Here is a 56,879-nt window from a genome sequence, read left to right as displayed (position 1 = left end):
CAACCTCTTTGGCCAACGACGACGACACGAACGAGTAGCGCGGAGCGGTGGCAACGAAGAAGGTGTCCACACCGGCCACATGCTTGTTCATCTGCGCCATCTGCAGCTCGTACTCGAAGTCGGTGCCGGTGCGCAGACCCTTGACGATGGCGTTCATTCCACAAGAGCGGACGAAGTCGACCACCAGACCCTGGCCTGACTTCACTTTGAGGTTGGGCAGATGCGTCGTCGACTCCTCGATCATCGCGATTCGCTCGTCGAGGTCGAACATGCCTTTCTTAGCGGGGTTCACCAGGATGGCCACCACCACCTCGTCGAATTGGGCGGCGGCGCGCTCGAACACGTCGATGTGGCCCAGGGTGACGGGGTCGAAAGACCCGGGACAAACCGCGCCGCTCATGATCCGCGCTCGCGACGATGCAGACCGAAGTGATAAAGAGGAGCGGCACCCATGGCTAAAAACGCTAGCACCGACACTCAGTCGTGTTCGGCCAGCTCCAGACGGGTGTCGCCGTACACCCGCTCGGGCCAAACCGACCACTCGTTCGGCCAGGTCAGCCGCGGGCTCCCCGCAAAGCGCTCCACCACCGCAACAGTTCCCGCCCGAGCCCAGCCGTGCGCACTCAACGCGACCAGGACTGCGTTGATCTCCGCACTGTCGACCTCGTAGGGCGGGTCGGCCAGCACCAGGTCCACCGGCGCCGCCGTCCCGGCGGTCAGCACCGCCGACACCGTGCCTTTGCGCACCGTGGCGCCGGGCAGAGCTACGGCTCCGATATTGCGGGTGATGACCGCCGCGCTGCGCTGGTCGGATTCGACGAACAGTGCCGACGCGGCCCCGCGGGAAAGCGCCTCCAGCCCCAGCGCACCCGAACCTGCATACAGATCGAGCACGGCCAAACCGGTGAAATCCAGTCGCGCCGTCAGAATGTTGAACAGCGACTCACGCACCCGATCGGTGGTCGGTCTGGTCCCCTTCGGAGGGACCGCGAGACGCCGGCCTCCGGCCACCCCACCGATGATGCGCGTCAAAGCGCGCCGCTCCTCATAGCGTCCGTTCGCATCGTCACCGGCGCGTCAGCTCAACACCACCAGCAGGTCCCCACCCTCCACCTGAGCGGTGCTCGATACCGCCACCCGCTCAACGGTGCCGTCGCTGGGCGCGGTGATCGGCGCTTCCATCTTCATCGCCTCAATGGTGGCAATCGTGTCACCGGCGCTCACCTCATCGCCCTCAGACACGCTCACCGTCACCACCCCGGCGAAGGGCGCCGCGACGTGCCCGGGATTGCCCCGGTCGGCCTTCTCCGCGGCCGGAACCGCACTGGCGATGCTGCGATCGCGCACCAGCACCGGCCGCAACTGACCGTTGATGATGCACATCACCGTGCGCATGCCGCGTTCGTCCGGTTCAGATATGGCCTCGAGCCCTATCAACAGTTCGACGCCGCGCTCCAGCTTGACCCGGTGCTCTTCGCCTTGGCGCAGCCCGTAGAAGAACTGGTTGGCCGACAGCTGCGAGGTGTCACCGTAGGTTTCCCGATGTTCCTCGAATTCCTTTGTGGGACCGGGGAACAGCAGCCTGTTCAGCACCGCCTGCCGTTTGGGCCCCGGTGCCGACAACGCGTTCGAGTCGTCAGAGCTGAGCTCCGGATCCGGCTTGGCCGGAGCACGACCTTCCAGCGCCGCCGACCGCAGTGGCTCGGGCCATCCCCCGGCCGGATCACCCAGATCGCCGCGCAGGAAACTCAATACCGATTCCGGGATGTCCAACCGCGATGGTTCGGCGGCGAATTCGTCGGCGCTCACCTGGGCACCCACCAACGCCAGCGCGAGGTCACCCACCACCTTCGACGACGGCGTGACCTTGATCAACCGGCCAAGCACCCGGTCGGCGCCCGCGTACGCCTCTTCGATCTCCTCGAACCGGTCCCCCAGCCCGAGTGCGATCGCCTGCTGTCGTAGGTTCGACAACTGCCCGCCCGGGATCTCGTGGTGGTACACCCGCCCGGTCGGACCGGGCAGCCCGGATTCAAAGGGCGCGTACACCTTTCGCAAGGCTTCCCAGTACGGCTCCAGCGCGCACACCGCCGCCAGGGACAAGCCGGTGTCGTACGGGGTGTGCGCTGCCGCGGCCACGATCGAACTCAGCGCGGGCTGGCTCGTGGTCCCCGCCATCGGTGCCGAGGCGCCGTCGACCGCATCGGCGCCGGCCTGCCACGCGGCCACGTAGCTCCCCAGCTGCCCACCCGGGGTGTCGTGGGTATGCACGTGCACCGGCAGGTCGAAGCGGCTCCGCAGCGCGCTCACCAGAGTGTGGGCTGCCGGCGCCCGCAGCAGCCCCGCCATGTCCTTGATCGCCAGCACGTGTGCACCCGCGTCGACGATCCCCTCGGCCAGCCGGAGGTAATAGTCCAGGGTGTAAAGCTGCTCCGCGGGATCCGACAGGTCGCCGGTGTAACACATCGCGACTTCGGCTATGGCAGAACCGGTTTCGCGTACGGCATCGATGGCGGGCCGCATCGAGTCGAGATTGTTCAGCGCGTCGAAGATGCGGAAGATGTCGATGCCGGTGGCCGTCGCCTCCTCGATGAACGACGAGGTCACGATCTCCGGATAAGGCGTGTACCCCACCGTGTTTCGGCCTCGCAGCAGCATCTGCAGACAGATGTTGGGGATAGCTTCCCGCAGCGCGGCCAGCCGCTCCCACGGGTCCTCCTTGAGGAACCGCAGCGCCACATCATAGGTTGCGCCGCCCCAACATTCGACCGACAACAGTTGCGGCATCGTCCGCGCCAGATACGGTGCCACCATCATCAATCCGCTGGTCCGCACCCGGGTGGCCAGCAGCGACTGGTGCGCGTCGCGGAAAGTGGTGTCGGTGACCCCCACCGCCGGCGACTCCCGCAGCCAGCGCGCGAAACCCTCCGGGCCCAACTGAACCAACCGTTGCTTGGATCCGGGCGGCGGTGCCGCCTCTCGGTCGACCTCGGGCAATTTGTCCTGCGGGTACACCGTCGACGGCCGCGCGCCGTGCGGCTGATTGACGGTGACATCTGCCAGATAATTCAGGATCTTGGTGCCGCGGTCCGCCGAGGTGCGCGCGGTCAGCAACTGCGGCCGGTCATCTATGAACGAGGTGGTGATGCGACCGGCCTGGAAGTCCGGGTCGTCCAGAACCGCTTGCAGGAAAGAGATATTCGTCGACACACCGCGGATCCGGAACTCCGCCATGGCCCGCCGGGCCCGGCTGACCGCCGTCGGGAAATCCCGGCCCCGGCAAGTCAGCTTGACCAGCATCGAGTCGAAATGCGCGGAGATCTCGGCACCCAAGTTCGTGCTGCCGTCCAACCGGATGCCCGCGCCGCCGGGCGTACGCAACGCGCTGATCCGCCCGGTGTCCGGCCGGAATCCGTTGGCTGGATCCTCGGTCGTGATGCGGCATTGCAAAGCGGCGCCATGCGGACGGACGGCATCCTGCGTCAGGCCCAGATTCTCCAGCGTCTCCCCCGAGGCGATCCGCAGCTGACTGGACACCAGGTCGATGTCGGTGATCTCCTCGGTGACGGTGTGTTCCACCTGAATCCGCGGGTTCATCTCGATGAAGACATAGTCGCTGTTCTCGTCCAGCAGGAACTCGACCGTGCCGGCGCAGCTGTAGCCGATGTGACGTGCGAAAGCCACTGCGTCCGAACAGATCCGCTCACGTAGCTCTGCGGGCAGGTTCGGGGCGGGCGCCAGTTCGATCACCTTCTGATGACGGCGCTGCACGCTGCAGTCCCGCTCATAGAGGTGAATCACGTTGCCGTGGTTGTCGGCCAGGATCTGCACCTCGATGTGCCGCGGTCGCAGCACGGCCTGTTCCAGATACACCGTGGGGTCGCCGAACGCGGACTCGGCCTCCCGGCTGGCCGCCTCGATCGCTTCGGGCAGCGCGGCGCTGTCGGTGACCCGGCGCATGCCGCGCCCACCGCCGCCGGCGACCGCCTTGACGAACAACGGGAATCGCATGTCTTCAGATGCCGCCACCAGATCGTCCACCGAAGCCGAGGGCGCCGACGACTCGAGCACCGGCAGTCCGGCTTCGCGCGCCGCGGCGACGGCCCGGGACTTGTTGCCGGTCAGCTGAAGCACATCGGCGCCGGGTCCGACGAAGGTGATGTCCGCGGCGGCGCACGCCGCCGCCAATTGCGGGTTCTCCGAGAGGAATCCGTAACCGGGATAGACGGCGTCCGCACCACAGCGGCGCGCCGTTTCAACGATCTCGTCGACGGACAGGTACGCCCGCACCGGATGCCCGACTTCACCGATCTGATAGGACTCGTCGGCCTTGGTCCGGTGCAATGAGTTGCGGTCCTCGTAGGAGTAGACGGCGACGGTGCCGACGCCCAGCTCGTAGGCGGCACGGAACGCCCGGATGGCGATTTCGCCGCGGTTGGCCACCAGCACTTTGGAGATCACGGCCGGCCCCTAACTTAGAAGTGTCGACCAATAATTCCAGAAGCGGGCCATGATCAGCAGGAACACCGCGGCGAACCAGAACGTGACGAGCGACCACCGCCACAGGAAGATCAGCCGCACCGCGGTTCGATCCCCGATCACCGGCCGCACCAGCAAGGACAACACCACGACCAACAGCGTGATGGTGACGGCCCACACCACCATGCAGTACGGGCACAGGGCCCCGATGCGGTACAGGCTCTGGTAGATCAGCCAGTGCACGAAGACCGTACCGAGCAGCACCCCGACGGCCAGCCCTATCCAATACCACCGGGGCAGCGGCACTTTGGTGACGGCCAGCACGCCGGTGACTACCACGACGGTGAAGCCGGCGATGCCGAGCAGCGGGTTGGGAAAGCCGAACAGCGACGCCTGCGGCGTCACCATCACCGAACCGCACGAAACGATTGGGTTGATGTTGCACGACGGAACGTAGGACGGGTTACGCAGCAGTTCGATCTTCTCGACCGTCAGCGTGATGGAGGACAACAGTCCGATCGCTCCGGCGATCAGCACCCACCACGCGCTGCGGGCCGGCACCCAGAGGTCGGTTTCGGGGTCCGTTTCGGGGGCAGGGTCAGCCGACACGCGGTCAGCTCTTCGCGGTAGCCGCGGCGTCGTCCATCCCGGGAATGTTGCCGACGATGTCCCGGATCTTGGCGACCAGCGCGTCCGGTGTGGACCACTCGTATTCCTGGCCGTTGATCTTGACCGTCGGGGTCGCGCGGATGTTGTTGGCACCCGCGAGGCCGGTGACCTTCGAGATGTACTTGCCGCTGTTGATGCAGTCGGGCACCGTCCCGGCTGCACCGGCCTGACGCGCGAGTTCGATCAGCCGGGCGTTGTCGGGGAATTTCGTTCCCGTCTCCGAGGGCTGGATGCCTTCGCTGTACAGCGCCGAATGGAAGCGGCGGAAGGCCTCGATGGACTCGTCGGCGACACAGTAGGCCGCCGCGGCGGCGCGCGAGGAGTAGTTGCCGGTGCGCGGGCTGTCCAGGATGGTCACCATGGAGTAGTCGGCTTCGATCGCGCCGATGTCGATGAGCTTGGAGATGGTCGGACCGAAGCCGCGCTCGAAGTTGCCGCACGCCGGGCACAAGAAGTCCTCGTAGAACGACACCAGGGCCTTGGGCTTGCCGGCGTCGGTGACCAGCTTGCTCGACGAGACCCGGACCGCACCCTCTTGGCCGCCGACTGCCTTCTTGTGGTTCGAGTTGACGATGTAGAACACCAGCACGGCCGCGAAGATCACGATCACCGCGGTGCCGCCGATCTGAATTAGCCGGCCGAACTTGCTGTCGCCGGACTGCAGGTCGAGTCGCGCTGGGCGCTTGGGTTTGTCGGCCACAGTGATCCTCACGTGTGTTGGCTGTACCCCGGGCGGGGTTCAGGCGCCTCTAGAGTACCGACGGCACTGGTGAAGGCCGGTCAGCACCGGCTCAGGTGCGCACGCAGCGCCGAGATCAGCTCCTTTGTTCCGGCGGCGCTGCCGCCGCCGAGCTGAAACAGGTTCGCGAAGCCGTGCGTCAGCGAGCCCAGGTAACGCAGGTCGACGGCGGTACCGGCGGCCCGCAGCGCAGCCGCGTAGTCCTGTCCCTCATCACGCAGCGGGTCGAAGCCGGCGACCGCGATCAGGGCCGGCGCCAACCCGGCCAACGACTCGGCCAGCGCGGGCGACGCCTTCGGATCGGTGCGGTCGATCTCTGATTTGCGCAGGTACTGCGCGGTGAACCAGTCGATGTCGCGCTTGGTCAGCAGGAACCCGCGCGCGAACAGGCTCAGCGACCGGGTCTGCGCGGTGAAGTCGGTGCGCGGGTAGAGCAGCCACTGCAATACCGGGGCCGGACCACCGCCGTCCCGGGCCAGTTGGCTCACGACGGCCGCCAGGTTGCCGCCCGCGCTGTCCCCGCCGACGGCGACCCGCCCGGGCGCCGCACCGAGTTCGGCGGCGTGCTCGCTGGCCCATGTGAAGGCGGCATAGGCGTCCTCGATCGCGGCCGGTGCCGGATGCTCGGGCGCCAGCCGATAGTCGACGGACAGGACGTGGATGCCCGCGTCGCGGCTGGTCAGGCGGCACAGCGCGTCGTGGGTGTCCAAGTCGCCGATCACCCAACCGCCGCCGTGATAGAAGACCAGCAACGGCGCACCGTCGGCGCCCTCGGTGGGCCGGTAGTGCCGCGCCCGCAGCTCTCCCGCTGGTCCGGGCAGCGATAGCTCGGTCACCTCGACGTGGATCTGCGGACCGGGCATATCCACCATGTTCTGGTGCATAAGGTCGCGGGAGGTGCCGGGATCGTCGTCGACCACCAGGCCGTCGAGGCCGACAGCACGCAGGCCGGTCAGCATCAGTTGCAGCGTCGGGTCCAGGGTGTTGCCGTCGATGATCACCGAGCGGCCCCGGGTCAGCAGCCGCTTGGCGGCCGACGGGATCAGCGGAATGACTTTCACGCCGGCACCCGTAACGGTGTTCTGGATGCGAGTCATCCACCCGATCGGTGCGCGCGTCGCTCCGGATTGGAGTTCCGCCGCGCCTGGCAGACTTTTTGTCATGGGCCGCTCCCTTGAAAAAACCCTCGTCACGCTAAACGACGGCAATTCGATTCCCGTCATCGGCCTCGGCGTCTTCAAGATCGAACCGACGGATACCGAGCAGGCGGTCAGTGCCGCGCTGCGCGCCGGCTATCGGCATATTGACACCGCGGCGGCCTACCGAAACGAACCGGAGACCGGGCGCGCGCTCGCCAACTCCGACGTGCCCCGCGACCAACTCTACGTCGTGACCAAATTGGCGAATCCGGACCAGGGCTACGACAGCACACTGCGGGCGTTCGACGCCAGCATGGGCCGCCTGGGGTTGGATTATCTCGACCTGTATCTGATTCATTGGCCGCAGCCGCAGCTGAACAAATTCGTGGACACCTTCAAGGCGTTTGCAAGCCTGCGTGATCAGGGCCGGATCAAATCCGTCGGGGTCAGCAATTTCGAACCCGAGCACCTGATGGTTCTGATCGACGCGACGGGAATCGTTCCGACGGTCAATCAGATCGAGTTGCATCCGCGGCTTACGCAGGCGGAGCTGCGAGAAGTGCACGCCCGCCTGGGCATTGCCACCGAAGCGTGGTCTCCACTTGGGCGCGGATCGCTGCTTAGCCACCCGGCCGTGACAGCCGTCGCCGAAGATCACGGCCGGACACCCGCGCAGGTGTTGATCAGATGGCATATCCAACTGGGTAATATCGTGATTCCCAAGTCGGTGAACCCCGCGCGGATCGCGAGTAACTTCGACGTGTTCGACTTCGAACTCAGTGCCGGTGAAATGGCGTCGATCTCCTCGCTGGACGACGGAACGCGGCTTGGTCCTGATCCGAGAACTTTCACTTCAAACAGGTAGGTGAGACCACGTGACTGGCGAGTCGGGCGTCGACATGACGTCCATAGCCCTCAATGACGAGAACACGATTCCGGTTTTAGGGCTGGGCGTCGCCGAATTATCGGACGACGAGACCGAACGCGCGGTGTCGGCCGCGCTTCAGGCCGGTTGCCGGCTCATCGACACCGCGGCCGCTTACGGCAACGAGGCCGCGGTGGGACGTGCGATCGCGGCGTCCGGAATTCCCCGCGCGGAGTTGTTCGTCACCACCAAGCTGGCCACCGAGGATCACGGTTTCGCCGCGTCCCAGGACGCCTGCAAGGCCAGCCTCGAGCGGCTCGGTCTGGATTACGTCGACCTCTACCTGATCCACTGGCCGGCCCCCGCGGTAGGCAAGTACGTGGATTCCTTCGGCGGCTTGATCCAGTGCCGCGGCGACGGACTAGCCCGGTCCATCGGGGTGTCCAACTTCACCGATGAGCACCTGTCGATCGTCATCGACCTGACCTTCGTCACCCCCGCGGTCAACCAGATCGAGTTGCATCCGCTGCTGAACCAGGACGAACTGCGCAAGGCGAACGCCCAGCACGATGTCGTCACCCAGTCCTACACGCCGTTGGCCCTGGGCAAGCTGAACGACAACCCGACGGTTACCTCGATCGCCGGTGAATACGGCAAGACGCCGGCGCAGGTGCTGCTGCGGTGGAACGTGCAGCTGGGCAATGCGGTGGTGTTCCGCTCTGCCAAGCCCGAGCACATCGCCGGCAACCTGGACATCTTTGACTTCGAATTGGCTTCGGAGCACGTGGATGCGCTCAACGGACTCAATGACGGTACCCGGCTTCGGCCGGACCCGATGACCTACAGCGGCACTTAGTCCGGCGGTCAGGCCTGCGGGCAGGTGCCCGCGGCCTGGCGCAGCACGTCGGCGGACGCCTGGTCGAGCGGCAACGCGTAGCCGCGCATCACGGCGATGAACTGCATCGCGTACTGGCACGCGAATGCCCCGTTGGATGGCATCCACTGCGCCGGTGGGGAATCGCCTTTGTCCTGGTTGGCCTGCCCCTGCACGGCCAGCAGGTTGCCCGGGTCGTTGGCGAACTTCACCCGCAGCCGCGCGGGCCAGCTCGCGGCGGCCATGTCCCAGGCGTAGGCCAGCGGCACGATGTGGTCGATCTGCACGGCTTCGCCGACCTTGGCGCCGCGCTGGAAGGCGATGACTGCGTTCGTGTAGGGGTCGTGCAGGGTGCCGGTCGCCACCGCGGTGGGGCACCGCTTGGTGGAGACGAAGGTGACGTCGACGAGATCGCGAGCCAGGATGTCGTCGCGGGTGTCACAACCGTTGTGCCCCAACGGCGCATCGTTGTTGTCGTCCCACGCCTCGCCGAACGCCGACCTGCGGTAGTCGAAGCGATGGTTGCGTAGCGGCACCACCGCGACACCCGCGAGCACGTCGATCCCGGGCTGCACGGTCGGGATGTCCGCCCGGGCGGCAAACTCGTCGGCGTGCCTGGTCACCGTCGAGCCGACCGTCTGGTACGCGACCACCAGGGCCAGCCCCGCCACTGCGGCCAGCCACCAAAGCCGCTTGCGGCTCACGACTTATCCAAGTATTCGACGCGATCGTCTGTGACGAAATACGCTGCCAGGGAATCCAATCCGGGGTCTCCCGGCTTTTGGGCGTGTGCGCGGACACAGAATTCCCGGGCCGTCTCGATATAGGCGAGGTGCTTGGCCAGCGACAGCAGCCGCAAGGTGATCGGCCTGCCGGACTGGTTGCGGCCCAATACATCTCCTTCTTTGCGCTCCTCCAGGTCAAGGTCGGCGAGGGCGAATCCGTCCATTGTCGCCGCCACCGCGTTGAGTCTGCGACTGGCCGGTGAGTCCGGCGCCACCCAGCTCACCAGCAGACACAGGCTGGCATGTTCGCCCCGGCCGATCCGCCCGCGCAGTTGGTGCAGTTGGCTGATGCCGAACCGGTCGGCGTCCATGATCAGCATTACGGTGGCGTTGGGGACGTCGACGCCGACCTCGATGACCGTGGTGCACACCAGCACATCGACCTCGCCCGCCCGGAAGGCCGCCATCGCGGCATCCTTCTCGTCGGTCGACAACCGTCCGTGCATCAGTGCCAGCCGCAGCCCGGCCAGTTCCCCGTCGCGCAACCGGTTGAAAAGTCCCTCGGCGGTGGCCGATGGCCTGGTGCCGCCCTCTTCGCCGGCGTTGTCGTTCTCATCGATGCGGGGTGCCACCACGTAGACCTGCCGACCCGTGGCGACTTCCTCGTGGATGCGTTGCCACGCGCGTTCGAGCCAGGCCGGCTTGTCCCCGGCATGGATCACCTGGGTATTGATCGGCTGACGCCCGCGCGGAAGTTCACGCAACGTCAGCGTTTCCAGATCGCCGTAGTAGGTCAGGGCGACGGTGCGCGGAATGGGCGTCGCTGTCATTACCAGCAGGTGCGGCGTGATTCCGGCACGGGCCTTGGCGCGCAAGCGATCTCGCTGTTCGACGCCGAACCGGTGTTGCTCGTCGACAACCACCATGCCCAGGTTCTGGAATTCCACGACGTCTTGCAGCAGCGCGTGGGTTCCGATCACGATGCCGGCCTGTCCGCTGCCGATCTGCGCGCGCACCTGCTTCTTCTGCGCCGCGGACATCGACCCGGTGAGCAACGCCAGGCTGGTCGCGTCGTCGGACCCGCCCAACTGGCCGGCCATCGCCAACGGCCCCAGCACGTCGGTGATCGAGCGCATGTGTTGTGCGGCAAGCACTTCGGTGGGCGCCAGCAGCGCGCACTGATAGCCCGCGTCGACCAGCTGCAGCATGGCCAGCACCGCGACGATGGTCTTGCCCGAGCCCACTTCACCCTGCAGCAGGCGGTTCAGCGGGCGAGTCATGGCCAACCCGTCGGACAGCACATCGAGTACTTCACGCTGACCCGCCGTGAGCTCGAACGGCAACCGGCGCAACAGCTCAGCCGCCAGACCATCGGGCCGAGTCGGGGCCGGTGGCCCCGACTCGGACAGCTCGCCGTGCCTGCGGCACACCAGCGCCCACTGCAATCCGACAGCTTCGTCGAAGGTAAGGCGCTCGCGCGCACGCTCGCGCTCAGCAGGTTCCTCGGCGAGGTGAATGTCGCGCAGTGCCTTGTCCTCGGAAATCAGGCAGTGCTCGGCGCGCAGGTCCGCGGGCAGCGGATCCTCGACCGGATCCAGCATGTTGATGACCTGCCGAACACAGCGGTAGATGTCCCAGCTCTGCAGTTTGGTGCTGGCCGGATAGATCGGGTAGCAGCGGCGCTCGAACTCCGACATCGCAACCTCGCCGCTGACGGCCTGCGACGCGTCGGCGATGTTGCGCAGCGAAGTGGTGCCGCGGTTCTTGCCTGGCGTGTCCATCAGCAGGAACGCCGGGTGGGTCAGCTGCATGGCGCCCTTGTAGTAACCGACCTCGCCGGACAGCATCACCTTGGTGTGCTCGGTGAGGTCCCGTTTGAGGTAGTCCGCGTTGAAGAAGGTGGCGGTCACCTTGCCGCGGCCGCGGCCGAGCGTGATGCGCAGCCATTGCCTCGACTTGCCTTTCGGACCCTTTTGTCGCATCCATCCGGTTGCGGTGGCGGTGATGACGTCGACGATCGTGATGTGCTGGCCCGCTTCCGGGCGCTGGTCCTCGGCGCCGAGCCGGGACGCGCCCTCGACGTAGCTGCGGGGGTAATGCCGAAGTAGTTCGCCGACGGTGCGGATGCCGAACTCCTCGTCGAGGAGTTTGATCGTCTTGTCGGTCAACAGGTAGTCGAGCCGATCGTCGAGCGTGGCCACTACTCCACCCCGATCAGCAGCACGTCACCGCGGTGGCCGGTGCGGTAGACCATCAGCTCGCTGCCCGGATGGCGATCGTGCATGTGGCCGTCCAGGACCGTCTGGATGGCCTGGGCGTCGTCGCCGTCCAGCGCGGCGCCCTCCAGCACCGTCACCAGGTCGCCGCCGGAAGCCAACAGCAGGTCGAGCAGGCCGATCGCCGCCGCCGCGGCGTCCTCGGCCACGATCAGCACCTCGTCGCCGGCGATGCCCAGCCCGTCGCCCGGTTTGCAGGTGCCCGCCCAGGTCAATGCGGTCTCGGTGGCGATCCGCACCGATCCGTGCCGGGCGCCGCCCGCGGCGCGGGCCATTGTGTAGCCGTCGTCGACGGCTTGGCGGCCGGGGTCGTGCACCGCCAGCGCCGCCAGCCCCTGCACCATCGACGCGGTAGGCACCGGGACCACGTCGACTCCCCAGCCGATCGCCGCGGTGCAACCGGCGACCAGCTCCTCGGCGGCGACATACCCGTTGGGCAGCACCATCACCTGGGCGGCGCCGGTGTCCACGACGGCGCGCACCAGTTGGTGGGCGCTGATGCCCACGGCGGCTTCCGGGTCCTGTTCCGGTTCCGGCCGGAGCACGAAGGCGCCTTCACCGGCGAACAGCTCGTCGGCGCCGTCACCGTCGACGACGGCCAGCACCGCGCGGTCGCGGGTCCAGCTGCCGGCGGGCAGGCCGGAGATGCCGGCGCTCAGCGCAGAAACCACGATCCGGCTGGGCCGTCCGGCGGCCAGGCCCGCCTCGATCGCCGCGCCCGCGTCGTCGGTGTGTACGTGTACCGAGTAGCTCTGCTCGGGGGCAGCGGCGATTGCCACCGAATCCCCCAGCTCGCCGAGCCGTTCCCGCAGCGTGTCGGCGGCCTCGGCAGCGCACTCGGCCAGCAGATACATCACCTCGAACTGGGGAGCGGGCCGCCGGGTCGCGGCGTTGACCTGCTGTGACGCCGGCGACGGCTCGTAGACCGGTCGCGCGGGCGCATGGCCGGTGATCGTCGATCGCAGCGCATCGAGCAGGACCAGTAGCCCGCGGCCCCCGGCGTCCACCACACCGGCGTCGGCGAGCACGTCGAGCTGCTCGGGGGTCCGTTCCAGCGCGACCACCGCCGCGTCGCCGGCGTCGATGACAGCGCGGGCCAGCGTCTCGCCGGCGGCGGCGCACTGCTCCACCGCCATCGCGGCCGCGCGCAGCACTGAGACGATGGTCCCTGGCACCTCTTCGCCGCCCATGGACGCGACGATCAGGTCGAGACCGCGCCACAGGGCGGACCCGAAGGTCGCGGCATCGATCACTGTCAGCTGGCCGCCGGATTCGGCGACCACGTTCCCGGTGACGTCGGCGATGCCGAGCAGGATCTGCGACAGGATCACCCCGGAATTCCCGCGGGCGCCCTTGACGGCCCCCGCCGAGAGCGCCGCGGCGACACCGGCGACGTCGGCAACGCCCGCGCCGTCGCCCGAATCGGCTTCGGCGAGCGCCGCACGCATGGTGAACAGCATGTTCGCCCCGGTGTCGGAGTCGGCGACCGGGAAAACGTTCAGCCGGTTGATCTCGTCGATGTGCGTGATCAGGTCGCTGATCACCGTGTGCGCCCAGTCCCGCAGGGCCAGGCCGTCCAGCGGACGATCCGACGTACTCAACCCGACCCCACCTCCTCTGCCGCTCATGGGGTCCCGATTGCGCGCCAGCGTAACCTCGGTCCGCACCGGCACACGAGCCTAGCGACCGGGTGCGACAGTGCGGGTGATCGCGCAGCTCGGCGCGGTGCCGTTTTGGTGGTTGACGACCACAGTCGGTATCCTGGGACAGCCTGGGCTAGCCTGGGCTATTCCGGCTCGTTCGGCAGACCCACCAGGCGTCGCCGGGCCCCAGACAGACTTGAGGAGTTCGAACCATGGCCGCTGTGTGCGATATCTGCGGGAAAGGCCCCGGCTTCGGTAAGTCGGTGTCGCACTCCCACCGCCGCACCAGCCGCCGGTGGAACCCGAACGTCCAGACCGTGCACGCCGTGACCCGTCCCGGCGGCAACAAGCAGCGGCTCAACGTGTGCACTTCGTGCATCAAGGCCGGCAAGGTCACCCGCGGCTGACGTTTCGGAGCCACCTCTGACCGTCTGAGGATTCCGCCGCCAGGCGCAATAATCCTGCTGTGGATACCGCAGCGCACCGACTGTTCGGTCGTGACCGCGAGTCCGCCGAATTGCGGCGCTTCCTGAACGGTGAATACCCGGTCATGATGCTGCGCGGCGACGCCGGCATGGGCAAAACCGCACTCCTCGACGCCTTCGCAGCCATGGCCCGTGCGGCCGGATGGCGCGTTCAGCAGGTTCGGGGCGTGCAGTTCGAGTCGTCGATTCCGCTGACCGGGCTGAGTCAGCTGGTTCTGCCGCATCGCGACCTGGTCGCCGAACTCGGCGGGAATGCGGCCGTTGCCCTAGGGCCAGCTCTTGGCCACGACACCGCCAACCCTCCGTCAACCCTGGCGATGGGAACCACGGCTTGTGGTTGCACGCCGACTCCTGGCAGCCGTGGATGGACCTTTTCGCCCGGCACGGATACGACGTCGTCGCGCCCGGCTGGCCGAACGAACCCGCCACCGTGGCGGAGGCACGTGAGCATCCGGAACGAGTGGCAAACCTCGGCATCGACGCGGTCGTGCAGCATTTCGCGGCAATCGCCGCTGCGCTGCCGGAGCCACCGGTCGTCATCGGGCACTCGTTCGGCGGCCTGATCGCGCAGAAACTGCTCGACCTCGGCTATGCCCGCGCAGCAGTCGCAATCGACCCGGCCCAGATCAAGGGCGTCAAGCCGCTTCCGCTGGCCCAATTGCGTTCCAGCTTCCCGGTTCTCGGCAACCCTGCGAGCAAGAAGCGGGCAGTGTCGTTGACGGCCAAGCAGTTCCGCTACGGTTTCGGCAACGCCATCGACTGGGCCGAGTCCGACGCGCTGTATGACCGCTACACAATCCCGTCCCCGGCCCGGCCGCTGTTCCAAACCGCGTCAGCGAACTTCCACCGGAACTCGCCCGCGAAAGTCAATACCGCCAACGCATCCCGCGGCCCGCTGCTGTTTATCTCCGGACAGCAGGACCACACCGTGCCTGACGTCGTGACCCGCGCCGCATACAAGTTGTACGGCGATTCGACGGCGGTCACCGAACTCAAGCAGTACGCCGACCGCGGCCATTCCCTGGTGGTTGACAACGGCTGGCGCGAGATTGCCGACGACGTGCTGGGCTGGCTCGCGAGGCAGCGAATCGGGTCAGTGAATGACGGGGTTCAGCAGAGTCATTGAACCACTGGTGCGGTGTTCGCTGCGCACCGTCACATGGCGACGTGCCCGGCGTCGACGGGGATCGAGACGCCCGTCACGTAGCGCGCCCCGGGGCTGACCAGCCAGAGCACCGCGGCCGTCACGTCTTGCGCTTCGACCAGCGGCACATCGGGCAACAACGTCTGAGTGACCGCCGGGTTGGGGTTTTCCGTCATGCGGTTGATCACGAAGTCGTTGATGATCATCGGCGTGGCCACCCCGCCGGGGTGGATGGAGTTGACCCGAATCTTGTGCGGCCCGTACGCGTTCGCGGCCGACCGCATCAAACCCACCACCGCGTGCTTGGATGCGGCGTAGGCGAACATCGCCGCGCTGCCGTCGCCGCCGCGCCCGGTCAGCCCCTGCGACGAACTGATCAGCACCACCGAACCGCCCCGGCCCTTGCGGATGATGGACGGCACCGTGGACAGCAGTGTGTGCCACACCCCTTTGAGATTGGTGTCGACAATCGTGTTGAACACCGGTTCGGAATCGGTCTGGGTGTCGCCCATCGCAACCACACCGGCGTTGGCGATGACAATGTCGATCTCACCGAGTTCATCGATCCCGGTCTGCACCCCGGCCTGTAACTGCCCGAGGTCGCGCACGTCGGCGACGACGGGTACGGCCCTGCGTCCGGTCTCTTCGACCAGCCGTACCGTCTTGTCGAGGTTGGCTCGGGTACCCAGCGCGTACGGAATCTCATCGATATCGGCGCAAATATCCACGGCGATGATGTCAGCGCCCTGTTCGGCGAGGGCGATGGCGTGGCTGCGGCCTTGGCCGCGCGCGGCGCCGGTGATCACGGCAACGGCGTCGTCGAGTTCACCCATGAGACGACGACACGGTGAGGTTGCCGGGCCGGTGGAGCGCGCAAGGTAACGTCACGACGATCAGACTAAACCCGAGGTGGCCCCGACATGACCGCTAGCGCAACTGAAATCACCAATCTGATCTACAGCTACGCGCAGTTGCTGGACGGCGGCGACCTCGACGGGGTCGCCCAGCTCTTCGAACACGGCCGCATTTGCGGCGTTCAGGACGGTCCCCCGGAAACCGTCTTCGAAGGGGCCGCTCGGGTGCGGGAGATGTATGAGATGGCCACCCGCATCTACGAGGACGGCACACCCAAGACCAAGCACCTCACCACCAATGTGCAACTCCTCATCGACGAGGACCAGGGCACCGCGCGCAGTACCTCTTATTACTGCGTCACCCAGGCCACGCCCGATTTGCCGTTGCAACTGATCGTCACCGGGCATTACCAGGACACTTTCCACAAGATCGACGGTGTCTGGTGGTTCGACACCCGCACCATGTTCATCGATCAGACCGGTGATCTCAGCCAGCACCTGAAGTTCTGACGCGTGCACAACCCATTCGAGCCGGCGGCCGTGTTGGCGGATGCGCAACGTAAAGAGACACTGGACGATTGGGGGCCGGGTGAGTTCGAAGGCCCGCTGCGGGTGCTGCTGGCCGACTACGCGCGCGCTGACCTGAACGCGGTCGGGGTTCACATTCTGCGGTCGGGGATCGTGCACAGCCTGCGGATGCGGCTGCGCACGCAGGAGTGGATCCGTCGCCACCCAGAGATCCTGGACGAACAGGTCGCACCGCCGATCGTCGTCATCGGGATGATGCGCAGCGGCACCACGCTGCTGCAGCGGCTGCTGGCTGCCGACCCACGGTTCGTCTGCGCGTACGGCTGGGAGGTCGTCGAGGCCGCTCCCCGCCTCGACTATTCGTTCACCGGCGTCGACCCCCGCATCGCCGTCAGCGAGGCACGGGAGGCGAAATCCCGTGAGCTGGCACCGGAATTGTTCGCGATCCATCCGATGTACGCGCGGGAAGCCGAAGAGGAGATCGTCTTCCTGGCCGACGCGTTCCTGTCGCACGTCCCCGAATCGGGCGCAAACGTCCCGCGATACCGGTCCTGGCTGGACACCCAGGATTTCACTCCCGCCTATCGATATCTGCATCGCATGCTGCAATTCCTGCAGTGGCAGAAGCGCCGCCGCGGTGTGCAGGGCCGGCGCTGGGTACTCAAATCACCGGCGCACCTCGGGTATCTGGACTTGTTGCAGGCACAGTTCCCAGGCCTGCACATCGTGCACATGCACCGGGATCCGCGCACCACCGTGGCATCCGGGGCGAGCCTCAACGCGACGTTGCACGCCATGCACGCCGACACCGTCGACCTGCATCGCGTGGGCGTGCAATGGCTGGCGCGGATGGGGTGGACCAACGACCGGGCGATGGCGGTCCGCGACGGCTGGGTCGACGACGCCGCACGCGTCACCGATGTCGGGTTCGACGCGGCGGTCGCGGATCCGATCGGGCAGGTGGCACGGGTGTACGACGCCATCGGGGTGCCGCTCACCGACGAGGCCGAGGCGGCGATGCGACGCTGGCTGGCCGTGCGGCCCCGCGAAGTTGCGCGCCCGCCGTACGCGCTGGCCACCTACGGGCTGCTGCCCGAGCAAATCGACGAACGTTTCTCTCTCTACAACAAGCGTTTTCGCAGCTATACCGAAGGAGCGACCCGTGGTTGACAATCCGGTCTCGACGGCTTCCCAGCGCGAACAGGAACTGGCCGCCCTGGAGCTGATCGAGCATCCCACCGTCAAAGCGGCCTACCGGAGTGTGGCCGAAACTTGGCTGGGCCGGGCGAAGCCGTCGGACGCGATGCGCGAGCGGTTCGACGCCGCCTACGCCGAGGTGATGTTCTCGGCGGCGATGTGGTCATCGAACCAGGACAAGCTGCGACCCAAAGTCACCTGTATCACCCGGTTGGGGCACCCGGTGGCGGGCCGCTCCATTCCCGGATCACGTTGGGGCATCGACAATCCGGACAGCGTCTATCGAGTCATCCCGATCTCCGGCGACGAACGCTACGAGATCCACGGCCGGGTCGGCGAACACCGGATGACCGAGAACTATTTCACCCTGTGGGACGCCCGCATGGGCACGGTCGCCGTACTCAACGGCCGCACCATGGAGGTCGACTCCGACGGCAGTTTCACCATCAGCGTCGACGCCGAACCGGCGGGCGGGCGACCCAATCATGTTCAGACCACTGCCGAGGCACACGAGTTCTACATCCGCGACGTGCTGCTGGACTGGGAACGCGATGACCCGAATTACATTGAAGTGCAACGCCTCGGCGGTCCGCCGGCCACCCCGCCCCGAACACTCGACGAACAGGCCGAGGCGACTGCGGCGATGATGGCGTATTTCGCCGACTTCACCGGCAAGCTCAGCCACGGGGTGTACAAGATGCCGCCCAACCACTTCAACCTGGCCTGGTCGGCCGACAAGGTCGGCGCGATGCGCAACCAGGTCTACGTGATGGGCCGCTTCGACCTCGCTCCGGACGAGGCGTTCGTCGTCGACGTGAACGACGGTGGCGCCGAGTACTTCACCGTGCCCCTGAGCAATATCTGGGGCACCACGCTGGACATCATCGACCGCACCGGCAGCCTGAACAAGGCACAATCGGTGCCCAACGACGACGGCAGCTACACCTACGTGATCGCGCCGGAAGATCCCGGGCTGGCGAATTGGATCGACTCCGACGGGTTGCGCGAAGGCATCCTCACGCTGCGCATGGCCGAGTTCGGCGAAAACGGGCCGCGCGAGGATCTCGGCGCCCGGGGCCGAGTGGTCAAGCGGGACCTTCTCGATGCCGAGGTGCCGTACCTACCGCGGGTGACGGCGCAGCTGCGCGCCAGCCAACTCGCGCAACGCCGCGCGGCATACTTGCGCAGGCTGCCCGAAGGGACGGTCTGAGATGGGGCGCTGGCTGATCACCGGCTGCTCGACCGGCTTCGGTCGCGAAATCGCCCGAGCCGCATTGGGAGCAGGCCACAGCGTGGTGGTCACGGCGCGGCGGGCCGAGACGGTGCGAGCTTTCGCCGACGAATTCGGTGACCGCGCCCTGCCGGTGGCGCTCGATGTCACCGACACCGGCCAGATCACAGCGGCGGTATCCACCGCCGTCGACACGTTCGGCGGCATCGACGTCCTGGTCAACAACGCCGGCCATGGATACCTGTCCGCCGTCGAGGAGGGCGAAGACGCCGAAGTGCGGAAGTTGTTCGACGTCAACTACTTCGGAGCCGTCGACATGATCAAAGCGGTACTGCCGGGCATGCGCGCCCGCGGGTCCGGACGCATCATCAACATGTCGTCGATGACCGGGCTGGTGGCCAACCCGCCAAACGCCTATTACTCATCGACCAAATTCGCGCTCGAAGCCATCACCGAAGCGCTCGCCACCGAGGTGCGACCGCTGGGTATCAAGGTCACCGCCATCGAACCGGGCGCCTTCCGCACCGATTGGGCGACGAGATCGATGAAGGAATCCAGCGGCCCGATCGCCGACTACGCCGACGTCGCCGCCCGCAAAGACCTGATCAAGCAGTTCGCCGATCACCTGCCCGGCGACCCTCGCAAGGTGGCCGAGGCGGTGCTCATGGTGAGCGAACTCGAGGATCCGCCGTTGCGGTTGCTGCTGGGTCGAGACGTGCTGAAGGCCATGCGCGACAAGATCTCCGCGCTGTCGGCGTCGATCGAGGAGTGGAAAGCGGTGACCAAGGACGTGAACTTCCCGAATCCCTAGGATTCCAGGAAGACCGCATGCGCGTCGACCGGGTCGCGCCGCACCCGAATCGTGTTGCCGGGGAAATCCGGGTCGGCGTAACCGACCGCGAGGCCGCACAGAATTCGCATGTCCGAGGCGATGCCGAGTTCCCGGCGCACGATTTCGGGGTAGCCGGCGATCGAGACCTGAACGCAGGTGCTCAGCCCCCGCGCCGTCAGCGCCAGCAACAGCGTCTGGACGAACATGCCGACCCCCATGCTGTCGACGTGGTCGAGATCCTGGTGCATGAATACGACGCCACCCAGCGGCGCGCGGAAGAACTCCCAATTGCGCAGCACCGCCTCGCGCCGCCCGTCCGCGTCGTCCCGGGCGATACCCATCGCGCCGTAGACCTGCGCGCCGAGATCACGGCGCAGGTGCGCGAACGCCGGCGGCAGCTGCGGCACCACCGGCGGCTGGGCGCGGGCCTGCTCGAGCAGCGCCGCCACCAGCCTGTCGCGGGCGGCGCCGGCGACGAAAACGACTTGCCAGGGTTGCACATTCGAGTTCGACGGCGCGCACATCGCCAGCTCCAGCGATTCCTCGACCAGGTGCCGGGGTACCGGTAGAGGCAGGAACATGCGGGTCGATCGGCGCTGCCGGATGGTGTCCTCTAGGTCGTACACCCCTCAATGCTGACAGCCGATACGTCAGTCGCGGACCACGATGACGGTTTTCCCTCCCCGCCGGCCAGGGTTTCCCCGGCTCTCGAACGCTTCCCGACCCCGCTCGAGCGGAAATGTCTGGGCGACTTCGACGTGCAAACCGCCACTGTCCACCAACGCCGCCAGTTCGACGAGCTGCTCTCGCCTGGGGCGCACGATGAAGAAAGTCGCGGTGACCCCGTATTCCTCGGCTTTGCCTTCCGGCGGTGGTGCCACCAGGGCGATCAGTCGTCCACCGCGACGCAACACCCCGTACGACCGGTCCAGGGTTTGACCGCCGATGGTGTCCACAACCACGTCGTACGCCTCGCCCGTCCGGTCGAATTCCGTTGTACGGGTGTCGATCACGTGCCGGGCACCGAAACCGCGGACCAGCTCGGCGACGTCGCTGCGCACGGTCGTGGTGACCTCGGCCCCGAGGCGGGCGGCGAGCTGAACCGCGAAGGCGCCGACTCCCCCGGCCCCGCCGTGCACCAGCACCGCCTCGCCGGAACGCACGGCGCCATGATCGACCAACGCCTGCAGCGCGGTGAGTCCGGCCAACGGCAGCGCTGCCGCCACGGCATGCGACACCGTCGACGGCTTGGCCGCCAGGTCAGCCGCGGGCACCGTGACGAATTCGGCGGCCGCGCCGTCCCGATCGAAGTCGATCAGCCCGTAGACCTCGTCGCCGCGGCGGAAATCGGTGATGCCGGCGGCGGTTTCAGCGACCACACCGGAAACTTCGTGCGAGACGATCGACGGCGTTCGGTCGACACCGTCGCGGGTCCACGTCTCTTCCCAGGTCAACTCGTCGAACGTGATGGCGGCGGCGTGTACCGCGACCAGCACCTCACCGGGCGCCGGGACCGGCACCGGTGCGGGCTCCACCGTCAGCACCTCGGGACCGCCGCGGCGGCCGGCGCGCAGCGCCCTCATCGTCTCGGTCACGGTAGCCTCCAATCGATCGGTTCGGCGCCCACCTCCGTGAGCAGTTGGTTGGCGCGGCTGAATGGCCGCGACCCGAAGAACCCGCGTGATGCCGACAGCGGCGATGGGTGGGGGGATTCGATCGCAACGCACTTGCCTTCTGCCAGCATCGGCTTGAGGGTCGAGGCGTCACGGCCCCACAGGATCGCCACCAGCGGTTGCTGGCGGGCCACCAGGGCACGAATCGCCTGCTCGGTCACCGCTTCCCAGCCTTTGCCCCGGTGCGATGCCGGATTGCTCGGCCGCACGGTGAGCACCCGGTTCAGCAGCAACACGCCGCGTTGCGCCCACGGGGTCAGATCGCCACACGACGGCGGCGGATGTCCCAGGTCGGTGGTGTACTCGTCGAAGATGTTGGACAGGCTGCGGGGCAGCGGGCGCACATCGGGCGCCACCGAGAAACTCAGGCCGACGGCGTGACCGGGGGTGGGGTAGGGATCCTGGCCCACGATCAGCACCCGAACGTTGTCGAATGGGAATGTGAAGGCGCGCAACACGTTCGGTCCGGCGGGCAGGTAGCGGTGGCCCGCCGCGATCTCGGATCGCAGGAACTGGCCCATGGCCGCCACCTGGTCTGCCACCGGCGCCAGCGCCGCGGCCCAGCCCGGATCTACGAGTTCGCTCAACGGGCGCGCCGTCATTGCAGTCCCTGCACCAGCAGCACCACGGCGTCGGCCCCGGCCCGCCGGTCCTTCGAGATCGCCTGATACTCCGGCGATTGCGCCCAACTGCGGAAGGCGGGCTCGTCGGGGAAGGACATCAGCACCACCTTCTCCCGGTCCCACCGGCCCTCCATCACCTGCGGTGCTTCGTCCGCGGCCAGCAAGGTGCCCGGATAGCGCAGGAAAACATCCATGAAGCGGGCCTGGTACCGGTCATAGGCGGCCCGATCGGTGAATTTCAGCTGGGCGATCGCGTAGACGGTCATCGTGGGCAGCCTATCCTTCGAACGACTGCCACCCCGCGTACCCTTCCCACTCCTTTGAATCGACCAGCACCCGTGCGGGTCCATCGACTACCCGGCCGATCACCCGCCAGCCGGGGGGCACCGCACCGGTGAAACACGCAGCCAGCGCATGATCTTCGCCGCCCCCGAGCACCCACGCCCAGGCATCGGCGCCAAGGGCGGCCGCCGCCGCGGCCACCGCGTCGCGGTCGGGCGCCAGCGCCGCGGCGGCCAGATCGATGCCCGCTCCGGATGCCTTGGCGACGTGCCGCAGATCGGAGATCAAGCCGTCGGAGACATCGATCATCGCGACCGCACCCGCCGCGGCGGCCACCGCGCCCTGGCCATAGGGTGGCCGAGGCACCAGATGCCGGTCACGCAATTCCGGGAATTCTTCAATCCCGTTGCGCAGGAGCTCATATCCCGCGGCAGAGCGACCCAACTCCCCCGCGACGGCGACCACCGAGCCGGGGACGGCCCCGGACCGCAGCACCGGTGCCCGGCCCTGCAGATCGCCCAGCACCGTCACCGACACCACCCACTGCGGGCAGCTGACCAAGTCGCCGCCGGCGATTCCGGCACCGACGCGCTCCGCCTCGTCCCACATGCCATCGACCAGTGCACTCGCCTCGGCCGTCGACGTGGCACCGGGTGCGCCGAAGCCCACCACGAACGCGGTCGTCCGCGCACCCATCGCTTCGATGTCGGCGGCGTTCTGCGCGATCGCCTTGCGGCCGACCTGATACGGAGTGGACCAGTCGAGCCGAAAGTGCCGATCCTGCACCAACATGTCGGTCGATACCACGGTCCGGCCATCGGCGGCCGCGATCACCGCACCGTCATCACCGGGACCCAGCGTTACCGTGGCGGGTTGCCGGCGATCCCGGACCAACCGCTCGATCACCGCGAATTCACCGGACTGCTCCAGCGTCGGGGAGTCCCCCGCTGCGTCGTCGCGCACGCCACCTCCTGCCGCGCCGTGCAGCCCCGAAGGGTCCGCCGACCTGCGGTAAGTTGGTCCCTGCCCGTACGGGCGGATCGCGTCAGTGTAAACGTGAGGCAAGGTGGCCAGGTGGGCGGCGACTCCGATACCGGCGGGCCGCCGCGCGCAGCGATGTTCGCCGCGCTGGCACTGGCGGTGGGGACCGTGGTGGCCATTCTGGTGTTCGCCGCCCTGCGCCAGTCACCGCGCGGTCCGGTCGTCATCCCCGGTACGGCCGCGCCGCAGGCCGCCGGTCCGGCCTGCCAGGCGCTGACCGCGGCGTTGCCGCAGCGCCTGGGTGACTTCGAACGTGCGCCGGTTGCCGCCCCTGCGCCGGATGGCGCCAGTGCGTGGCGGTCCGGCGGCGAAAGCGAACCGGTGATTGTGCGTTGCGGTGTCGAGCGACCCGGCGACTTCGTGGTGGGTTCGCCGATCCAGGTCGTCGACCGGGTGCAGTGGTTCGGCGGCGGCGCTCAAACCGGCGGCACGCTCACCTGGTACACCGTGGATCGGCCGGTCTATGTGGCGCTGACGTTGCCCGCGCAATCCGGTTCCGCCCCAATTCAGGACCTGTCCGGCGTCATCGACCGCACCATGGCGGCGGTTCCGATCGATCCGAATCCGGCTCGCTAACGCAGCCCCACGCCGCGGGCCAGTGCGGTCCGAACCATGGTGGCCAACAGTGTCGGGTAGTCGACTCCGCTGGCCGCCCACATCCGTGGATACATGGAGATTGTGGTAAATCCCGGCATCGTGTTGATCTCATTGATCACCGGTCCGCGGTCGGTGAGGAAAAAGTCGACCCGGGCCAGGCCCTGACAGGAGATGGCCTCGAATGCGCGAATCGCCAATTGCCGCAACGTGATCGCTACGTCATCGTCGACCTTGGCCGGCACATCCAGTTCGGCCACGTCATCGAGATACTTGGTGGCGAAGTCGTAGAAACCGTCTTCGCGTCCGCGCACCCCGACCACCCGGATCTCGCCCAGCGTGCTGGCTTCGATTGAGCCGTCCGGCATTTCAAGGACGCCGCATTCCAGCTCCCGGCCGTTGATGGCCGCCTCGATGATCACCTTGGGGTCGTGCCGGCGGGCCTCGGCGACCGCGACGTCCAGTCGGTCCCAGCTGGCCACCCGGCTGACACCGATCGATGAGCCGCCCCGAGCCGGTTTGACGAAGACCGGCAAACCCAACCGCTCGCGCTCCTCGGGGTGCAGGGTCGCTTGCGACGGACGCAGCACGGCGTACGCACCGACCGGCAGCCCCTCGGCGACGAGCAGCTTCTTGGTGAATTCCTTGTCCATGCCGGCGGCGCTGGCCAGCACGCCGGCACCCACATACGGGACACCGGCGAGTTCCAGCAGGCCCTGAATGGTGCCGTCCTCGCCGTAGGGTCCGTGCAGCACGGGGAACACCACATCGACGGAGGCCAGAACCTCGCCCGCCCCGGGCGCCAGTGACACCAACTGGCCGCCGCGCTGCGGGTCGGCCGGCAGCGCCAGTTCGGTGCCGGATGCGGAGGTCACCCGGGGCAGTTGCCGGTCGGCGATGGCCAGCGCATCCGGATCGCCGTCGGTGAGGACCCACGAACCCTCCGGGGTGATGCCGATCGCTAGGACTTCGAACTGCTGCGGGTCGAGATTGCGCAGAATGCTGCCCGCCGACACGCACGATATGGCGTGCTCGTTGCTGCGACCGCCGAAAACAACGGCGACGCGCACACGATTGCTGGCAGTCACAACTTCAAGAGGCTACCGGGTAGCCGGGTGCCTATTCCGGCTTGGTGCTGCGGCCCAGCAGCAACGCGATCGCCTCGTTCACCGAAAGCCCCTTGTGACAGACCCGGTGCACGGCGTCGGTGAGGGGCATTTCCACGTCGTAGCTCGACGCCAGGGCCAGCACGGATTCGCAAGAAGTGACGCCCTCGACCACGTGACCGTCCTTGCCGTGCAGTGCGGTCTGCATGCTGTCACCGCGGCCCAGGCGCTCGCCCAGCGAGCGGTTGCGCGAATACGGCGACGTGCACGTCGCAACCAGGTCGCCGACCCCCGCCAGACCCGCCAGCGTGGCGCCCTTGGCGCCCAGTGCCAGCCCCAACCGCATGATCTCGGCCAGGCCCCGGGTGATGATGGCGGCGGCGGTGTTCTCGCCCAGTCCCACACCAACCGCCATCCCACAGGCGAGCGCGATCACGTTCTTGCAGGCCCCGCCGATCTCGGTGCCCACCACGTCGGCGTTGGTGTAGGGACGAAAATATCCGCTGTTCAGGAAGCGTTGCAGCGCCACCGCGCGGCCTGAGTCGCTGCACGCGATGACGGTGGCGGCGGGCTGGGACTGCGCGATCTCGCTGGCCAGGTTGGGCCCGGAGATCACCGCAACCTGGGACGGGTCTACCCCGGTGACCGACACGATCACCTGGCTCATGCGCATCAGCGTGCCGAGCTCGATGCCCTTGGCCAGGCTGACCAGCGTGGCGCCGTCGTCCCACAGGCCGTTCCACTGCTCGAGATTTGCTCGCAGTGTCTGAGCCGGCACACCCAGCAGCACCGTGGTGGTACCGGACAGTGCCTCCTCCGCGTCGGAAGTGGCGTGAATGCCGGGAGGCAGCAATGTGCCCGGCAGGTAGTCGGAGTTGTACCGGGTGGTGTTGATCTGCTTGGCGACATCCGAGCGGCGGGCCCACAACGTGACCTCACCGCCGGCGTCGGCGAGAACCTTGGCCAGGACCGTGCCCCACGCACCGGCGCCCATCACCGCGACCGTTCCCGTGCTCGCCATTCACCATCCCCACTATCTCGCCTGTGCCACCTGCAGCCGCTAAACAGTAGTCCCACGGACCCGCCGTCGTCACGCTTCGCGGACGGCTCTCGGACGGCGCGCCGCGCGGCGCTGGCAGGATGACCTTCATGAGCTCGGGGCGCGCCGCCGACGTCGGTTTGATAATCGCCGTCAAGCGGTTGGCGGCCGCCAAGACCAGGCTGGCGCCCGTGTTCTCGGCACCGACCCGCGAAAGCGTGGTGCTGGCCATGCTGGTGGACACGCTGACCGCAGCCGCGGGCGTGAGTTCGCTGCGTTCGATCACCGTGATCACCCCCGACGAGGCGGCAGCCGCCGCGGCGGCAGATCTCGGAGCCCACGTCCTCGGTGACCCAACCAGCCCGGATGATCCCGACCCATTGAACAGCGCCATCGCCGTTGCGGAGCGGTCGATGGCCGACGAAGTCGTCAATCTTGTTGTGCTGCAAGGTGATCTGCCGGCACTGCAAACACAGGAACTCGCTGAGGCGATCTCGGCGGCGCGGCACTACCAGCGCAGCTTCGTCGCCGACCGGTTGGGCACCGGAACAGCCGCGCTGTGCGCGTTCGGAGCACCGCTGGGACCGCAGTTCGGGCCGGATTCCTGCGCGCGGCACCGTCGTTCGGGCGCCATCGAACTCACCGGCGCCTGGCCGGGCCTTCGTTGCGATGTCGACACGCCCGCCGACTTGGCCGCCGCCCGTCAGCTCGGGGTTGGTGCCGCGACCGCGCGGGCCCTCGCCCACCGCTGACACCCTAGGCGGTAGTACGTGCGGTGAACGGCCGCCCAACAGCTACTGATGTCGGTCTACTGGTGGCAGCAACACCGGTCGATAGGCCATGATCGCAGGGTGACCGACATCGAAGCCAGCCCCGAGGCGCACGCGCGCCAGGATGAGAACACATGGCACCCAGACGACTCGGCACCCGCTGCGCCGCCCGCGGCGACCCCGGCCGCGATCAGCGACGCCCTGCCCGACGACCGGTACCTCAATCGCGAATTGAGCTGGCTCGACTTCAACGCTCGCGTGCTCGCGCTGGCCGCTGACAATTCGATGCCACTGTTGGAGCGGGCGAAGTTCCTGGCGATCTTCGCCTCGAATCTCGATGAGTTCTACATGGTTCGGGTCGCCGGCCTCAAGCGCCGCGACCAGATGGGCTTGTCGGTACGTTCGGCCGACGGTTTGACGCCACGCGAACAACTGCGCCGAATCGGCGAACAGACCCAACAGATCGCGAGCCGGCATGCCCGGGTGTTCCTGGATCTGGTGTTGCCGGCCCTGGAAGAAGAAGGCATCCACATCCTCACGTGGGCCGATCTGGGCGAGGCCGAACGCGAGCATCTGTCGACCTATTTCAACGAACAGGTCTTCCCCGTCCTGACGCCGCTGGCCGTCGACCCAGCGCACCCGTTCCCCTTCGTCAGCGGGCTGAGTCTGAACCTGGCCATCACCGTCAAGCAGCCCGAGGACGGCACCCAGCATTTCGCCAGGGTCAAGGTGCCCGACAACGTCGACCGGTTCGTGGAACTCGAAAGCCAGGGCGGCGGTGAGGACGACGCACGGGTGGTGGTCCGGTTCCTGCCGATGGAAGAGTTGATCGCGGCGTTCCTTCCGGTGCTCTTTCCGGGCATGGAAATCGTGGAACACCACGCGTTCCGCATTACTCGCAACGCGGATTTCGAGGTGGAAGAAGATCGCGACGAGGACCTCTTGCAGGCCCTGGAGCGAGAACTGGCGCGACGGCGGTTCGGTTCGCCGGTGCGGCTCGAGGTCGCCAATGACATGACCGAAAGCATGCTCGAGCTGTTGTTGCGCGAGCTCGATGTGCATCCCGGCGATGTCATCGAAGTGCCTGGGCTGCTGGACCTGTCGTCGTTGTGGCAGATCTACGACCTGGACCGGCCAGGCCTGAAGGACCGGGCGTTCGTGCCGGCCACCCATCCCGCGTTCGCCGACCGGGAGACACCCAAGAGCATTTTCGCAACGCTGCGCGAGGGTGACGTGCTGGTGCACCATCCCTATGACTCGTTCTCCACCAGCGTGCAGCGCTTCATCGAGCAAGCCGCCGCCGACCCGAATGTGTTGGCCATCAAGCAGACGCTGTACCGCACCTCGGGTGACTCGCCGATCGTGCGGGCACTGATCGACGCCGCCGAAGCGGGTAAGCAGGTGGTGGCGATGGTGGAGATCAAGGCCCGCTTCGACGAACAGGCCAATATCCGCTGGGCCAGAACACTGGAGCAGGCGGGCGTGCACGTGGTGTACGGGTTCGTCGGCCTCAAAACCCATTGCAAGACCTGCCTTGTGGTGCGCCGCGAAGGCCCCATCATCCGCCGGTACTGCCATGTGGGTACCGGCAACTACAACGGCAAGACGGCAAGGCTCTACGAAGATGTCGGACTGCTGACCGCCGACCCGAACATCGGCGCCGACCTCACCGATCTGTTCAACACGCTCACCGGCTACTCGCGCAAGCTGACCTACCGCAACCTCTTGGTGGCGCCGCACGGGATTCGCACCGGGATCATCGAGCGCGTCGAACGCGAGGTCGAAGCGCACCGCCGCGGCAACGACGGCCAAATCCGGTTGAAGATGAACGCACTTGTGGATGAGCAGGTTATCGACGCGCTCTACCGGGCCTCGCAAGCCGGTGTGCGGGTGGAGGTGGTGGTGCGGGGTATCTGTGCGCTGCGTCCGGGCGCCGAAGGCATCTCCGAAAACATTTTCGTGCGCTCCATTCTCGGCCGTTTCCTGGAACACTCCCGAATCCTGCATTTCAAAGCCATCGACGAATTCTGGATCGGCAGCGCCGACATGATGCACCGCAATCTCGACCGGCGTGTCGAGGTCATGGTGCAAGTCAAGGATCCGCGGTTGACCGCACAGCTGGACGATCTCTTCGAGTCGGCGCTGGACCCGGCCACCCGGTGCTGGGAGCTCGGGCCCGACGGACAGTGGAGCGCCTCGCCGCGGGAGGGGGAACGCGTGCGCGACCATCAGGTTTCGTTGATGGAGCGACACCGCAGTCCGTGACCCGTGTCCTGTCCCGGCCGAATTGACCTGCAGGAGTAGAGGTGTCGATCGAAGAATCGTCGGGACGTCGACGCGGGGAAGGCCGGACCGTCTATGCCGCCGGTGCGGTGTTGTGGCGACCTGGCGCCGGCAAGTCAGCCAAGTCGGTCGAGGTCGCCGTCATTCACCGGCCGCGCTATGACGACTGGTCGCTGCCAAAAGGCAAACTCGACCCCGGCGAGACCGCACCGGTTGCCGCCGTACGCGAGGTGCTCGAGGAGACCGGCCAGCACAGTCGCCTGGGCCGGTGCCTCACCACCATCACCTACAAAATCGACCAGGGCGTCAAGAAGGTGCATTACTGGGCGGCGGCCAGCACCGGCGGTCTGTTCACGCCCGGCGACGAGGTCGACGAGTTGCTCTGGCTACCAGTGGCCGACGCCATGAAAAAGCTCGATTACCCGCAGGACCGAAAGGTCTTGCGGCGGTTCACCAAGCAACCGGCCGACACCAAGACGGTGTTGGTCGTGCGGCACGGTACCGCCGGCAGCAAATCTCGCTTCCGCGGTGACGACACCAAGCGACCCCTGGACAAGAAGGGACGCGCCCAAGCCGAGGCGCTGGTTCCCCAGCTGTTGGCGTTCGGTGCCACCGAGGTGTACTCAGCTGACCGGGTACGGTGCTATCAGACGGTGGAACCGCTGGCCGCGGAACTGGATGTCGAGATCCACTCCGAGCCGCATTTGACCGAAGAGGCCTACGCCAAGAATCCCAAGCGCGGCCGGCAGCGAGTGTTGCAGATCGCCCGGCGGGCGGGCACACCCGTGATCTGTACGCAAGGCAAGGTGATTCCCGATCTGATCGCCTGGTGGTGCGAGCGCGACGGCGTGCGCCCCGACAAGTCGCGCAACCTCAAGGGCAGCACCTGGGTGCTCTCACTGTCCGACGGGCGGCTGATCGCCGCCGATCACATCGGCGGGCCGCTCGCGGCGAACGTTAGGGCCTGACAACGCAAATACCCTCCGGAAGGCATTGCTGCCAACCGAAGGGTATTCGCGCGTGAGAACTACTTGCGACCGCGCCGGGTGCTTGCGGCCTTCTTGGCCGGAGCCTTCTTGGCCGGAGCCTTGCTGGCGGCCTTCTTGGCCGGAGCCTTGGTGGCCGCCTTCTTGGCCGGAGCCTTGGTCGCGGCCTTCTTGGCCGGAGCCTTGGTCGCGGCCTTCTTGGCCGGAGCCTTGGTCGCGGCCTTCTTCGCCGGAGCCTTGGTCGCGGCCTTCTTCGCCGGAGCCTTGGTCGCGGCCTTCTTCGCCGGAGCCTTGCTGGCGGCCTTCTTGGCCGGAGCCTTGCTGGCGGCCTTCTTGGCCGGAGCCTTCTTTGCCGCCTTCTTGGCCGCACTCGCAACCACACCGCGCTTCACAGCGGGGCCCTCGGCCGGGAGCTTTTGTGCGCCAGCCACAACGGCTTTGAATTGGGCACCCGGACGGAATGCCGGAACCGAAGTGGGCTTCACCTTGACCGTCTCGCCGGTACGCGGGTTGCGGGCCACTCGGGCCGCGCGGCGACGCTGTTCGAAGACACCGAAACCGGTAATCGTCACGCTGTCACCTTTGTGGACCGCGCGCACAATCGTGTCGACGACATTCTCGACAGCGGCGGTCGCCTGCCGACGGTCTGAGCCCAATTTCTGTGTGAGCACATCTATGAGCTCTGCTTTGTTCATTCAACCCTCCGAAGCCAGTGGTCCTCGTTTTCGAACCGACTAGAGGACACGGTAAACCCTCACCTGGCAAATTGCCAAGAGCCACGCGCATTTTCAGACGCGAATGGCTGACAATTTCGGAATCCGATTGCCGCCCTTGGCCAGTGGCACGGTGGCGAATTCGGCCCGGTTTAGCCCGGCGGCGGTGTCGGAATTCGACCCCGCCCGGCGCATCAGACGGCTGGGATCGTGCGCGGTTTCCAGGCCGGACGAGCGGCTTCGAAATTCTCGATTTCGTCGAGTTTCCGCAGCGTAAGGGCTATATCGTCGAGACCTTCGAGCAGTCTGTATGCGGTGTGGTCGTCAATCCTGAACGGCAGCACCGCCGTTCCCGCGGTGATATTTCGATCTTGAAGATTGACAGTGATTTCCAAGCCTGGACTCTGCTCGATGAGCTTCCAAAGAAGTTCGACGCCGTCTTGGTCGACTTCGGCCGCCAGCAGTCCGGCCTTGCCGGCGTTGCCGCGAAAAATGTCGCCGAACCGGGACGAGATAACTACCCGGAATCCGTAGTCCATCAACGCCCAGACGGCGTGCTCGCGGGAGGATCCGGTGCCGAAATCCGGTCCGGCCACCAAGACTGAGCCCCGGTCAAAGGGACTGAGATTGAGCACGAATGAGGGGTCCGTGCGCCAGCTTGCGAAGAGGCCATCCTCGAAACCGGTTCGGGTGACCCGCTTCAGAAAGACCGCGGGAATGATCTGGTCGGTGTCGACATTGGACCGCCGCAGCGGCACTCCGATACCGGTGTGGGTGCGAAAGGCTTCCATCCTGATCCTCTATTCTCAGCGTGAATTCAAGTCGACTAGTTCAAATCAGCGGGGGCGGATAGCGTGCCGCGCACCGCGGTGGCCGCGGCGACCGCCGGGGACACCAGGTGTGTGCGGCCGCCCTTACCCTGCCGCCCTTCGAAATTGCGGTTGGACGTTGCGGCGCAACGCTCCCCCGGTGCGAGCTGATCGGGATTCATCCCCAGGCACATCGAGCAGCCCGCTTGCCGCCATTCGGCGCCGGCTGCGGTGAAAATCTCCCCCAGCCCTTCGGCTTCGGCCTGCGCGCGAACCCGCATCGAGCCCGGGACCACGAGCATCCGCACGTCGGGAGCGATTTTGCGACCACGTAATACCTCGGCCACCACCCTCAGGTCTTCGATGCGGCCGTTGGTGCACGATCCGACGAACACGGTGTCGACGGAGATGTCGCGCATCGCCGTCCCGGGCCGAAGGTCCATGTAGGCCAAGGCTTTCTCGGCGGCCTGGCGCTCGGCGTCATCGGTCATCAACTCGGGGTCCGGAACCGCCCCGGCCAGTGGCACCCCCTGACCCGGGTTCGTTCCCCAGGTCACGAACGGGCTCAGTGAGGCGGCGTCGAGGTATACCTCGGTGTCGAAAACCGCACCGGGGTCAGTACGCAGCTGCTGCCAGTAGGCAAATGCGGCGTCCCAGTCCGCACCCGCGGGCGCGTGCGGGCGGCCGCGCAGGAACTCGTAAGTGGTTTCGTCCGGCGCCACCATGCCGGCGCGGGCACCGGCTTCGATGCTCATGTTGCAAACCGTCATCCGGCCTTCCATCGACAACGATTCGATGGCGCTGCCGCGGTATTCGATGACGTGGCCCTGTCCACCGCCGGTGCCGATCTTCGCGATCAACGCCAGAATGATGTCTTTGGCCGTGACACCCGGGGGCAACTGGCCGTCCACATTGACCGCCATCGTCTTGAACGGGCGCAGCCGCAGCGTTTGGGTGGCGAGCACATGTTCGACCTCAGAGGTGCCGATTCCCATAGCGATTGCGCCGAAGGCTCCATGGGTCGAGGTGTGACTATCGCCACAGACAACCGTCATTCCGGGCTGGGTGAGCCCCAATTGCGGTCCGACCACATGGACGATCCCCTGCTCGATATCGCCCATCGGGTGAAGGCGGACACCGAATTCGGCGCAGTTGTGGCGCAACGTCTCGACCTGGGTGCGCGACACCGGGTCGGCGATCGGCTTGTTGATGTCGAGGGTGGGCACATTGTGGTCCTCGGTGGCGATCGTCAGATCGGTACGCCGCACCGGTCGACCGGCCAGCCGTAGTCCGTCGAAGGCCTGCGGGCTGGTGACCTCGTGAACCAGGTGCAGGTCGATGTAGATCAAGTCCGGTTCGGTCCCGTTGCCCGACACGACAACGTGGTCGTCCCAAACCTTCTCGGCCAAGGTTCGCGGCCGGGCCGCGGCTTGCGTGTGCTCCGCCATCTCGGTTTGCCTCGATTCGCTTATTCACGGCTCGCGATGATCCAGGGCTGTGATCTCATAATGCGAGACGCTAGTATCTCCTTGTGAGACAGCATAGCGGCATCGGCGTTCTGGACAAAGCCGTCGGCATTCTGCAGGTGGTCGCGGAATCCCCCTGTGGGCTGGCCGAACTGTGCGAACGAACCGGTATGCCCCGGGCAACGACCTATCGACTGGCGGCGGCCCTGGAAGTCCATCGGCTGCTCGGACGCGACGAGGACGGCCGTTGGCGGCTTGGCCCGGCGGTCACCGAACTCGCCGCGCACGTCAACGATCCGCTGTTGGCCGCGGGCGCCGCTGTGCTGCCGCAGTTGCGCGAGACGACGGGTGAGAGCGTGCAGTTGTACCGCCGGGAAGGCACCTCGCGGGTCTGCATCGCGGCCCTGGAACCCCCTGCGGGGCTTCGCGATACGGTGCCCGTCGGCGCGCGGCTGCCGATGACGGCCGGTTCGGGCGCCAAAGTGCTGCTGGCCCACAGCGACGCCGCCACGCAGCAGGCGGTGCTGCCGCAGGCGATGTTCACCGACCGGGTGCTGGCCGAGGTGCGCCGGCGCGGCTGGGCGCAAAGCGTCGCCGAGCGCGAGCCGGGCGTCGCGAGCGTGTCCGCCCCGGTGCGCGACGGCCGCGGCGCGGTGGTGGCCGCGATTTCGGTTTCCGGACCGGTCGATCGGATGGGGCGACGACCCGGGGCGCGGTGGGCGGACGACCTACTAGCGGCGGCGGACGCGATCGCTCGCTTGCTGTAGGTGTGACTGTCCGCGCCACCGGCGCAGACTCGCCACCGCCCGCCTGTCAGACTGACGCCTATGGGAACCAATCAGCGCGCGAGCATCGTCATGTCCGAGGCGGAGATCACCGACTTCGTGAACAACAGCCGGACCGGCACGCTGGCCACCATCGGCTCCGATGGTCAGCCGCACCTGACGGCAATGTGGTACGCCGTGGTCGACGGCGAGATCTGGTTGGAGACCAAAGCCAAGTCGCAGAAGGCGGTCAACCTCAAGCGGGACCCGCGGGTCAGTTTCCTCATAGAGGACGGCGACACTTATGACACGTTGCGCGGAGTCTCTTTCGAAGGCGTCGCCGAAATCGTCGACGATCCAGAAGTTTCCCATCGAGTCGGGGTCAGCGTCTGGGAACGCTACACCGGCCCCTACACCGACGATATGAAGCCGTTCGTCGAGCAGATGATGAACAAGCGGGTCTGTGTCCGCATTGTCAGCAGGCGTGCCCGCTCCTGGGACCACCGCAAATTGGGCATGCCCAGCATGCCGGTGGGCGGTACCACCGCGCCGGCGGCGCGCCGAGGCGGCGAATAGCCGCAGAATTGGATTTGTAGCCCCGATGGGATTCGAACCCACGCTACCGCCGTGAGAGGGCGGCGTCCTAGGCCGCTAGACGACGGGGCCAGACACGATCCGGAGTGCCAGCATAGCTCACCCCGCAGACCCCACCTAATCGCTTGAGCTGGTGAGGTTTTGCTGGGGTACCAGGACTCGAACCTAGAATGGCTGAACCAGAATCAGCTGTGTTGCCAATTACACCATACCCCATCGGCTGCCCATAACCGCTGGTCAGGGCGTTTCCTCGACCTATCTCAGGTCTTGGGAACCGCTCCTGCCGGCCGTTGCAGGCCTTGTTGAAGCCGAAGTGCAGACTACCAAAGACTTGCGGGGTGATCCGCACGCCTACTGCGCGGGCACCTGCTGGCGCGCGGAAAGCAGCCGCTGCAGGCTGCGATCGCGACCCAGCAACTCCAGGGACTCGAACAACGGCGGGCTGATCGTGGTTCCGGTGGCGGCCACGCGGATCGGACCGAAAGCCTTGCGGGGTTTGAGCGCCAGTCCCTCGATGAGGGCCGCCTTGAGCGCCTCCTCGATCTGCGCGGTGGTCCAGTCTGCGACGCCCGTCAGCACGGCGATGGCTGCATCGAGCACCGCAGCCGAATCCGGACCCAGCTCCTTGGCCGCCGCCTTCGGGTCCAGGGCGTATTCGTCGTCGTTCAGGAATTTGAGCAGCGCCCACGCGTCGCCGAGCACGACGATGCGGGTTTGCACCAGTTCGGCGGCGGTGGCGAAGCTCTGCTCGTCCAGGGCGAGGTGGTGCCCGTGTGTTTCGAGGTAGTGGCGCAGCCGGCGGGTGAAGTCGTCGACGGCGAGCAACCGGATGTGCTCGGCGTTGAGCGCATCGGCCTTCTTCTGGTCGAAGCGGGCCGGGTTGGAATTGACGTTGACCACGTCGAAGGCGGCGACCATCTCGTCGAGGCTGAACAGGTCGTGGTCATCAGCGATCGACCAGCCGAGCAGGGCAAGGTAATTCAGCAGGCCCTCGGGAATGAACCCGCGATCGCGATGGGCGAACAGATTGGACTGTGGGTCCCGCTTGGACAGTTTCTTGGTGCCCTCACCCAAAACCGTTGGCAGATGAGCGAATTCCGGGATCCGTTCGGCCACCCCGATCCGGATCAGCGCCTGATACAGCGCCAGCTGGCGCGGTGTCGAGGGCAGCAGATCCTCGCCGCGCAACACGTGGGTGATCTTCATCAGCGCGTCGTCGCACGGATTGACCAAGGTGTACAACGGATCTCCGTTGGCGCGGGTGAGGGCGAAGTCGGGCACCGTGCCGGCCGCGAACGTGGTCGGGCCGCGCACCATGTCATCCCAGCTGAGGTCCTCGTCGGGCATGCGTAGCCGCACCACCGGCTGGCGCCCCTCGGCCAGGTATGCCGCACGCTGCGAATCGGTGAGGTGCCGGTCGAAGTTGTCGTAACCCAGTTTCGGATTCCGGCCGGCGGCGACATGGCGTGCCTCGACCTCTTCCGCCGTCGAGAACGCGTAATAGGCCTCGCCGGCTTCCAGCAGTCGCGCCAGCACGTCCCGGTAGAGGTCGGCGCGTTGGGACTGTCGGTACGGCGCGTAGGGGCCGCCGATCTCGGGACCCTCGTCCCAGTCCAGGCCCAGCCAGCGCATGGCGTCGAGCAGGGCCAGATAACTCTCCTCGCTGTCGCGCTGGGCGTCGGTGTCTTCGATGCGAAAAACGAAGGTGCCGCCGGTGTGCCGCGCGTACGCCCAGTTGAACAGTGCCGTGCGGACCATCCCGACGTGCGGGGTGCCGGTGGGCGACGGGCAGAAGCGAACCCGGACGTGGTCGGTTGTAGTCACGACTTTCCTTTGCGGACAACGGGATTGGTGAGGGTACCAATTCCTTCCACGGTGACGGAGACCGTGTCACCATCTTCGATTGGGCCCACTCCGGCCGGTGTACCGGTCAGGATCAGATCGCCCGGCAGCAGCGTCATCACCGCCGAGATCCATTCCACGATGGCGCCGACGTCGTGAATCATCAACGAGGTGCGGGCGTTCTGTTTGACATCGCCGTTGACATCGGTACGCAGTGCCAGATCGGCGGGGTCGACATCGGTGACGATCCAGGGCCCGATCGGGCAGAAAGTGTCGTGGCCCTTCGCGCGGGTCCACTGACCGTCGGCCTGCTGTTGATCGCGAGCCGACACATCGTTGCCGATGGTGTAGCCAAGGATGTTGTCAGCGGCTTGCGCCGCGGAGACGTCTTTGCAGGCCCGGCCGATCACGGCCGCCAGCTCCCCCTCGAAGTGCACGGGCGAGGCGTTGGCCGGCAATCGAATCGGCACGTTCGGTCCGATGATCGCGGTGTTGGGCTTCATGAAGATCACCGGGTCAGCGGGCGCCTGACCACCCATCTCGGCGATGTGGTCGGCGTAGTTCTTGCCGATGCAGACCACCTTGCTGGCAAGTATCGGCGCCAGCAGCCGCACGTCGGCCAGGGGCCAGGAGCGGCCGGTGAAAGTCGGGGTGCCGAACGGATGCTCGGCGATTTCGCGGGCGGTCAGGCTGTTGCGGTCGTCCAATTGGCCTTCGATGCTGACAAAGGCGACTCCGTCTGGGCTGGCGATTCGACCAAGGCGCATTCGGATGAGCCTAGCCGGGTGACGATGTGGGCCCGCAGGGCCCGAGGAGGAGCCCGGCGATCAAGCCGAGCCGGGTGACGATGTGGGCCCGCAGGGCCCGAGGAGGAGCCCGGCGATCAAGCCGAGCCGGGTGACGATGCGGGCCCGCAGGGCCCGAGGAGGAGCCCGGCGATCAAGCCGAGCCGGGTGACGATGCGGGCCCGCAGGGCCCGAGGAGGAGCCCGGCGATCAAGCCGAGCCGGGTGACGATGCGGGCCCGCAGGGCCCGCTTGCCAACGGCACACTCGTCGAGATTGCAAATCTGCAGCGAAAGTGCGAGTGGAGCCCTCCAAATTTGCAGTCTCGGCGTCGTCGTAGCTGAAACCCTCCGTTCAAATCAGCCCTCCTTATGACGTCACTTCTGTGCAAGCATGGCTTGATGTCATCGCACGCGGTCAGCGCGGCGACGCGCTGGTCGATGGTGGCCGTCGCGCTCGTGGTGACTGCCAGCGCGTTCAGCTTCATCAATGCGGTCCCATTCCTGATCCCGGCGCTGGAAGCCGCGCACGGAACCCCGCTGTCGGAATCCGGTCTGCTGTCGGTGATGCCGAGCCTGGGCATGGTGGTGACGCTCATCGGTTGGGGTTACGTAGCCGACCTCATCGGCGAACGAATTGTGCTGACGGTGGGTTCGATGGTGACGGCGGCGGCCGCGTACGCGGCGTCGACGGTCGACTCGCTGCTGATGATGGGGATTCTGCTGTTCCTCGGCGGCATGGGTGCGGCGAGCTGCAACCCCGCCTGTGGCCGCCTAGTAGCCGGCTGGTTTCCGCCGGAGCAGCGGGGTTTGGCCATGGGGGTCCGCCAGACCGCCCAGCCGCTCGGAATTGCCATGGGCGCGTTGATGATTCCGCATCTGGCTGAACATGGACCACCGGCCCACGGGCTGCTGTTTCCCGCGCTGGCATGTGCAATCTCGGCGGTGGTCGCCGCCGTCGTCGCGCACGACCCGCCGCGCAAGCCTCGCGCGGTGGCGCGCGAGGACGAACTGGCCAGCCCCTACCACGGAACCACCGTGTTATGGCGTATCCACGCGCTTTCCGCGTTGATGGTAATGCCGCAGTCGATGACGGTGACGTTCATGCTGGTCTGGCTGAACAAGAATCAAGGTTGGTCCGTGGAGTCCGCCGGCAGCCTCGTGACGCTCACGGCCCTGCTCGGCGCTGTCACCCGCATCGCGGCGGGCCGGTGGTCGGACCGCATCGGATCCCGCATGCGCCCCATTCGATTTATCGCCTCCGGCACCGGCGTGACGATGCTGCTGCTGGCCTTCACCAACAACTTCTACGGTCCCCTGGCGGTGGCGCTGATGATCACGACATCGGTGATTACGGTGATGGACAACGGATTAGAAGCCACCGCGATCACCGAGTTCGCCGGTCAGTTCTGGGCCGGGCGCGCGCTGGGAGTTCAGAACACCATCCAGCGGTTGATGACGCTGACCGGGCCACCGATGTTTGGCGCGATCATCGGCGCCTTCGGCTATCCGGCCGCGTTCGCGCTGTGTGGCCTGTTCCCGTTGGCAGCCGTACCGGTGGTGCCAACCGCTCTGGTGGCACCCGGGTTGGAGGAACGGGCGCGCCAGCAACCCCCCAACGGCCGCCTTCGCGACCGGCTGGTCCGGTAGCGAAACTAGCCGACAGGGCGATCCCCCAACCTGTGCGAGCATGGACAAATGCCCAGGGAGCCGACCAGCCCGGCCGCTCGCTGGACGATCGTGGTCGTTTCGCTGTTCGTCACGGCAAGCTCATTCCTCTTCATCAACGGCGTCGCATTCTTGATCCCGAGACTGGAAGCCGCGCGGGGAACGCCGCTGACGCAGGCGGGTCTGTTGGCGTCCATGCCCAGCTGGGGCATGGTGGTCACGCTGATCGCCTGGGGATATGTGCTGGACCGCGTCGGTGAGCGGATCGTGTTGACGGTGGGCTCCGCACTTACCGCTGCGGCGGCCTACGCCGCGGCATCCGTGCACTCGCTGCTTCTGATGGGTGTGTTCCTGTTCCTCGGCGGTATGGCCGCAGCCAGCTGCAACAGTGCCGGTGGCCGGCTGGTCTCCGGCTGGTTCCCGCCGCACCAACGAGGGCTGGCGATGGGTATCCGTCAGACCGCACAACCGGTGGGAATTGCGTTGGGCGCGTTGGTGATTCCGGGGCTGGCCGAGCGTGGCGCCCACGCCGGGCTGATGTTCCCGGCGGTGGCGTGTGGCATCGCCGCGGTGATCAGCCTGGTGGGCGTCACCGACCCACCGCGCAAGTCGCGCGCGTCGGCCAGCGACGAAGAACTCGCCAGCCCGTACCGCGGCTCCTGGGTGCTGTGGCGCATACACGCGGCGTCGGCGTTGCTGATGATGCCGCAGACGGTGACCGTGACCTTCATGCTGGTGTGGCTGATCAATCACCACGGCTGGTCGGTCGCCGCGGCCGGTGGGATGGTGACGATTTCACAATTGATCGGCGCGGGGGGCCGAATTCTGGTGGGCCGCTGGTCGGATCGCGTCGGCTCCCGAATGCGACCGGTCCGATTCATCGCGCTGGCGGCCGCGCTGACGCTGTTCCTGCTGGCTTTCACCGACAACATCGGCTCGCGCTACGACGTGCTGCTGATGGTCGTCATCTCGGTCGTCGCGGTCCTGGACAACGGGCTGGAAGCCACCGCCATCACTGAGTTCGCCGGGCCGTATTGGAGTGGACGCGCGCTGGGCACCCAGAACACCACTCAGCGCTTGATGGCCGCGGCCGGGCCGCCGATGTTCGGCGCCCTGATCACTACGGCCGCCTACCCGTTGGCGTGGGCGCTATGCGGCCTGTTCCCTCTGGTGGCGGCGCCGTTGGTGCCGGCCCGCGTGCTGCCGCCGGGCCTGGAGATCACAGCCCGGCGACAATCCGTTCGCCGACATCGGTGGTGGCAAGCCGTTCGGTCCCGCGAGTTGCCAAGTGGGCCTCGACCGCCCGGTCCACCCGGGCCGCCGCGTCGGTCTCGCCGAGGTGGGAAAGCAACAGCGCCACCGAAATGATCGCCGCCGTCGGATCGGCGATGCCCTGACCCGCGATATCGGGGGCACTGCCGTGCACCGGCTCGAACATGGACGGATTGGTGCGCGTCGCATCGATGTTCCCGCTGGCCGCCAACCCGATTCCGCCGCAGACCGCCGCGGCCAGGTCGGTGATGATGTCGCCGAACAGGTTGTCGGTGACGATCACGTCGAACCGGCCCGGGTCGGTGGCCAGGAAGATCGTGGCGGCGTCGACGTGCTGGTAGGCCACTTCGACGTCGGGGTACTTCTCGCCGATCTCCTGCACCGTGCGCAACCACAGCCCACCGGCGAATGTCAGCACGTTGGTTTTATGGACCAGGGTCAGGTGCTTTCGGCGCGCCTGCGCCCGCTCGAAGGCGTCGGTGACCACCCGGCGCACCCCGAACGCCGTGTTGACGCTCACCTCCGTCGCCACCTCGTTGGCTGTGCCGACGCGAATCGCACCGCCGTTGCCCGTGTAGGGCCCCTCGGTGCCCTCGCGCACAACCACGAAGTCGATCTCGGGGTCCCCGGCCAACGGGCTCCGCACCCCCGGATACAGCCGCGCGGGCCGCAGGTTCACGTGGTGGTCGAGCTCGAAGCGCATGCGCAACAGCAGACCCCGCTCCAATATGCCGCTGGGGACGGACGGATCACCGATAGCGCCGAGCAGGATCGCGTCGTGCTCACGCAGCTCGGGCACCACCGACTCCGGCAGCACCTCGCCGGTCGCGTGGTACCGCCGGGCACCGAGGTCGTACTCGGTCTTCTCGACCCCAGGCAGGACGGCGTCGAGGACCTTGAGAGCCTGGGCGGTGACTTCCGGACCGATACCGTCGCCGCCAATGACCGCCAACTTCATCTGCGCCGCTCCTCATCGCTTCGCTTTGCGTCGTCGCCGGCGCTTCTCATGAGAGATCAACGACTTCGAGCTTGTTGGCGCCCACCGCGTCGGCGATCGACGACCGCACCTCGGCGGGCACGTTCTGATCCAGCCGAAGCAGGATCGTGGCGCTGTCCCCTTCGGTGTCCTCGGACAGCTGAGCGGCCTGGATGTTCACCCCGGCCGCCCCGAGCAGCGTGCCGATCTTGCCCAGCGCGCCGGGCTGGTCGGCGTAATTGATCACCAGGTTGATGCCCTGAGCGCGCAGGTCGAAGTTGCGGCCGTTGATCTGCACGATCTTTTCGACCAGCTGCGGCCCGGACAGCGCGCCGGCGACGTTGACCACCGAGCCGTCGGCGGCCACGGCCCGCACGTCGACCACACTGCGGTGATTCGGGCTCTCGGTGGCCTTGCTGATTTCGGCCGTTACCCCCCGCTCGGCGGCCAGCGCCGGCGCGTTGACGAATGTCACCGCCTCTTCGATCACAGCCGAGAACAGCCCGCGCAGCGCCGAGAGCTTCAGCACCTCGACCTCTTCGGCGGCCAGCTCACCGCGCACCTGCACCGACAACGACACGGGCAACTCGTCGGACAACGCGGCCGCCAGCACGCCGAGCTTGCGGGCCAGGTCCAGCCAGGGCGCCACCTCTTCGCTGACAACGCCGCCGCCGACGTTCACCGCGTCCGGGACGAACTCCCCCGCCAACGCCAGCCGCACGCTCTGGGCGACGTCGGTGCCGGCCCGGTCCTGGGCCTCGGCGGTGGAGGCGCCCAGGTGCGGGGTGACGACCACCTGCGGGAGCTCGAACAACGGGCTGTCGGTGCAGGGCTCGGTGGCGAACACGTCGAGCCCGGCACCGCGCACGTGGCCGCTGTTGATGGCCTCGGCCAGCGCGGCCTCGTCGATCAGGCCACCCCGGGCGGCGTTGACGATGATGACGCCGGGCTTGGTCTTGGCCAGCGCCTCCTTATCGATCAGTCCCGCCGTCTCGGGGGTTTTGGGCAGGTGCACCGAGATGAAGTCGGCCCGGGCGAGCAGGTCGTCAAGGGACAGCAGTTCGATGCCCAGCTGGGCGGCGCGAGCCGACGACACATACGGGTCGTAGGCGACGATGTGGGCGCCGAAGGCGGCGATCCGCTGGGCGACGAGCTGCCCGATCCGGCCCAGTCCCACCACGCCAACGGTCTTGCCGAAGATCTCGGTGCCGGAGAACTTCGACCGCTTCCAGGTGTGCTCGCGCAATGTCGCGTCGGCGGCCGGGATCTGGCGCGCGGCGGCCAGCAGCAGCGCGATCGCGTGCTCGGCGGCGCTGTGGATGTTCGACGTCGGGGCGTTGACCACCAGCACACCACGAGCGGTGGCGGCGTCCACGTCGACGTTGTCCAGCCCGACGCCGGCGCGGGCGACGATCTTGAGCTTGGCGGCGGCGGCCAGCACCTCGGCGTCCACCGTGGTGGCCGACCGGACCAGCAGCGCATCCGCCTCAGGCACCGCGGCCAGGAGTTTCTCCCGGTCAGGCCCGTCTACCCAGCGCACCTCAACCTGGTCTCCCAGGGCAGCGACAGTTGATTGGGCAAGTTTGTCGGCGATCAATACAACAGGCAGGTTCACGCGGACAGCGTAGTCGGGGATCGCGAGCGCGGCGGAGCCGGGCGAAGCGGGTCGCCGCCGTCCGCGGTGTCGGCTTCGGCGGCGGCCCGCGGTTCAACTGGAATTCAGCAGGGCGAATCTCTTACCACCACGCGCGCCGCTGAGTACGATCCGGCCGTGTCCTCACTGGTACGCCCGGCAATTTGCGTCAACATGATCGTCCGCAATGAAGCGGCGATCATTCGGCAAACCCTCGAGGACATCGCGCGGTACATCAGCGCCTGGGTGATCGTGGACACCGGCTCCGACGACGGGACACAGGACGTCATCCGTGAGCACATGGCCAGACTCGGTATCCCCGGGAAGTTGCACGAGCGGCCGTGGCGCAATTTCGGTCACAACCGATCCGAGGCATTGACCCTCGCCCAGGGCCACGGCGACTACATCTGGGTCCTCGATGCTGACGACAAGGTCGTCGGCAACCTCGACTTCGGCCAGTTGGGCAAGGATCTGTACCAGCTCCGCTATGGCCAGACCAACGAAATCTTCTGGCGGCCAAACCTTTTCCGCGACGGGTTGCCGGTCCGTTACGAAGGCGTGGTCCATGAATACGTCATGGTCGACTCCGATTTCAGCCACGACCGGCTCGACGGCGACTACTACATCGATTCGCGCCGCCTCGGAGCGCGCAACCTGTATCCGAAGCGGAAATACGAGAGCGACCGCGACCTGCTGCTAGCTGAGGTCGAACGCGATCCCGAGGATGCGCGGTCGGTCTTCTATCTCGCCCAAAGTTATTTCGATTTGGGCGATTTCGAGAACGCCATCAAGTGGTACCAGCACCGCATCGACATGGGCGGGTGGGCCGAAGAGGTGTACCACTCGATGTACCGCGTCGCGGAGTCAATGTGGTCGATGAAGGCGCCCTGGCACGAGGTACAGGACGCCTACCTGCGGGCTTGGGAATTCCGGCCGATCCGCGCGGAACCGTTGTATGCCATCGCCTATCGCTACCGCCTCGACGAGCGCTACCTGCTCGGCTATCTCTTCGCCAAGCACGCCGCCGAGATCCCGTTTCCCACCGAGGACACGTGGCTGGTCAGCGCTGACACCTACACCTGGGGTGCGCTCGACGAGGCTGCCGTCTGCGCCTCATGGATCGGCGAGCACGCCGAGGCGGTCGCACTCTGGCGTCGAGTCCTGGCCAAGGACAACATTCCCGACGAAGAACGGCGGCGAATTGCCGCCAACTGCGACAACAGTGCACCGAGGATCTTCGAAGCGGCCGCCTCCTACCCCGGTGAACTGGCGCGGCACCTGGTGGGCCATCGCCGCGACGCCGAGGTCGTGCTCAGCCTGATCGCCGGCCCGGATCGCGCCGGCACCGAGGTGACGCTGAACTCACTGCTGAACTGCTGCTCCGACGTATGGCGGGTCGGGCGGTTTCTGGTCGTTGATGCCGGCCTAGCAGCGGCCGATCGAGCGTTCCTGCTCGAGCGGTATCCGTTTCTGGAGTTTCGTCCGATCGCCGCCGGCGCATCTGCGGGCGCGGTGCTGTCGCAGATTCGTGACCAGATCTACGGACGGTTTTGGCTGCACCTCGGACAAAGTTGGCAGTTTTATGCCCGGGAGCCCCTGATCACCCGCCTGTCCAGCGTGCTCGAGGCCGAGGAGACCTCGTATCAGGTGGGGGTCAACTTCACCGATGCGGACAAGCTGATTGGTGCGACCGCAACGGACGACGTGGTGTCCCGCGCGCCGGGCGCCGGACGCTATGTGCTTGGCAGTCAAGTGGTGTACGGCCCGGCAATGTTCGACACCGCGCGGCTTGATCGCGTCGGGGGCCTTCAAGGCAATGACCGCGATCCCCTCGCCGAGCTGGGACGGCGGGCCACAGCCGCCGGTCTGGCGACGGCCAGCCTTGACGAGGTGTTGTGCATCAATATGGTGTCCCCGGCGAGTCAGCCGGCTCACGGCTGAGCCGGCTGACACCAACGAGAACCCAGGAGCTCGCCGTGCCCGATGGTGTGACCGCCCGCCCCGCGATCTGTCTCAACATGATCGTGCGCAACGAGGCTCATGTCGTCCGCGACGTGCTTGACGTGGCGGCCCCGCACCTCAGTTCGTGGGTCATCGTGGACACCGGCTCCGACGACGGGACTCAGGACATCATCCGGAACCGGATGTCCGAACTCGGCATACCCGGGGAGTTGTTCGAACGGCCTTGGCGCAATTTCGGCCACAACCGGACCGAGGCGCTGGCCCTGGCGCAGGGACGGGCCGACTACGTCTGGGTTATGGACGCTGACGACACCATCGAAGGCACGATCGACTTCACCGGGCTCAGCGCCGACGTCTACTGGCTGCGGTGCCGAGACTCGGAAACCACCACCTTTTGGCGACCACATCTATTCCGTGACGGGCTGCCGGTCCGCTACGTGGGCGTTGTGCATGAATATGTGACGGACGACGCGAGCTTCCGCCACGACCGATTGGACGGCAACTACCACGTCGAATCTCGTCGACTCGGCGCACGCAACAGCGACCTGAAACGCAAGCACGCCAGCGACCGCGACCTGCTGCTCGCCGAAGTCGAACGCAATCCCACCGATTCTCGGTCCGTCTTCTACCTCGCCCAGAGCTACTTCTGCTTGGGCGACTACGCCAACGCGCGAAAGTGGTATGAGCGCCGCGCCGAGATGGGTGGTTGGGATGAAGAGGTCTTCTACTCGCTGTTGCGGGTCGCGGCGTCGATGGCAGAACTCGGCGAGCCGTGGGCGCAGGTGCAGCACAGGTATCTGTTGGCTTGGGAAAACCGGCCGAGCCGGGCCGAGCCGCTGTATGCCATCGCACGGTGGTATTGCAGGCAGCAGCGCTATGAACCCGGCTACATGTTTGCCAAGCGCGCTGCCGAGATCCCCTACCCCGAAAATGACATCGTCTTCGTCGCCGCTGACGTCTACAACTGGCGCGCGCTCGACGAACAGGCGGTGTGCGCGTCGTGGATCAACAAGAAGGCCGACGCGTTCGCGCTCTGGCGGCGAGTCCTGGCCCGCCCTGACATCCCTGACGATGACCGCAAACGGATGGCGGCCAACCTCGACGTCTGTGCGCCCTCGATGATCGACGCGGCTTCCGATTACCCGGAGGCCTTGGCGCAACGCCTCTTTGCCGGTCCGCGTGACGTCGAGGTCACCGTCAGCCTGGTCGCCAGCCCAGATCGCGCAGGCACCGATCTGACCCTGAACTCTTTCCTGAACTGCTGCACCGACGTGTCGCGGGTCGGACGCTTCTTGGTGGTCGATGCCGGCTTGTCATCCGCAGATCGGGCGAACCTCCTTGAGCGCTATGGGTTTCTCGAGTTCACTGATGCCGCCCCCGGCAACAGGCCGGGCGCCAACCTCACCTCCCTACGCGCTCAGATCCACGGACGGTTCTGGCTACACCTCGGGCAGGGCTGGCAGTTCTACGCAGTCGAAGACTTCATCACCCGCCTCACCGCGGTGCTCGAGGCCGAACCACGGGTGTTCCAGGTGGCGATCAACGTCGACGATGCGGTCACGCTGAGCGGTGCGAGCGCGGCGGAGGATACGGTGCGCCGAGCCCCTGGCGCGGGTCGCTACGTGCTGGGTGAGCAGGTGGCTTGTGGCCCCGCCATGTTCGACACCGCCCTACTGGATCGCGTCGGCGGTATCCGTGACATTGATCCAGATCCCCTCGCCGAACTAGGCCGGCGCGCCGCCGCCGCGGGGCTCGCGACCGCCACCCTCGACGAGGTGTTATGCATCGCGTCGGCGTAGAGCGGTTGCCGGGTTCCCTTCGGCAACGTCGTCGGCTGTAATTCACAGATGGACGTCACCGTCGTCGGCAGCGGGCCCAACGGGCTTGCCGCAGCCGTCATATGCGCCCGCGCCGGCCTGAAGGTGCAGGTTATCGAAGCTCAGCCAACCTTCGGCGGCGGGGCACGAACCCAGGCCGACTTCGAATTCCCCGGAGTCCTGCACGACGTCTGCTCGGCGGTGCACCCGCTGGGTTACGCCTCGCCGTTCTTCGCCGAGTTCGACCTGTCCGCGCGCGGAGTCGAATTGGCGGTGCCTGAGATCTCCTATGCCAATCCGCTCCCGGGCCGACCCGCGGCGATCGCGTATCGCGACCTGGAACGGACCTGCGCGGAGTTGGACGACGGCGGGGCGTGGCGTCGCTTTCTCGGCCCGTTGGTGTCGAACTCCGATGCGGTGGTCGCCTTCTTGTTGGGTGACAAACGCTCGATACCGAGATCGATTCCGACTCCGATTCGACTGGGCGTGCGCATGCTCACTCAAGGCACCCCCGCTTGGGCCGCACTGCGCGGCGACGACGCCCGAGCGCTGTTCACCGGCGTTGCTGCGCACGCGATTACACCGTTGCCGTCACTGGCGTCGGCGGGCGCGGGGCTGATGTTGTCCACGCTCGCGCATTCGGTCGGCTGGCCAATCCCGGTGGGCGGCACCCAGCAGATCTCCGACGCCCTGATCGCCGACCTGCGGGCGCACGGCGGTCAGCTGACGTCGGGAGTGGAAGTCGATGCCCCACCGGAAGGCGTCGCGGTCTTCGACACGGCCCCGACCGCGCTGCTGCGGGTGTACCGCGACTCGATTCCGGGTGGGTACGCAAAAGCATTGCAGCACTACAAATTCGGTTCGGGGGCGGCCAAGGTCGATTTCGTCCTCAACGATGAGATTCCGTGGTCGGACCCGCGGCTCACTCAGGCGCCAACCCTGCATCTCGGTGGTACCCGCCAGGAGATGGCGCGAGCCGAAGCCGACATCGCCGCGGGACGGCACGCGCAGTTGCCGATGGTGCTCGGGTCCTCGCCGCACCTCGTCGATCCCGGCCGCATCGACACCGAGGGCCGCCGGCCGTTCTGGACGTACGCGCATGTGCCCGCGGGATCCACCGTCGACGCGACCGAGGCCGTCACCGCCGTGGTCGAGCGGTTCGCGCCCGGGTTCCGCGACATCGTGGTGGGGGTACGCAGTGTGCCGGCCGCGCGGATGGCCGAGCACAATGCCAACTACATCGGAGGCGACATCGCGGTGGGCGGGGCCTCGGTGTTCCGGGCGACGCTGGGTCCAACGCCGCGGCTGAACCCTTGGAGTACACCGATTCCCAAGGTGTATCTGTGCTCAGCGGCCACGCCGCCCGGCGCCGGGGTGCACGGCATGGGCGGCTATTACGCCGTGCGGACCCTACTGCGGCGTGAGTTCGGCATCAAGGAGATGCCTAAGCTCTGCCCATGACAAAACTCGCGATCATCTACTATTCGGCCACCGGGCATGGCACGTCGATGGCAAAGCGCGTCGCGGCGACGGCCGAGGCAGCGGGCGCCGAAGTTCGGCTGCGGCCGGTGGCCGAAACCCGTGACCCGGCCTCCTTCGCGCACAACCCCGCCTGGACGGCGAATTACGAAGCCATCAAGGATCTTCCAGTGGCCACCGGCGACGACATCGTGTGGGCGGACGCGGTGATCTTCGGCTCCCCCACCCGATTCGGTTCAGTCGCCTCGCAGTTGCGCGACTTCTTGGACGGGCTGGGCGGGCTCTGGGCGGAGGGCAAACTCGCGGACAAGGTGTACGCGGCTTTCACATCGTCCAACACCTTGCACGGTGGTCAGGAGACCACCCTGCTCACGCTGTATGTCACCCTGATGCACTTCGGCGGCATCATCGTGCCGCCGGGTTACACCGATCCGCTGAAGTTCGTCGACGGCAACCCGTATGGCGTCAGCCTGGTCTCCACGCACGACAACATCAGCGAATTCGACTCGGCGACTGCCGACGCGCTGGAGCACCTCGCGCAGCGGGTGGTGCAGGTTGCCGGACGCCTAGCATCGTCGTAGTCCGCCGAGCGTCACGCAAGTGTGACCGTTAGCGCCGAGCGCCACGCTGGCGTGACGCTCGGCGTTAGGTGTTCTCGCGCTGACTACTAGGCGGTCTCGGTGATGGGCCGGTCGACCCAGCTCATCAGGTCACGCAGCTTCTTGCCGGTGACCTCGATCGGGTGCTCGGCGTTCTCCTTGCGCAACTGCTCGAGTTGCTTGTTGCCGCCCTCGACGTTGGCGACCAGCTTCTTGGTGAACGTGCCGTTCTGAATGTCGCGCAGGATCTCGCGCATCCGCTCCTTGGTGCCGGCGTCGATGACGCGCGGCCCCGACAGGTAGCCACCGAACTCGGCGGTATCGGACACCGAGTAATTCATCCGCGCGATGCCGCCCTCGTACATCAGGTCGACGATCAGCTTCAGCTCGTGCAGCACCTCGAAGTAGGCCATCTCCGGCGGGTAACCCGCCTCGACCATCACGTCGAAACCGGTCTTCACCAATTCCTCTGTGCCGCCGCACAATACGGCCTGCTCACCGAACAGGTCGGTCTCGGTCTCGTCCTTGAAAGTGGTCTTGATGACACCGGCGCGGGTGCCGCCGATCGCCTTGGCGTAGGACAGCGCCAACGCTTGACCCTCACCGGTCGGGTCCTGGTCGACGGCGATCAGCGCGGGAACGCCCTTGCCGTCGACGAATTGGCGCCGCACCAGGTGGCCGGGCCCCTTGGGCGCGACCATCGCGACGGTGACGTTGGCCGGCGGCTTGATCAGATCGAAGTGAATGTTGAGGCCGTGGCCGAAGAACAGCGCGTCGCCGTCCTTCAGGTTGGGCTCGATGTCATTGGTGAAGATATCGGCTTGTGCGGTGTCGGGCGCGAGCAGCATGATCACGTCGGCCCACTTGGCCACCTCGGCGGGAGTGTCGACCTCCAGGCCCTGCTCCTCGACCTTGGCGCGGGACTTCGATCCCTCCTTCAGGCCGACCTTCACCTCGACGCCGGAGTCGCGCAGGCTCAGCGAGTGCGCGTGTCCCTGGCTGCCGTAACCGATCACACCGACCTTGCGGCCCTGAATGATCGACAGGTCTGCGTCGTCGTCGTAGAACATCTCCAGCGTCTGCGCCGGCACGTCTGCCACCTCAATATCTCCTTCTAATCTGTCTTTTCACTAGTACGAACTTATTTGCCGGTGCCGATACCGCGCGGGCCGCGGGCCATCGACACCACCCCGGACTGGACGATCTCCTTGATGCCGAACGGTTCCAGCAGTCGCAGCAACGCTTCGAGTTTGCCCCGATTTCCGGTGGCCTCGACGGTCAACGACTCCGGCGAAACGTCGATCACGCTGGCGCGGAACAGGTTCGCCGCCTCGATCACCTGGCTGCGAGTGCCGACGTCGGCACGCACCTTGATCAGGCACAGTTCGCGGTCCACCGAGTTATTGTCATCCTGCTCGACGATCTTGATCACATTGATCAGCTTGTTGAGCTGCTTGGTGATCTGCTCGAGCGGTGTCTGATCGGCGGAGACCACGATCGTCATCCGCGACATGTCCTTCTGTTCGGTGCCACCGACCGCCAGTGACTCGATGTTGAAGCCACGCCGCGAGAACAGCGCTGCCACGCGGGCGAGCACACCAGGCTTGTCTTCGACCAGAACCGACAGCGTGTGCGTCTTGGGCGAACCGCTGGCGGTCATCAGGCGTGCCCCTCGGTGACGTCGTCGAACAACGGACGAATGCCACGGGCGGCCTGGATCTCGTCGTTGCTGGTGCCCGCAGCGACCATCGGCCAGACCTGCGCGTCGGCGCCGACAATGAAGTCGATGACGACCGGGCGGTCGTTGATCTCTCGCGCGCGGTTGATCATTTCTTCGACGTCTTCCTCACGCTCGCAACGCATTCCGACACAACCCAGCGCCTCGGCCAGCTTCACGAAATCCGGGATGCGGTGGGAGTGGGTGGCCAGGTCGGTCTGCGAGTAGCGCTCTTCGTAGAAGAGGGTCTGCCACTGCCGCACCATGCCCAGGTTGCCGTTGTTGATCAGCGCAACCTTGATCGGGATGCCCTCGATGGCGCAGGTGGCCAACTCCTGGTTGGTCATCTGGAAGCAGCCGTCGCCGTCGATCGCCCACACCTCGGTGTCGGGCAGCGCGATCTTGGCGCCCATGGCCGCCGGGATGGCGAAGCCCATGGTGCCCAGACCGCCGGAATTCAGCCAGGTGCGCGGCTTTTCGTACTTGATGAACTGCGCGGCCCACATCTGGTGCTGGCCGACGCCGGCCACGTAGATGGCGTCCGGACCGGCGATCTGGCCGAGCTTCTCGATCACGAACTCCGGACCCAGGCTGCCGTCGCTCTGCGGGCCGTAGCTCAGCGGGTACGTCTTGCGAACGCCCTCCAGGTACTCCCACCACTCCGTCATGTCGATGTTGCCCGGAGTCTCATAGTGGCGCAGCATCTCGATGAGGTCGGTGATGACGTTCTTGACGTCGCCCACGATCGGCACGTCGGCGTGCCGGTTCTTGCCGATCTCGGCCGGGTCGATGTCGGCGTGGATCACCTTGGCCTCGGGCGCAAACGATTCCAGCTTGCCGGTCACCCGGTCGTCGAAACGGGTGCCCAGCGCGATCAACAGGTCGCTGCGCTGCAGCGCCGCCACCGCGCCGACGGTGCCGTGCATGCCCGGCATGCCCATGTTCAGCTGATGGCTGTCCGGAAACGCACCGCGGGCCATCAGGGTGGTGACCACCGGAATGCCGGTCAGCTCGGCCAGCTCGCGGAGTTCCTCGGTCGCCTCGCCGCGGATGATGCCGCCGCCGACGTACAGCACCGGCTTGTGCGCCGCCGCGATCAGCTTGGCGGCCTCACGGATCTGCCGGTTGTGCGGCTTGGTGTTCGGCTTGTAGCCGGGCAGCTCCATGCGCGGCGGCCAGCTGAAGGTGCACTGGCCCTGCAGCACGTCCTTGGGGATGTCAACGAGAACAGCTCCGGGACGTCCGCTCGCCGCGATGTGGAATGCCTCGGCGATCACCTGCGGGATCTCGTCGCCGGTGCGCACCAGGAAGTTGTGCTTGGTGATCGGCATCGTGATGCCCGAGATGTCGGCCTCCTGGAACGCGTCGGTCCCGATCAGCTGCCGCCCGACCTGACCGGTGATCGCGACCACCGGGATCGAGTCCATCTGCGCGTCGGCCAGCGGCGTCACCAGGTTGGTGGCGCCGGGACCCGAGGTCGCCATGCACACCCCGACCCGGCCGGTGGCGTGCGCGTAGCCGCTGGCGGCGTGGCCGGCGCCCTGCTCGTGACGGACCAGGACGTGGCGCAGCTGCTGCGAATCGAACAGCGGGTCGTACACCGGCAGTACCGCGCCCCCCGGAATCCCGAAGATCACGTCGACGTCGAGCGCCTCCAGCGACCGGATTACCGCCTGTGCACCGGTAAGTTGTTGCGGTGCAATGCGTTTAGGCTGTCCGGTGGCCGGCCTGGACGCCGCCTTGCCGGCGTCCGAGGCGATTTCGGCGGCCTCGCGCGAGGCGGGCGTTGGGGCCGGTGCCGCTGACTTGGTGGGTGCGCTCACTGTTTCCTCTTAGGTCTTTTTCTGCTTTGGCGTCTCGGGGCAAGAAAAAACCCCCGCCAGCTGAGCTGCTGCACGAGGGTCGCGTTGGTGCTCGATAGAGCTAGTCAGGCACCAACGCGCCGACTAATTACTACGAGCATTCCGTGTTGCATAGCGTCCGACGGTAGTCTTCGCACAGCTCAGCCGTCAAATCCGGTGCTTCCGGGCCGCGATGGGATGATGCGAGGGTGGTTACTGATTCACCCGTGGTGATTAAGGTCTCGCCCGTGGCGCATATCGCGGTCGGTTTCTTGACCCTGTGCCTGCTGGTCCCGGTCACGGCTTTCGCCTGGACGCTGCCGCTGCTGGTCATCCCGGTGCTGTTGTCGGCGATGATCGTCCGGCTGCGTACGGTCGCCGACGATCGGGGCGTGACGGTGCGGACGCTGCTGGGCAGCCGAACGCTCGCCTGGGAAGATATCGACGGGCTGCGGTTCCACAGAGGAAACTGGGCGCGCGCCAAGCTCAAGGACGGGTCGGAGCTGCGGTTGCCCGCCGTTACTTTCGCGACGCTGCCGCAGCTGACCGAGGCCAGTTCGGGACGGGTGCCGAACCCGTATCGCTGATCAGGCGAGCGGGTTCACGCCGTTGAGCAGCACCCACACGGCGATACCGGCGGCGATGCCGCTCAGCAGCGCCACGAACGAGCCGATGAACGGGCGGGTTGCCCAGCCGCGGCCCGCGTCGAGTCCGTAGCGGCCCGGGCCGACCAGGATGACGGCGACCGCCATGACGATCAGGGTGATCTGGTATTCGTGTCCGTCCGGCAGGAAATAGGTGAAGGTGTGCGAACGCGGCCGCGCTGAGGCCGACGCGAGCAAGCCGTTGAGCAGGAATGCCAGCGCACCCGCGGCGGCGATCGGGGTGAACAGTCCCAGGACCAGCAGCACGCCCGCGACGATCTCACCACCGGCCCCGACGTAGGCCAGGATGTCGGCGTGCTGGAAGCCGACGTCGGTAAGCGCGTTCTTGAAGCTGTGTAGGCCCGAGCCGCCCCACCAGCCGAACAGTTTCTGCAGCCCGTGCGCGATCAGCACCACACCCAGTCCGACGCGCAGCAACAGCAGGCCGAAGTTCTGCGTGCCGCGCCGGCCCGCTGCGCGGATCCGGTCGTCTTCGTCGTCGAAGTCGATCGCCGAGGGCGCGGCCGGCACCTGCCGTGCGGTCTGCGGCGCGACGTAGGGCAGCGGCTCCTGCGAATCCAGCGGGTTGTATCCCGGGACGGCACCGGAGTTGGCGTCATAGGGCGGGATGATGGTGGTGGTTCCGGTGTTGCCGAAGTCGCCCGCGTAGCCCGCCGGCGTCAGATCATCTTCGGGGTCGACCAGGCTTGCCGAGGTGGGACGGCTTGAGGTTGGCACTGCGGTTGGACCTCCGATGAGGTCAGGCCGCTGCCATGGCGATTCATTCGAACTGGTCACGCGTGTCAGGGTAAGGGCTTTTTCGCCGGAAGCTGGGATTTGAAACGGCGCTTTCGCCTGTTAAATCCATATTTTTGCGCGGCGGATGTTCAGTTTGGGTGCCGGAGGCCGGGTAGCGATGCCGAGAATCCACCTGCAGTTCACCCCACGCGATAGGTGTTGAGGTTGACGACGAGACGCAGACCTCGTTCATGAACTCGCGGCGGTAGCCGCCGCCAGCAGCACGTCCGGCTCGGGGGGTAGGTCGGAATCCAGCCACAGCAGGCCACGCTTGCCGCGACGCTGCGAACGGTCCAGCCGGCTGCCGCCGTCGCCGTCACCACCTCGCGAGCCAACCGCGACTTGCCGACTCCGGCCCTGCCCGCTAACACAATCCCCCGCGCACCACGATCGGCGATCAGCCGTGTGATCTCGCCGATTTCATGATCTCGGCCGACCATCGGCCACTGATCGCGCACAGAACAAATACCAAAGAATCGTTTGTCCTTATCAGGGCGCAATGTCTTGATGGTTCACCCGGGGTCGTAACCCGATTTGTACGCCGACGACCGGTATCGGGCGTCGTACCCGGTGGCAGGAGGAGGCCACGATCGCAAATTCCCGTAGCCTGTCGGTCATGCGGATACGGCGGTCGGTTCGGTGCGTGCTGGCGGCGCTGTGCGCTGCGGTGCTGCTGTCGAGCGGCTGCGCCAGGTTCAACGACGCCCAATCGCAGCCCTTCACGACGAACCCGGAACTGAAACCGCAGCCCACCTCCACGCCTCCCCCGCCGCCGCCATTGCCGCCCACGCCGTTCCCTAAAGCCTGCCCGGCACCGGGAGTGATGCAGGGCTGCCTGGAAAGCACCAGTGGACTGATCATGGGCGTCGACAGCAAGACCGCGCTGGTCGCCGAGCGCACCACCGGCGTAATCAAGGAGATCTCGATCAGCGCCGAGCCCAAGGTCAAGATGGTGATCCCGGTCGACCCGTCCGGGGACGGCGGCCTGATGGACATCGTGCTGTCCCCCACCTTTTCGCAGGACCGGCTGATGTACGCCTACATCAGCACGCCCACCGACAACCGGGTGATCCGCATCGCCGAGGGGGACGTGCCCAAGGACATCCTGACCGGGATCCCCAAGGGCGCCACCGGCAATACCGGCGCCTTGATCTTCACCAGCCCGACCACGCTGGTGGTCATGACCGGCGACGCCGGCAACCCGGCGATGGCCGCCGATCCCCGCTCGCTGGCGGGCAAGGTACTGCGGATCGAGCAGCCCACCACCATCGGGCAGGCACCGCCGACGACCGCGCTGTCCGGCATCGGTTCCGGCGGCGGGTTGTGCATCGACCCCGTCGACGGCTCGCTGTACGTCGCCGACCGCACACCGGGTGCCGATCGGTTGCAGCGGATCACCAAGAAGTCCGAGGTGTCGACGGTGTGGACCTGGCCGGACAAGCCCGGCGTGGCCGGTTGCGCGGCGATGGACGGCACCGTGCTGGTGAACCTGATCAACACGAAGCTGACGGTGGCGGTGCGGCTGGCCCCGAAGACCGGTGCGGTGACCGGGGAGCCCGATGTGGTGCGCAAGGACACGCATGCGCACGCGTGGGCGTTGCGGATGTCGCCGGACGGCAATGTGTGGGGCGCGACGGTGAACAAGACCGCTGGGGACGCCGAGAAGCTCGACGACGTGGTGTTCCCGCTGTTCCCGCAGGGTGGCGGCTTCCCGCGCAACAACGACGACAAGACTTAGTGGTTTTCGCGCCTTAGTTTGCGCGAGCAGACGCAAAAGCACCCGAAAACGTGGCGTGTCGGGTGCTTTTGCGTCTGCTCGGCCAGGTTGCTAGGCCCAGTTCGCTAGGGCACGTCGAGGGTGAACCGCATGCCGTACTTGCGGGCCGCCTCCGCGCGATCGCCGTTGTACAGACGCGGCGGCGGCGCTTCCTGCCCGGGGTCGATGTCGTCGAGATCGGACAGGTAGAGCAGTTCTTCGGGGCCTTGCGGTGCCCAAACGGCGACCGGTTCCAGCAGGTAAGCGACGTGATCGGCGACTTCACTTCGGCTCAGCGTCCGGCCAACGAACCACGCGGCGGCGTCGTCGAGAATCGGCATGCCCAGCGGACCGCCGCGCCACGCGCAGTGCGCGAACGGGTCCTCCGGCTGGTCGGGATGACGACCGAACAGCTCGGCCAGGACGTGTCGGCCGCGCGGCAGTACATGCACGGCCAAGCTGTCGGACTTGCTCGCGACCTCATGGATGGGATCAGCGAGCGGCAGCCCCACCATAAAGCTGGGCGGCTGCACGCTGGTCTGGGTGCCGAAGGCAACCAGACAACCCGATGGGTGACCGTCGACCTGGGTCGTCACCACGAACACCGGCGTGTCCAGCATGGCCATCATGTCGTCGAACGATTCATCGATCACTCCACCATCATGAGTCCGGGCTGCGGCTTTGGAGACCCTTTCAGGAGTTTGGTAGCGAGTTCTTATATACGTGCCGTGTGACCGCGTACCACCGAATCCAATTGAGCTGCCCGACGTTTAAGGCTCATGCCCGGGTTCCACGTCGATCACGTCGACGAAATGCAGCACATCGGAAACTCCTTCGGCAAACCACATCTCGACGGGTTCCAGCAGGTACCCGACGTGGTCGCCGAAGTCGATCCGGTCCAGCGTCGCGCCTACCATCCAGGCAACCGCGTCATTCAGAATCGGCATTCCCTTCGGACCGCTGTGCCAGGCGCAACGGGCGAATTTGTCGATTTCGTCTTCGGTTTCGCCACCGAACAATTCGGCGAGGCCCGTGTCGCGTTGCGACAGGAGATGCACCGCGAGGTGCTCCGAGCCGGCCGCCACGGTGAAGGTGTGGTTGGGCTTGGAGATCCCGACGAGCAACTTTGGCGGGTGAATGTTGACCTGCGTGGAGAATCCCACCAGACACCCCGAGCGATGGTCCCCGGCTTTCGTCGTCACCACGGCCATCGCGTTGTTCATCATCTTGGTCAGCCGGAACAATGATTTGCCGCTCACCTCACCATGATCTATCGCCGGCACGGCACCGGCGATGGTCAGGGCGACGCCGCGGGTAGACCGCCGGGTGTGGCGCCGGCGAACCTGAGGCAGCCCCGGCGTGCCGATTCGGCGTCGAGCAAAGCCTGGCCGGGGAAACTGCTTGGCCGTTCGGGCATGAGACAAGGCACGCTTACTAGGTGCCCCTCAAGCGTGTTGACCAACTCAAGCCTGGCGACAGGATCCGTATGTCGATCGGGCACGCCACCCTGGTGGAGGTCAAGCCGCTTGACGATGAACAAACTCAACTCACGTTTCTTTACGGCACGGTGGGCGTGGCCGACAACGATCTCACCGTGGACGTGCTCGAAGACGACGACTGGGGCTGGTGACGCCCCGATTGCGACGTCGCAGAGTGCCGCTTCAGCCTT

Annotated in this window: 54 protein-coding genes, 2 tRNA genes and 2 pseudogenes (2 of these 58 cut by a window edge); 24 read left to right on the top strand and 34 right to left on the bottom strand. The window is 66.5% G+C overall.

Annotated features, from left to right (window positions below; translation table 11 throughout):
- The 6 genes from coaD to A5645_RS09205 form a co-directional block, all read right to left on the bottom strand.
- Positions 1-400, bottom strand: partial view of a pantetheine-phosphate adenylyltransferase gene (gene coaD / locus A5645_RS09230; RefSeq protein ID WP_036354550.1) — the 5' portion only. Its footprint begins 80 nt before the window's first position; the window shows 400 of its 480 coding nt (coding positions 1-400); it begins with the start codon at positions 398-400; its stop codon lies off the left edge, out of view.
- A 77-nt stretch (positions 401-477) separates the two neighbouring features.
- Positions 478-1,032, bottom strand: coding sequence for a 16S rRNA (guanine(966)-N(2))-methyltransferase RsmD (gene rsmD, locus A5645_RS09225; protein ID WP_065129307.1), 555 nt, complete (start codon positions 1,030-1,032; stop codon positions 478-480).
- A gap of 45 nt (positions 1,033-1,077) precedes the next feature.
- Complete coding sequence (locus A5645_RS09220; RefSeq protein ID WP_065129306.1) at positions 1,078-4,461, bottom strand: pyruvate carboxylase; 3,384 nt, start codon at positions 4,459-4,461, stop codon at positions 1,078-1,080.
- A 9-nt stretch (positions 4,462-4,470) separates the two neighbouring features.
- The gene (locus A5645_RS09215; RefSeq protein WP_065129305.1) at positions 4,471-5,088 is read right to left on the bottom strand and encodes a vitamin K epoxide reductase family protein; all 618 of its coding nucleotides are present in this window, start codon (positions 5,086-5,088) and stop codon (positions 4,471-4,473) included.
- Between the two features lie 4 nt (positions 5,089-5,092).
- Positions 5,093-5,848: a DsbA family protein gene (locus A5645_RS09210; RefSeq protein WP_065129304.1), complete on the bottom strand. Its 756-nt coding sequence runs from the start codon at positions 5,846-5,848 to the stop codon at positions 5,093-5,095.
- A gap of 80 nt (positions 5,849-5,928) precedes the next feature.
- A complete protein-coding gene (locus A5645_RS09205) occupies positions 5,929-7,050 on the bottom strand; it encodes an alpha/beta hydrolase (RefSeq protein WP_065037851.1) in 1,122 nt (373 codons plus the stop codon).
- Here A5645_RS09205 and A5645_RS09200 point away from each other — a divergent pair.
- Positions 7,049-7,891 (top strand): aldo/keto reductase, encoded by an 843-nt coding sequence (locus A5645_RS09200; RefSeq protein WP_065037852.1) that lies wholly within the window; start codon positions 7,049-7,051, stop codon positions 7,889-7,891. The two genes, A5645_RS09205 and A5645_RS09200, sit on opposite strands and share 2 nt — an antisense overlap.
- Positions 7,892-7,901: 10 nt before the next feature.
- Positions 7,902-8,747, top strand: a complete 846-nt coding sequence (locus tag A5645_RS09195; protein WP_155767927.1) for an aldo/keto reductase — start codon at positions 7,902-7,904, stop codon at positions 8,745-8,747.
- Positions 8,748-8,755: 8 nt separating this feature from the next.
- On the opposite strand, the gene A5645_RS09190 is transcribed toward A5645_RS09195, so the two are convergent.
- From A5645_RS09190 to A5645_RS09180, 3 genes are read right to left on the bottom strand one after another with little or no spacing between them, the layout of a single operon-like run.
- Positions 8,756-9,469 carry an HNH endonuclease family protein gene (locus A5645_RS09190; RefSeq protein WP_065037854.1) on the bottom strand — a complete coding sequence of 238 codons (714 nt, stop codon included), beginning with the start codon at positions 9,467-9,469 and terminating at the stop codon, positions 8,756-8,758.
- On the bottom strand, positions 9,466-11,691 hold the full coding sequence (gene recG, locus A5645_RS09185) for an ATP-dependent DNA helicase RecG (RefSeq protein WP_065129303.1): 2,226 nt from the start codon (positions 11,689-11,691) through the stop codon (positions 9,466-9,468). The genes A5645_RS09190 and recG overlap by 4 nt, the downstream gene beginning before the upstream one ends.
- Positions 11,691-13,394 (bottom strand): DAK2 domain-containing protein, encoded by a 1,704-nt coding sequence (locus A5645_RS09180; RefSeq protein WP_065037880.1) that lies wholly within the window; start codon positions 13,392-13,394, stop codon positions 11,691-11,693. Before A5645_RS09180 ends, recG begins: the two co-directional genes overlap by 1 nt.
- Before the next feature lie 227 nt (positions 13,395-13,621).
- On the opposite strand from A5645_RS09180, the gene rpmB reads away from it, so the two are divergent.
- From rpmB to A5645_RS09170, 3 genes and pseudogenes are all read left to right on the top strand, one after another.
- Complete coding sequence (gene rpmB / locus A5645_RS09175; protein WP_036354526.1) at positions 13,622-13,816, top strand: 50S ribosomal protein L28; 195 nt, start codon at positions 13,622-13,624, stop codon at positions 13,814-13,816.
- Between the two features lie 59 nt (positions 13,817-13,875).
- Positions 13,876-14,160, top strand: a pseudogene (locus A5645_RS29250) (ATP-binding protein); the annotation flags it as partial.
- Positions 14,161-14,225: 65 nt separating this feature from the next.
- Positions 14,226-15,020, top strand: a complete 795-nt coding sequence (locus A5645_RS09170) for an alpha/beta hydrolase (RefSeq protein ID WP_065129302.1) — start codon at positions 14,226-14,228, stop codon at positions 15,018-15,020.
- A 29-nt stretch (positions 15,021-15,049) separates the two neighbouring features.
- On the opposite strand, the gene A5645_RS09165 is transcribed toward A5645_RS09170, so the two are convergent.
- On the bottom strand, positions 15,050-15,871 hold the full coding sequence (locus tag A5645_RS09165; RefSeq protein WP_065129301.1) for a mycofactocin-coupled SDR family oxidoreductase: 822 nt from the start codon (positions 15,869-15,871) through the stop codon (positions 15,050-15,052).
- Positions 15,872-15,958: 87 nt separating this feature from the next.
- On the opposite strand from A5645_RS09165, the gene A5645_RS09160 reads away from it, so the two are divergent.
- From A5645_RS09160 to A5645_RS09145, 4 genes are read left to right on the top strand one after another with little or no spacing between them, the layout of a single operon-like run.
- On the top strand, positions 15,959-16,402 hold the full coding sequence (locus tag A5645_RS09160) for a nuclear transport factor 2 family protein (protein WP_065037857.1): 444 nt from the start codon (positions 15,959-15,961) through the stop codon (positions 16,400-16,402).
- Positions 16,403-16,405: 3 nt separating this feature from the next.
- A complete protein-coding gene (locus tag A5645_RS09155; RefSeq protein WP_065129300.1) occupies positions 16,406-17,590 on the top strand; it encodes a sulfotransferase family protein in 1,185 nt (394 codons plus the stop codon).
- The gene (locus A5645_RS09150; RefSeq protein ID WP_065129299.1) at positions 17,583-18,827 is read left to right on the top strand and encodes a DUF1214 domain-containing protein; all 1,245 of its coding nucleotides are present in this window, start codon (positions 17,583-17,585) and stop codon (positions 18,825-18,827) included. The genes A5645_RS09155 and A5645_RS09150 overlap by 8 nt, the downstream gene beginning before the upstream one ends.
- 1 nt (position 18,828) lies before the next feature.
- On the top strand, positions 18,829-19,659 hold the full coding sequence (locus tag A5645_RS09145) for an oxidoreductase (RefSeq protein WP_065129298.1): 831 nt from the start codon (positions 18,829-18,831) through the stop codon (positions 19,657-19,659).
- Here A5645_RS09145 and A5645_RS09140 read toward each other — a convergent pair.
- From A5645_RS09140 to A5645_RS09120, 5 genes are read right to left on the bottom strand one after another with little or no spacing between them, the layout of a single operon-like run.
- Positions 19,656-20,306 carry a nitroreductase gene (locus tag A5645_RS09140; protein ID WP_081288245.1) on the bottom strand — a complete coding sequence of 217 codons (651 nt, stop codon included), beginning with the start codon at positions 20,304-20,306 and terminating at the stop codon, positions 19,656-19,658. The two genes, A5645_RS09145 and A5645_RS09140, sit on opposite strands and share 4 nt — an antisense overlap.
- A 24-nt stretch (positions 20,307-20,330) precedes the next feature.
- Entirely contained in the window at positions 20,331-21,263 is a 933-nt protein-coding gene (locus A5645_RS09135; protein ID WP_065129373.1) for an NADP-dependent oxidoreductase, read from the bottom strand.
- An 8-nt stretch (positions 21,264-21,271) separates the two neighbouring features.
- Positions 21,272-21,955, bottom strand: coding sequence for a uracil-DNA glycosylase (locus A5645_RS09130; protein ID WP_065037861.1), 684 nt, complete (start codon positions 21,953-21,955; stop codon positions 21,272-21,274).
- Positions 21,952-22,242, bottom strand: a complete 291-nt coding sequence (locus tag A5645_RS09125; RefSeq protein WP_065037862.1) for a DUF1330 domain-containing protein — start codon at positions 22,240-22,242, stop codon at positions 21,952-21,954. Before A5645_RS09125 ends, A5645_RS09130 begins: the two co-directional genes overlap by 4 nt.
- A 10-nt stretch (positions 22,243-22,252) precedes the next feature.
- Positions 22,253-23,221 (bottom strand): thiamine-phosphate kinase, encoded by a 969-nt coding sequence (locus A5645_RS09120; RefSeq protein ID WP_065129297.1) that lies wholly within the window; start codon positions 23,219-23,221, stop codon positions 22,253-22,255.
- A 153-nt stretch (positions 23,222-23,374) separates the two neighbouring features.
- Here A5645_RS09120 and A5645_RS09115 point away from each other — a divergent pair, with 153 nt between their 5' ends.
- Entirely contained in the window at positions 23,375-23,875 is a 501-nt protein-coding gene (locus A5645_RS09115) for a DUF3515 domain-containing protein (protein WP_065129372.1), read from the top strand.
- On the opposite strand, the gene A5645_RS09110 is transcribed toward A5645_RS09115, so the two are convergent.
- Together A5645_RS09110 and A5645_RS09105 are read right to left on the bottom strand one after the other, a co-directional pair.
- Complete coding sequence (locus A5645_RS09110) at positions 23,872-24,981, bottom strand: D-alanine--D-alanine ligase family protein (RefSeq protein WP_065037865.1); 1,110 nt, start codon at positions 24,979-24,981, stop codon at positions 23,872-23,874. The genes A5645_RS09115 and A5645_RS09110 overlap by 4 nt on opposite strands.
- Before the next feature lie 31 nt (positions 24,982-25,012).
- Positions 25,013-26,020: an NAD(P)H-dependent glycerol-3-phosphate dehydrogenase gene (locus tag A5645_RS09105; RefSeq protein ID WP_065037866.1), complete on the bottom strand. Its 1,008-nt coding sequence runs from the start codon at positions 26,018-26,020 to the stop codon at positions 25,013-25,015.
- A 128-nt stretch (positions 26,021-26,148) separates the two neighbouring features.
- Between A5645_RS09105 and cofC the strand changes: the two genes are divergently transcribed.
- From cofC to mutT1, 3 genes are read left to right on the top strand one after another with little or no spacing between them, the layout of a single operon-like run.
- The gene (cofC, locus tag A5645_RS09100; RefSeq protein ID WP_155767925.1) at positions 26,149-26,790 is read left to right on the top strand and encodes a 2-phospho-L-lactate guanylyltransferase; all 642 of its coding nucleotides are present in this window, start codon (positions 26,149-26,151) and stop codon (positions 26,788-26,790) included.
- Between the two features lie 48 nt (positions 26,791-26,838).
- A complete protein-coding gene (locus tag A5645_RS09095; protein WP_065129296.1) occupies positions 26,839-29,073 on the top strand; it encodes an RNA degradosome polyphosphate kinase in 2,235 nt (744 codons plus the stop codon).
- 41 nt (positions 29,074-29,114) lie between these two features.
- Entirely contained in the window at positions 29,115-30,059 is a 945-nt protein-coding gene (gene mutT1 / locus A5645_RS09090; protein WP_065129295.1) for an 8-oxo-(d)GTP phosphatase MutT1, read from the top strand.
- 59 nt (positions 30,060-30,118) lie between these two features.
- On the opposite strand, the gene A5645_RS09085 is transcribed toward mutT1, so the two are convergent.
- From A5645_RS09085 to leuC, 3 genes are all read right to left on the bottom strand, one after another.
- Entirely contained in the window at positions 30,119-30,772 is a 654-nt protein-coding gene (locus tag A5645_RS09085; RefSeq protein ID WP_065129294.1) for an HU family DNA-binding protein, read from the bottom strand.
- Positions 30,773-30,984: 212 nt separating this feature from the next.
- Positions 30,985-31,581, bottom strand: coding sequence for a 3-isopropylmalate dehydratase small subunit (leuD, locus tag A5645_RS09080; protein ID WP_065037871.1), 597 nt, complete (start codon positions 31,579-31,581; stop codon positions 30,985-30,987).
- A gap of 35 nt (positions 31,582-31,616) precedes the next feature.
- Complete coding sequence (leuC, locus tag A5645_RS09075; protein WP_065037872.1) at positions 31,617-33,047, bottom strand: 3-isopropylmalate dehydratase large subunit; 1,431 nt, start codon at positions 33,045-33,047, stop codon at positions 31,617-31,619.
- Positions 33,048-33,130: 83 nt separating this feature from the next.
- Between leuC and A5645_RS09070 the strand changes: the two genes are divergently transcribed.
- Entirely contained in the window at positions 33,131-33,832 is a 702-nt protein-coding gene (locus tag A5645_RS09070) for an IclR family transcriptional regulator (RefSeq protein ID WP_065129293.1), read from the top strand.
- Between the two features lie 60 nt (positions 33,833-33,892).
- The gene (locus tag A5645_RS09065) at positions 33,893-34,405 is read left to right on the top strand and encodes a pyridoxamine 5'-phosphate oxidase family protein (protein ID WP_065129292.1); all 513 of its coding nucleotides are present in this window, start codon (positions 33,893-33,895) and stop codon (positions 34,403-34,405) included.
- A gap of 17 nt (positions 34,406-34,422) precedes the next feature.
- Here A5645_RS09065 and A5645_RS09060 read toward each other — a convergent pair.
- From A5645_RS09060 to A5645_RS09045, 4 genes are all read right to left on the bottom strand, one after another.
- Positions 34,423-34,495: transfer RNA gene (locus A5645_RS09060), tRNA-Glu, on the bottom strand.
- A 72-nt stretch (positions 34,496-34,567) separates the two neighbouring features.
- A tRNA-Gln gene (locus A5645_RS09055) sits at positions 34,568-34,639 on the bottom strand.
- A 135-nt stretch (positions 34,640-34,774) separates the two neighbouring features.
- On the bottom strand, positions 34,775-36,247 hold the full coding sequence (gene gltX / locus A5645_RS09050) for a glutamate--tRNA ligase (protein WP_081288244.1): 1,473 nt from the start codon (positions 36,245-36,247) through the stop codon (positions 34,775-34,777).
- Positions 36,244-37,032, bottom strand: a complete 789-nt coding sequence (locus A5645_RS09045; protein WP_065129290.1) for a fumarylacetoacetate hydrolase family protein — start codon at positions 37,030-37,032, stop codon at positions 36,244-36,246. Before A5645_RS09045 ends, gltX begins: the two co-directional genes overlap by 4 nt.
- Before the next feature lie 418 nt (positions 37,033-37,450).
- On the opposite strand from A5645_RS09045, the gene A5645_RS09040 reads away from it, so the two are divergent.
- A complete protein-coding gene (locus tag A5645_RS09040; RefSeq protein ID WP_065129371.1) occupies positions 37,451-38,698 on the top strand; it encodes an MFS transporter in 1,248 nt (415 codons plus the stop codon).
- Positions 38,699-38,746: 48 nt separating this feature from the next.
- A pseudogene (locus tag A5645_RS26985) lies at positions 38,747-39,802 on the top strand (MFS transporter); the annotation flags it as partial.
- A gap of 133 nt (positions 39,803-39,935) precedes the next feature.
- On the opposite strand, the gene A5645_RS09020 reads toward A5645_RS26985, so the two are convergent.
- Together A5645_RS09020 and serA are read right to left on the bottom strand one after the other, a co-directional pair.
- Positions 39,936-40,946 (bottom strand): 3-isopropylmalate dehydrogenase, encoded by a 1,011-nt coding sequence (locus A5645_RS09020; RefSeq protein ID WP_065038206.1) that lies wholly within the window; start codon positions 40,944-40,946, stop codon positions 39,936-39,938.
- 46 nt (positions 40,947-40,992) lie between these two features.
- Positions 40,993-42,579 (bottom strand): phosphoglycerate dehydrogenase, encoded by a 1,587-nt coding sequence (serA, locus tag A5645_RS09015; RefSeq protein ID WP_065129286.1) that lies wholly within the window; start codon positions 42,577-42,579, stop codon positions 40,993-40,995.
- A gap of 156 nt (positions 42,580-42,735) precedes the next feature.
- Between serA and A5645_RS09010 the strand changes: the two genes are divergently transcribed.
- The 4 genes from A5645_RS09010 to wrbA are packed head-to-tail and all read left to right on the top strand — an operon-like array spanning position 42,736 to position 48,436.
- Positions 42,736-44,538: a tetratricopeptide repeat-containing glycosyltransferase gene (locus tag A5645_RS09010; protein WP_253866897.1), complete on the top strand. Its 1,803-nt coding sequence runs from the start codon at positions 42,736-42,738 to the stop codon at positions 44,536-44,538.
- Between the two features lie 35 nt (positions 44,539-44,573).
- Positions 44,574-46,358: a tetratricopeptide repeat-containing glycosyltransferase gene (locus A5645_RS09005; RefSeq protein WP_253866896.1), complete on the top strand. Its 1,785-nt coding sequence runs from the start codon at positions 44,574-44,576 to the stop codon at positions 46,356-46,358.
- A 48-nt stretch (positions 46,359-46,406) separates the two neighbouring features.
- Positions 46,407-47,837 carry a phytoene desaturase family protein gene (locus A5645_RS09000; RefSeq protein WP_065129284.1) on the top strand — a complete coding sequence of 477 codons (1,431 nt, stop codon included), beginning with the start codon at positions 46,407-46,409 and terminating at the stop codon, positions 47,835-47,837.
- On the top strand, positions 47,834-48,436 hold the full coding sequence (gene wrbA, locus A5645_RS08995; protein WP_065129283.1) for an NAD(P)H:quinone oxidoreductase: 603 nt from the start codon (positions 47,834-47,836) through the stop codon (positions 48,434-48,436). The genes A5645_RS09000 and wrbA overlap by 4 nt, the downstream gene beginning before the upstream one ends.
- Positions 48,437-48,522: 86 nt before the next feature.
- On the opposite strand, the gene ilvC is transcribed toward wrbA, so the two are convergent.
- The 3 genes from ilvC to A5645_RS08980 form a co-directional block, all read right to left on the bottom strand.
- Complete coding sequence (gene ilvC, locus A5645_RS08990; protein WP_065038304.1) at positions 48,523-49,524, bottom strand: ketol-acid reductoisomerase; 1,002 nt, start codon at positions 49,522-49,524, stop codon at positions 48,523-48,525.
- Positions 49,525-49,595: 71 nt separating this feature from the next.
- Positions 49,596-50,114 carry an acetolactate synthase small subunit gene (ilvN, locus tag A5645_RS08985; RefSeq protein WP_065038211.1) on the bottom strand — a complete coding sequence of 173 codons (519 nt, stop codon included), beginning with the start codon at positions 50,112-50,114 and terminating at the stop codon, positions 49,596-49,598.
- Positions 50,114-51,994: an acetolactate synthase large subunit gene (locus A5645_RS08980; RefSeq protein ID WP_065129282.1), complete on the bottom strand. Its 1,881-nt coding sequence runs from the start codon at positions 51,992-51,994 to the stop codon at positions 50,114-50,116. Before A5645_RS08980 ends, ilvN begins: the two co-directional genes overlap by 1 nt.
- Before the next feature lie 227 nt (positions 51,995-52,221).
- Here A5645_RS08980 and A5645_RS08975 point away from each other — a divergent pair, with 227 nt between their 5' ends.
- The gene (locus A5645_RS08975; protein WP_065129281.1) at positions 52,222-52,599 is read left to right on the top strand and encodes a PH domain-containing protein; all 378 of its coding nucleotides are present in this window, start codon (positions 52,222-52,224) and stop codon (positions 52,597-52,599) included.
- On the opposite strand, the gene A5645_RS08970 is transcribed toward A5645_RS08975, so the two are convergent.
- Both A5645_RS08970 and A5645_RS29245 read right to left on the bottom strand, forming a co-directional pair.
- Positions 52,600-53,454: a DoxX family protein gene (locus A5645_RS08970; RefSeq protein WP_065038214.1), complete on the bottom strand. Its 855-nt coding sequence runs from the start codon at positions 53,452-53,454 to the stop codon at positions 52,600-52,602.
- 140 nt (positions 53,455-53,594) lie between these two features.
- Positions 53,595-53,894 (bottom strand): ATP-binding protein, encoded by a 300-nt coding sequence (locus A5645_RS29245; RefSeq protein WP_366663758.1) that lies wholly within the window; start codon positions 53,892-53,894, stop codon positions 53,595-53,597.
- Between the two features lie 176 nt (positions 53,895-54,070).
- Here A5645_RS29245 and A5645_RS08960 point away from each other — a divergent pair, with 176 nt between their 5' ends.
- Complete coding sequence (locus A5645_RS08960) at positions 54,071-55,192, top strand: PQQ-dependent sugar dehydrogenase (protein ID WP_065129279.1); 1,122 nt, start codon at positions 54,071-54,073, stop codon at positions 55,190-55,192.
- Between the two features lie 104 nt (positions 55,193-55,296).
- Here the strand turns inward: A5645_RS08960 and A5645_RS08955 are convergent, their stop codons facing one another.
- Entirely contained in the window at positions 55,297-55,839 is a 543-nt protein-coding gene (locus A5645_RS08955) for a flavin reductase family protein (RefSeq protein ID WP_065038305.1), read from the bottom strand.
- A 141-nt stretch (positions 55,840-55,980) separates the two neighbouring features.
- The gene (locus A5645_RS08950; RefSeq protein ID WP_155767923.1) at positions 55,981-56,469 is read right to left on the bottom strand and encodes a flavin reductase family protein; all 489 of its coding nucleotides are present in this window, start codon (positions 56,467-56,469) and stop codon (positions 55,981-55,983) included.
- A 227-nt stretch (positions 56,470-56,696) separates the two neighbouring features.
- On the opposite strand from A5645_RS08950, the gene A5645_RS28105 reads away from it, so the two are divergent.
- Complete coding sequence (locus tag A5645_RS28105; RefSeq protein WP_172830498.1) at positions 56,697-56,840, top strand: hypothetical protein; 144 nt, start codon at positions 56,697-56,699, stop codon at positions 56,838-56,840.
- A 31-nt stretch (positions 56,841-56,871) separates the two neighbouring features.
- Here the strand turns inward: A5645_RS28105 and gatB are convergent, their stop codons facing one another.
- Positions 56,872-56,879, bottom strand: the final stretch of a protein-coding gene (gene gatB, locus A5645_RS08945; RefSeq protein ID WP_065129278.1) for an Asp-tRNA(Asn)/Glu-tRNA(Gln) amidotransferase subunit GatB. It continues 1,501 nt past the right edge of the window; the window shows 8 of its 1,509 coding nt (coding positions 1,502-1,509); the start codon falls outside the window, past its right edge; it ends in the stop codon at positions 56,872-56,874.

This window comes from Mycobacterium asiaticum, assembly GCF_001673635.1.
GTDB lineage: Bacteria > Actinomycetota > Actinomycetes > Mycobacteriales > Mycobacteriaceae > Mycobacterium > Mycobacterium asiaticum_C.
The sequence above is the reverse complement of the archived record's forward strand: the minus strand, read 5'-3'. Positions and strand labels throughout refer to the sequence as shown.

What these genes read in the sequence shown, in the direction of transcription:
- A5645_RS09200 (WP_065037852.1), top strand. Translation starts at nt 7,049, where the DNA reads ATGGGCCGCTCCCTTGAAAAAACCCTCGTCACGCTAAACGACGGCAAT.
- A5645_RS09205 (WP_065037851.1), bottom strand. Translation starts at nt 7,050, where the DNA reads ATGACAAAAAGTCTGCCAGGCGCGGCGGAACTCCAATCCGGAGCGACG.
- A5645_RS09180 (WP_065037880.1), bottom strand. Translation starts at nt 13,394, where the DNA reads ATGAGCGGCAGAGGAGGTGGGGTCGGGTTGAGTACGTCGGATCGTCCG.
- rpmB (WP_036354526.1), top strand. Translation starts at nt 13,622, where the DNA reads ATGGCCGCTGTGTGCGATATCTGCGGGAAAGGCCCCGGCTTCGGTAAG.
- A5645_RS09165 (WP_065129301.1), bottom strand. Translation starts at nt 15,871, where the DNA reads ATGGGTGAACTCGACGACGCCGTTGCCGTGATCACCGGCGCCGCGCGC.
- A5645_RS09160 (WP_065037857.1), top strand. Translation starts at nt 15,959, where the DNA reads ATGACCGCTAGCGCAACTGAAATCACCAATCTGATCTACAGCTACGCG.
- A5645_RS09145 (WP_065129298.1), top strand. Translation starts at nt 18,829, where the DNA reads ATGGGGCGCTGGCTGATCACCGGCTGCTCGACCGGCTTCGGTCGCGAA.
- A5645_RS09135 (WP_065129373.1), bottom strand. Translation starts at nt 21,263, where the DNA reads ATGAGGGCGCTGCGCGCCGGCCGCCGCGGCGGTCCCGAGGTGCTGACG.
- A5645_RS09130 (WP_065037861.1), bottom strand. Translation starts at nt 21,955, where the DNA reads ATGACGGCGCGCCCGTTGAGCGAACTCGTAGATCCGGGCTGGGCCGCG.
- A5645_RS09125 (WP_065037862.1), bottom strand. Translation starts at nt 22,242, where the DNA reads ATGACCGTCTACGCGATCGCCCAGCTGAAATTCACCGATCGGGCCGCC.
- A5645_RS09115 (WP_065129372.1), top strand. Translation starts at nt 23,375, where the DNA reads ATGTTCGCCGCGCTGGCACTGGCGGTGGGGACCGTGGTGGCCATTCTG.
- A5645_RS09105 (WP_065037866.1), bottom strand. Translation starts at nt 26,020, where the DNA reads ATGGCGAGCACGGGAACGGTCGCGGTGATGGGCGCCGGTGCGTGGGGC.
- cofC (WP_155767925.1), top strand. Translation starts at nt 26,149, where the DNA reads ATGAGCTCGGGGCGCGCCGCCGACGTCGGTTTGATAATCGCCGTCAAG.
- A5645_RS09095 (WP_065129296.1), top strand. Translation starts at nt 26,839, where the DNA reads ATGTCGGTCTACTGGTGGCAGCAACACCGGTCGATAGGCCATGATCGC.
- A5645_RS09085 (WP_065129294.1), bottom strand. Translation starts at nt 30,772, where the DNA reads ATGAACAAAGCAGAGCTCATAGATGTGCTCACACAGAAATTGGGCTCA.
- leuD (WP_065037871.1), bottom strand. Translation starts at nt 31,581, where the DNA reads ATGGAAGCCTTTCGCACCCACACCGGTATCGGAGTGCCGCTGCGGCGG.
- leuC (WP_065037872.1), bottom strand. Translation starts at nt 33,047, where the DNA reads ATGGCGGAGCACACGCAAGCCGCGGCCCGGCCGCGAACCTTGGCCGAG.
- A5645_RS09065 (WP_065129292.1), top strand. Translation starts at nt 33,893, where the DNA reads ATGGGAACCAATCAGCGCGCGAGCATCGTCATGTCCGAGGCGGAGATC.
- A5645_RS09045 (WP_065129290.1), bottom strand. Translation starts at nt 37,032, where the DNA reads ATGCGCCTTGGTCGAATCGCCAGCCCAGACGGAGTCGCCTTTGTCAGC.
- A5645_RS09040 (WP_065129371.1), top strand. Translation starts at nt 37,451, where the DNA reads ATGTCATCGCACGCGGTCAGCGCGGCGACGCGCTGGTCGATGGTGGCC.
- A5645_RS09020 (WP_065038206.1), bottom strand. Translation starts at nt 40,946, where the DNA reads ATGAAGTTGGCGGTCATTGGCGGCGACGGTATCGGTCCGGAAGTCACC.
- A5645_RS09000 (WP_065129284.1), top strand. Translation starts at nt 46,407, where the DNA reads ATGGACGTCACCGTCGTCGGCAGCGGGCCCAACGGGCTTGCCGCAGCC.
- wrbA (WP_065129283.1), top strand. Translation starts at nt 47,834, where the DNA reads ATGACAAAACTCGCGATCATCTACTATTCGGCCACCGGGCATGGCACG.
- ilvC (WP_065038304.1), bottom strand. Translation starts at nt 49,524, where the DNA reads ATGTTCTACGACGACGACGCAGACCTGTCGATCATTCAGGGCCGCAAG.
- ilvN (WP_065038211.1), bottom strand. Translation starts at nt 50,114, where the DNA reads ATGACCGCCAGCGGTTCGCCCAAGACGCACACGCTGTCGGTTCTGGTC.
- A5645_RS29245 (WP_366663758.1), bottom strand. Translation starts at nt 53,894, where the DNA reads ATGGTCGGCCGAGATCATGAAATCGGCGAGATCACACGGCTGATCGCC.
- A5645_RS08960 (WP_065129279.1), top strand. Translation starts at nt 54,071, where the DNA reads ATGCGGATACGGCGGTCGGTTCGGTGCGTGCTGGCGGCGCTGTGCGCT.
- A5645_RS08955 (WP_065038305.1), bottom strand. Translation starts at nt 55,839, where the DNA reads ATGATGGCCATGCTGGACACGCCGGTGTTCGTGGTGACGACCCAGGTC.
- A5645_RS28105 (WP_172830498.1), top strand. Translation starts at nt 56,697, where the DNA reads ATGTCGATCGGGCACGCCACCCTGGTGGAGGTCAAGCCGCTTGACGAT.